The sequence below is a fragment of the Gordonia sp. 852002-50816_SCH5313054-c genome, assembly GCF_001665925.1.
Lineage (GTDB): Bacteria > Actinomycetota > Actinomycetes > Mycobacteriales > Mycobacteriaceae > Gordonia > Gordonia jacobaea.
On record NZ_LZTE01000081.1, the window covers coordinates 1 to 57,671 of the forward strand.

Consider the following 57,671-nt stretch of genomic DNA (forward strand, 5'->3'; position numbering starts at 1 on the left):
GTTACCCCGCTGTTCAACCTTCCCAAGAAGGTCTCCGACCAGGCGGTCTGACCCGCCCTTCTTGTCCTCGAGCGGGGGCCCCCGGCCACGGGGGAGCCACCGCTTTTCGTTGGACGGCCGGTCCGGGACTCAGTCGTGCCAGGGGGCGATGGGATTGCCCTGCCAGCGGGTGTGCGCGGGCACGACGTCGCCACGCATGACCAACGACGCGGGGCCGACGGTCGCCGATTCGCCGAGGCCGGACGCGGGTAGCGCGACACAATGCGGTCCGAGCGTCGCGCCGTCGGCGAGGACCACGCGGTCGATGGCCATGACCCGATCGTGGAACAGGTGCGTCTGGACGACGCAGCCGCGCTCGACGGTCGCGCCCGCACCGAGCGACACGAGGTCGGCCTCAGGGAGCCAATAGGTTTCGCACCACACGCCCTTGCCGATCTGGGCGCCGAGAAGCCGGAGCCACACATTGAGGACCGGAGTTCCGGTCGCGGCGTTGGCAAACCACGGTGCCGCAACGGTTTCGACGAAGGCGTCGGAAAGCTCGTTGCGCCACACGAACGAACTCCACAGCGGATGCTCCGACACTTCGATCCGGCCGACGACGGCCCACTTCGCCGCTGCGGCAATGCAACACGCGATGGCACCGCACAGGATCAACAGCAGGCCGCTGACCAGACCGGCGATCACGTAGTTCGCCTGTTGGGCGATGTACTGCAGGCTCAGCAGCATGAAGATGCCGAGTCCGAACGAGATCATCACCGGGATCAGTCGCAGCGTCTCGATCACTGCGCGTGCCACTTTGAGGCGCGCGGGCGGATCGAACGTCCTCGACGTGTCGGTCGTCGCAGCGGTGCGTCGAAGTCGAATCGGTGGACTACCAAGCCAACTCGACCCCGACTTGGCTCGGTCGGGTGCGGCCGACAGCACGGCGACGAGACCGTTCTTCGGTACCTTGCGGCCTGGCGCTGCCATTCCGGAGTTGCCGAGGAACGAGCGTTTGCCGATCTTGACGTCGTCGATGTGCATCCAGCCGCCGCCGAGTTCGTACGACGCGACCATGGTGTCGTCGGCGAGGAACGCGCCGTCGGCGATGGTCGTGAATTTCGGCAGCACCAGGGCAGTCGAAATCTCGGTCCCCTTGCCGACTTTCGCGCCGAGAATGCGGAACCACCATGGTGTCAGCAGGCCGGCATAGAGAGGGAACAGATACGTGCGGGCGGAGTCGAGCAGTCGCTCGGTCATCCACACCTGCCACCCGACGCGCGAACGCACCGGGTGATAGCCCTTCTCGAGACCCAGTGACATCGCGCGCACGAGGATCGCGGTGATCGCGGCGAACACAGCGAGGCTGACGATGGTCGCGGCGGGTAGCAGGATCAGCGAACGGATTGCGACGTCGCGGAGCCGGTCGGCGTGCAGCGCCCATGTCCCGATGACGAGCAGCCCGACACCCAGGGAGATCAGCGGGATCGCAGCGAGAACCATCGAGGACAGTCCGTAGAGCGGAACCCAGATGCTTGCGCGACGGGGACGGTGATCGGGCCACGAATGCGTCGCCTTACCGATCTTCACCGCGGGCGATCCGGCCCAGTGCTGCCCGGCCTTGACCCGACCGAACACCGCAGATCCGGGGCTGACCTCAGCATCCTTGCCGACGACGGCGCCGGGGGCGAGCGTCGACCGCGCACCGATCGTCGCACCGCGCTTGATCACGATCTCGCCGATGTGGACGAGGTCGCCGTCGATCCACCAGCCCGCGACGTCGACCTCTGGTTCGACGGACGCGCCGTCGCCGATGGTCAGTTTTCCGGTCACAGGTGGAATCGTGTGCAGGTCGACGCCGCGCCCGACGGACGAGCCGAGCGCGCGTGCCAGATAGATCATCCACGGCGCACCCGACAGGTTGGCGGCGCCACTGGCGACGAGCAGACGCTCGGCGACCCAGAGTCGGATGTGCACGTTGCCGCCGCGAGGATAGGTGCCCGACTCGACGCCGCCGAGCAAGATGCGCGATCCGATCGCGGCAATGACCATCCGGCCGGGCGGCGTGATGAAGATGAGGAACGCGACGAGCACGACCCACCAGTTGACCTCGACGAGCCAGGGCACAGACACGTCGAGCCTGCGGGCGGCCCACGCACCGATGTTGTTGACGACGCCGAGCCACGTCGCCCATTGCAGTCCGGTCAGCGTCGACAGCGGCACCGACAGGAGTAGTTGCGCGACGCCGGTGGCGGCAGGGGTCGGTTTCACCTCACGCGGGTCGACGACCTCCGCGGCTGTCGTCTCGCCGAGGAACTCCGCGAGTGAGCCCAACCGCGGGTGGTCGTAGAGGTCGGCGACGGTGATCTCGGGGTAGCGCTCGCGCACTGCCGTCACCAACTGCGCCGCGGCGAGCGAGCCGCCGCCCTCGGCAAAGAAGTCGGTCCCGGCACTCGTGACGGTCGCGCCGAGAACATCTGTCCACCTCGCAGCCAGCCACGCTTCGGTGCTGCTGAGGTCGCTTGCGTCCTCGTCGTCGGAGTTGTCGGTACCCGGTAGCGGCCACGGGAGTGCGTCGCGGTCGACCTTGCCGGACGTCCTGGTCGGCAGTTCGTCGACGAGCGCGAGTCTCGGCACCATCGGTGCCGGAAGTTGTTCTGCGAGAAGGTTATGCGCGTTGGCGACGTCGAACTCGGGGTCGGCGGAGACGAGGTAGCCGACGAGCAAACTGTTGCCCGCGGCTGTCTTTCGGACCGCGGTCGCCGCGCCGCTCACCCCGGGCAGGTGCTGGAGTGCGTTGTCGATCTCGCCCAGTTCGATTCGTCTGCCGCCGACCTTGACCTGATCGTCGGCGCGACCTCCGAATACCAGACCCTCACGGTCGAGGCGTACCAGATCGCCGCTTCGATAGGCGCGTTCCCAGCCGAGAGTCGGCATGGGAGCGTACTTTTCAGCATCCTTGGCCGGGTCGAGATAGTGCGCGAGCCCGACTCCGCCGATGATCAGCTCACCGGTTTCTCCTTCGGCAACGGGTAGTCCATCGGCTCCGACGACGGCGAGATCCCAACCGGGTAGAGGCAATCCGATGCGGACCGGGCCGGGGCCACCCAGAAGTGCCGCACATGCGACGACTGTCGCCTCGGTGGGGCCGTAGGTGTTCCACACTTCGCGGCCATCGACGGCGAGCCGGTCGGCGAGTTCGGGCGGACACGCCTCGCCACCGAAGATCAATAGTCGGACGGCTTCGAGTGCCTCCGGCGGCCAGAGTGATGCGAGGGTCGGCACCGTCGACACGACGGTGATGTCGCGGGCGACGAGCCACGGTCCGAGGTCCATGCCGCTGCGCACCAGGGACCGAGGTGCGGGAACCAGGCATGCGCCGTGACGCCACGCGAGCCACATCTCCTCGCACGAGGCGTCGAAGGCGACAGACAGGCCTGCGAGTACCCGGTCGCCGGGGCCGAGCGGTTCGTCGCGGCAGAACATCGTCGCCTCGGCGTCGACGAATGCGGCGGCGTTGCGATGCGTGACCGCGACGCCCTTGGGGGTTCCGGTCGATCCCGACGTGAAGATGATCCACGCGTCGTCCCCAGGGGTCGGGCGGTTGGCGTCGGGTGAGGCGGCCGTGGCTGGTGATTCCGGGGCTGCTGGGTCAGGAGTGAGGGAATCGGCGGCGGGGTCGGGGGATGCGTCGGCCGTGACGTGTATCCCCGCTGCGTCTGTGACGTGAATTCCATCGGCGTCGGCGATCGCGTCGACCTTCGCTTCACCGAAGACCAGCGTCGCGCGTTCTTCCGGGTCGTCTGCGTCGACCGGAACGTAGGCGCCTCCCGCGTAGAGCACCGACAAGATAGCGGTGTAGAGGTCGCGTGAACCGGACGGCATCCGGATGCCGACTCGCGAACCACGACGCACCCCGAGTTGCTCCAACCGCGCCGCGCCGCGTCGTACCACCGCGGTGAGCTGCGCGTATGTGAGGATTTGGTCGCCGTCGTCGATGGCGGGAGCGTCGGGGTACCGCGCGGCGGAGGCGTCGAGGATGTCGCACAATGTGCGTGGCGGTGCCGCCTGAGCCGACAGTAGAAACTCGGAGGGAATGGAATTGGGCAACCCGAGAGGACGCGAATCCGTGTCAGTCACGCCGGGTACCGCCGATTCTCGAGAGTGAATGTTGACCCTGATGCGGATGCGTACGCATCACATGGTGTCGCTGACATGGCTGCTGTGGAGTGTCCTAGCTCTCTGATTCGCGCGGCTGGTGAGATCGCGCTCGGAAATCCCGGCGCCAGACTGTCGGTCTCCCGAAACGGGTGTAGCTTCACATTCATCGGTTCCGAACACACTGTAGGTAGTTGCACTGTAGATATCTCACCGTGGGAAACCTCGCGGGAGCACTCTGTGCAGGAATACTAGCCAAGGGAATTCGGCCCGTGGTTGCCGTCGACGCCGCCACACGATTCTGATCGCGCATCACTTTCTCGCGGTTGGGTTGGGGTGAGGAGAAACAGCATGCCAATTGTGCATCACCGAAAGGCGAGTGCGCTCTCGTACCCACTGTGGTTTGCGACTCGTGCACTCTTGAAACCAACGCTCGCGGTGTGGCCGTTGAACAGGCCTGGGTTGGCCGGACTCTTCTTGATCGATCGTCTGTTCGCCGGAGCGCCAGAACCGAGACACGTTGTTCGTGAGCAGATGGAGCTCGCAGGCCGACCCACAGAGGTGGTCATGCCGAGCGGACCGTCGCGGCGCGACGCCGATACCGCGATCCTCTACCTCCACGGCGGTGCATTCGTCGTCGGAGGTCTGGGAACACACCGCTCGATTGTCGCCCGACTCGCGAAGGCGTGCGCGCTGCCGGTCTTCTCGCTCGAGTACCGCCAGCTACCGAAGGCGGGCGTCGGGACATCGGTCGACGACGCCATGGCCGCCTACCGCGAACTGCTCAGCGAGCGCGGATATCGACGGCTGATCGTCGCGGGCGACTCCGCGGGCGGCTTCTTGGCGATGAAGGTCGCCGAGGGCACCTACACGGCCGGTCTGCCGACACCGGTGGCCCTCATCGGGTTCTCCCCGCTACTCGACCTCGACCTGGGCACCAACCCCGACCGCTGTAGCCGTTCCGACGCCTATCTGCCGATGAGCAAGATGGCGCGCCTCGTCCCGCTGCTCGACAGGGGGCCGATCCCGCTGCGCGGTGCTCGCCGCGCCGCCGACATCGACGCCGAGGCGTTCCCACCGACGGTGATGATCACGGCAGAGAACGAGATGCTCGAAGCCGACGTGATCGAACTGATCGAACGCCTCGACGAGGCGGGAGTCGACGCCGTCGCGCACAGCTACTCCTGGCAGGTGCACGCGTTCCCGGTCATGAACGCCCGCCACACCGAGACGCTGCACGCCGTCGAGACCACCGCCGCCTTCACCACGCAGGCGGTCCGCGACGCCAAGGCCGCCGACGAGCGCGACGCCAAGGCGGTCGGCTGAGCGGACGCCGCTGGTCGAGCCCTGCCGCTGGTCGAGACCACCTCATCGCAGGTCGAGCGGCGCCCGCTGGTCGAGCTTGTCGAGACCACCGCATCGCTGTCGAGCCCTCACCCGCTGTCGAGCCCTCACCGCTGGTCGAGCCCCCGCCGCTGGTCGAGCCTGTCGAGACCACCCCGCCGCTGGTCGAGCCGTCACCCGCTGGTCGAGCTTGTCGAGACCACCTCCCCGCGGCGTCGAACGCCCAACCTCCCGGTCGTCGACGTAAGCGCGGCGTCGAACTGCCATAGTGGAGAGGCGCGGCAGACATCCCGCGCGGCGTCGAGAAACAGGTGGTGGACAACGGTGAGTGCGACTGCGTCACATTCGACTGGGGCAAGTAAGACCAAGACGGTCGGAGAGCTCTTCGGCTTCGACAGGTTGATCGACGACCAGGAGCGGGCGATCGTCGACACCGTTCGCGACTTCGGTGCCAAACGTCTGCGCCCCCATGTCGGCGAGTGGTTCGAGGACGGCACGCTTCCCGTCCGGGACCTCGCCCGCGAGTTCGGCAAGCTCGGCCTGTTCGGCATGCACCTCGAGGGATACGGCTGCGCCGGAACGTCGGCAACCGAGTACGGACTGGCTTGCCTGGAGGTTGAGGCCGTCGACTCAGGTCTGCGCAGCTTCATGTCGGTGCAGGGATCGCTCGCGATGTTCGCGATCCGCGCCTTCGGCAGCGAAGAACAACGCGAAGAATGGCTGCCCAAGATGGCTGCGGGCGAGGCGATTGGTTGCTTCGGCCTGACCGAACCCGACTTCGGCTCGAACCCCGCGGGCATGCGGACCGTCGCGAAACGCGATGGCGACGACTGGGTCATCAACGGTTCCAAGATGTGGATCACCAACGGCAGCGTCGCCGACGTTGCGATCGTGTGGGCGCGCACCGATCTCGAAGAGGGATCGCGCGGAATCCGTGGATTCGTCGTCCCCACGGATACCCGCGGCTTCCGGTCGATGGTCGTCAAGCACAAGCTGTCGCTGCGGGCATCGATCACCGCCGAGTTGTCCTTCGAGGACATGCGGTTGCCGGCGTCGGCGATGCTACCGGGCGTGACCGGACTCAAGGGTCCGCTGAGTTGTTTGAACGAGGCGAGGTTCGGCATCGTCTTCGGTGTCGTCGGCGCCGCGCGCGACTGTCTGGAGAGCGCACTCTCCTACACCGCTGACCGCGAGGTCTTCGACAAGCCGTTGTCGGGATACCAGATCAGTCAGACCAAGATCGCCGACATGGCGCTCGAGGTGGGCAAGGCATTCCTGCTCGCCATCCAGCTGGGGCGCATCAAGGACGAGACCAAGATCGCACCCGAGCAGATCAGCCTCGGCAAACTCAACAACGTCCGTGAAGCGATTGCCGTTGCCCGCGAGTGTCGAACGCTGTTGGGCGCCAACGGGATCACACTCGAATACCCGGTGATGCGGCATGCCAACAACCTCGAATCCGTGCTCACCTACGAAGGCACAAGCGAGATGCACCAACTGATGATCGGCAAGGCGCTCACCGGACAGGATGCCTTCCGGTGACCAATCCCCAATTCCAGCGCGCCGCACAGGGTTTCTCCCGCGGCATGGTGATCTTCGGTTCCGTCGTGCTGATGGTGTGCGTCGGGCTGCTCGTCGTCAACTGGTGGAACAACCAGCAGTGGCTGTGGGTAGTACTCGGCATCGGGATCATCGTCGTGAACATCGCGATGGTCGGGCTGACGTTCCGCAAAGCCAAACTCGCCCCGCCCATTCCGGACCGCCACGACGACGAGGACTAGCCGCCGGCTGATCCACCCCGCTGGTTGAGCAGGCCGCGAGCGCAGCGAGCAGCCGTGTCGAACCACTACGCGCTCTGCCCGCTCACCCCGCTGGCAGGCCGCCCCAGCCCGCTCGCTGGCCAGCCACCCCGCTGGCAGGCCGTCCCATCCGCTGGTTGAGCAGGCCGCGAGCGTAGCGAGCAGCCGTGTCGAAACCACTACGCGCTCAACGTCTCCGGGCAGCACTCCGCCTGCTGCTCGGAGCTCCCGTCGGCGAACTGTGTGCGGTAGAGCTGCGCGTATCGTCCATTGGCCGCCAACAGTGTTCGGTGATCACCACGTTCGACGACGCGCCCTGCTTCGATCACCACGATCTGGTCGGCGGCACGGATCGTCGATAACCGGTGCGCGATAACGATCGACGTGCGCCCCTCCAGCGCTTCGGCCAACGCTTCCTGAACCGCGGCTTCTGATGTCGAGTCCAGGTGCGCGGTCGCTTCGTCGAGGATCACCACGGCGGGGTGTGCCAACAGAAGTCGCGCGATGGTCATGCGTTGACGTTCGCCGCCCGACAGTCGATACCCGCGTTCGCCGACGATCGTGTCCAGGCCGTCGGGCAGGCTCGCGACCAACTCGTCGAGCCGCGCGCGCCGCAGCGCGTCCCAGATTGCATCGTCGGATGCATCTGGTTGAGCCAGAACGAGATTCGCGCGGACGGTGTCGTGGAATAGGTGTCCGTCCTGGGTCACCAATCCGACATTCCGGTGCACCGATTCGCTGCGCAGGTCGCGCACGTCGACGCCGTTGAGGCGGACGGCGCCTTCGTCGACGTCGTACAGGCGGGTGGCAAGACTCGCGATCGTCGACTTGCCCGCGCCGGAACTCCCCACCAGCGCGACCATTGAGCCCGCCGGGACGTCGATGTCGACGTCGTGCAGCACCTGAGTCCCACCCCGACTGTCCAGTTGCGCAACCTCTTCCAGCGAGGCCAGGGAGACCTTGTCGGCCGATGGATAGCCGAAGGAGACGTGGTCGAATCGGACGCTCACACCGTCGTCGGCGTCGGGAACGTCGGTGGCGTCGGGCTTGTCGTCGATCAGGGGTGCGAGGTCGAGTACCTCGAAGACCCGCTCGAAACTGACCAGCGCACTCATGATTTCGACTCGCGCGTTCGCGAGTGCGGTGAGTGGCGCGTACATGCGGGTCAGCAAGAGTGCCAGTGCCACAACGGCTCCCGCGGAGAGGTGTTGATGTACCGCGAGCCAGCCGCCGAGTCCGTAGACGAGCGCGAGTGCCAACGCCGACACCAACGTCAGTGCGGTGATGAAGACGCCCTGCAGCATGGCGCGTCGCACACCGATGTCGCGGACCCTGTCTGCGCGCTTGGCGAATTCACGACTTTCCAACGTCGGACTGCCGAACAGCTTGACCAAGGTCGCGCCAGGTGCCGAGAAGCGTTCCGTCATCTGTGTCGACATCCGCGCGTTGTGCTCGGCTGCCTCATGGGAGAGAGCGGCCATCCGTCGAGCCATGCGTCGTGCGGGAATCACGAAGACAGGCAACAGAACCAACGCCAACAGAGTGATCTGCCAGCTGATCGCGAACATCACGCCGAGCGTCAACGCCAACGTCACGATGTTCGACACCACACCCGAGAGCGTGTCGCTGAACGCGCGTTGCGCGCCGATGACGTCGTTGTTGAGCCGGCTCACCAGCGCGCCGGTCCGGGTACGCGTGAAGAACGCGACGGGCATCTTCTGGACGTGGTCGAAGACGGAGCGTCGCAGATCCAGGATCAGCCCCTCACCGATGTGCGCCGACAACCAGCGCGTGCCGATTCCCGCTGCGGCCTCGGCGACGGCGATCAGCGCGATCAACACAGCGAGTCCGACGATCGTCCCGCCCGATCCGCCGTCGCTGATCAGATTGACCACGCGCCCGGCCAGGATCGGGGTCACGACCGTCAGCACCGCGGTGCACACCGACAGCGCGAGGAACACCCCGATACGGGCGCGGTGTGGGCGCGCGAAGGTCATGATGCGACGCAGCGTGCTTCGTCGGTCACCGCGCAGCCGCTTGCGCGACGGTGAGCTCGACGACTTGTACATCATGTCCCAGGCGACGGACTGCATACTCATGAGTTCAAGGGTAGAAGCTCAAGTAAGGTTTAAGTACAGCCGCGCGTTGCGCTCGTAGCGGACGGGCCAAGTCGGCCCATCGCAGAGCGCTGCGTGTCATACCCACAGTCGAGAATGTGAGTCATGGCCAAGATTTATCCGATCAACGACTGGGACTCGATGCTTGCGTGGGTCGCCGAATCGCTCGACGACCAACCGCCCGGCCTCGAGTTCAGCCTCGGCCCCAACGATGTCCGATTGGCAGATGATTGGGACGAGTTGGAAGCCGAGGTCGAAGAGGACGACCTCGACATCGACGACGAGGCCGACTTCGCCGCGCCGGACGCCATCTGTGTGCAGGTCTACGTCCTGAGCGATGGCATATTCCTGGTGCGGAGGTCGCGCACCGCTCTGCGGACACTGCGCTTCGTCGACCACGACGCATCAACGATGCCCATCGACATCTGGCAGGACGACGATCCGTTCGACGACTGCACCGACGGGTACCTCTACACGCGCGATCGGCTACTCGCTGCGGAGGCGTGCATCAGTTGGTTTCGTGACAACTCCGACGCGCCTGATCGGACCGACCTCGGCTGTCACTACAGCTACGCCGTCGAACTTCCCCGCGGGCGGTCCGCCGACGCGATCACCCCGTGAGCCGCGCGGGTCGAGTTGCGTGGGACGCACGGGTACAAAAATGCACCCCTGGATCCCACGCAACTGTCGGACCCTCGACGCTTCGCTAGGCTGCGGCGATGAGCGAGGTAGTCCTGACCGGCGTGCTCGTCTGCGCCGACGACGAGCAGGCGGAAATCGTCGAGCGGCACCTGCCGCGCCACGTCGAACTCACGCGTGACGAGGACGGATGTGTGTCGTTCGACGTCGAGCGCCTCGGTGCCGGTCTGGTCTGGCAGGTGCGGGAGCGCTTCCGCGACCGCACGGCGTTCGATGCTCATCAGCGGCGCGTCGCCGCGAGCGAGTGGGGTGCCGTGACTGCAGGGATTGAGCGGCGATACGAGGTCGACGACCACCGATAGTGCTGGTCCACGTAGCAGATTCGCCTCGATCGAGCGTTATGGTCCGCGTCCGGCGCGGCCCGGTCCAAGTTGCGTGGGACGCACGGGTACAAAAATGCACCCCTGGATCCCACGCAACCGTCGGCCCTGCTGCCTGAGTACGTTGGATCACATAGACGGTCGTCGGCAGTGAGGTGAAGGCATGGCACAGCAACTCAAGCTCGGATACAAGGCCTCGGCGGAGCAGTTCGCGCCGCGTGAACTGGTGGAGATCGCCGTCGCGGCCGAGGAGCACGGCATGGACTCGGTGGCCGTCAGCGACCACTTCCAACCGTGGCGGCACAACGGTGGCCACGCGCCGTTCTCGTTGTCGTGGATGGCCGCGGTCGGGGAGCGCACCAACCGCGTACAGATCGGCACGTCTGTCCTGACCCCGACCTTCCGCTACAACCCCGCGGTCATCGCGCAGGCGTTCGCGACGATGGGCTGCCTGTATCCCGACCGCATCATGCTCGGCGTCGGCACGGGCGAGGCGCTCAACGAGTACGCCACCGGATTCCAGGGCGAGTGGCCGGACTTCAAGGAGCGCTTCGCTCGTCTGCGCGAGGCCATCAAGCTCATGCGCGAGCTGTGGACCGGCGAGGAGGTGACCTTCGAGGGGGAGTACTACCACACCAAGGGCGCCTACATGTACGACCTGCCGGAGCACCAGATCCCGGTCTACGTGGCCGCGGGCGGACCGGTCGTCGCACGGTATGCGGGCCGCTCGGGCGACGGCTTCATCTGCACGTCCGGCAAGGGGCCCGAGCTCTACACCGAGAAGCTCATCCCGGCTGTCCGGGAGGGTGCGGAGAAGGTCGACCGGAACTTCGCCGAGATCGACCGCATGATCGAGATCAAGATCTCGTACGACCCCGATCCTGAACTCGCACTGGAGAATTGCCGCTTCTGGGCGCCGCTGTCGCTGACCGCCGACCAGAAGAACAGCGTCAACAGCTCGACCGAGATGGAACGCCTTGCCGACGAACTGCCCATCGAGCAGGTCGCCAAGCGGTGGATCGTCGCATCCGACCCCGACGAGGCCGTCGAGAAGGTCAAGTTCTACACCGACGCCGGCCTGAACCACCTGGTCTTCCACGCGCCCGGCCACGATCAGCAGCGCTTCCTCGACAACTTCGAGAAGGACCTCGCCCCGCGGCTGCGCAAGCTGTCCGTCGCCGACTAGAAAACCACGCGCAGAAACCTACGCGCCCTGGGCCGTTGACCTGTACCGGTACACGTCAACGGCCCAGGGCATGTACTTTTCTGCGCGCCCTGGGCCGCGCCTCACACCCCGACCAGCGCGCCGTGCGTCCGGCGCGCCTGCTCCCGCACCAGTTCGACGACGCGGTCGGCGGCGCGGTGCTCGCGGATCGTGTGGCGGCGTCGAATCGAAATCGCCCGGCGCGGAGTCGGTTCGGCGATCGGCACCACGCGGACCGAGTCCGGAACGTCGACGAGCGCCAGCGCGGGCACCACGGTGAGCCCGACCCCGGCGGCGACGAAGTTGATCGCGGTCAGGTAGTCGTGCGTCTCCACGCCGAAGCACGGGCTGAAACCCGCTGCGGTGCAGGCGCGCAGCAGCGCTGCGCGGCAGGGGCCGCGCGCGATGTCGTTGTCGATCCAGACCTCGTCGGCCAGCTCGCGCAGCAACACGTGATCCCTTGTCGCAAAAGGGGAGTCGGGTGTGACCACCACGTGGTAGGCATCCGAGACGAGTGGCATGACGTCGAAATCGTTCGACGACGAGCTGCCGATCGCGGGCGTGGGGTCGTCGATGCCGATCTCCACATCCGGTGGCGCGACGAGGGGATCGGTGATCTCGAGGAGTCGAAGGTCGAGCCGCAGCGCGGGGAATTCGCGGCGGATCTGTGCGACGACCGTCGGCATCCACGCCGCCCCCGCGGACCCGAAGTAGGTGACACGCAGCGTGCCCGCCCGGCCATGCCGCAGATCGGCGACGAGCCCCTCGAGCCGCGCGAAGTGGTCGAAGATGCCCTCGGACTCCGCCGCCAACGTTCGACCCGCTTCGGTCGCGACGATCCCGCGACCGTCGCGCTCGACAAGCGTGAGTCCGGTCTCGCGCTGCAGCGTCGCCAGATGCTGGCTCACCGCGGACGGGGTGTAACCGAGAGCCGACGCCGCGCCACCGACGGAGCCCTCCGCGACGACAGCTCGGAACACTCTCAGACGATGTGGATCGATCATGCCCGTGAATATACAGCGGTACTCAAGAGTCGTGAAGAAATATGAACTTGTGCTGAATTATTCCCGGGCAGATCATGAAAGGCATGACGCGTCGAACCCCCGACCTTGCCGCCATCGCAGCCACGGTCACCGTGATCCTGTGGGCGTCGGCCTTCATCGCCATCCGGTCGGCGGGCGAGTCGTTCTCGCCCGGTGCGCTGGCATTCGGCCGACTGGCGACCGCCCTGGTCGCGCTCGTGCCGATCGTGGTGGTGATGCGACGCCGCAACGGGCTCGGGCGCGGCCTGCCGCCACTCCCGCGCGGCCGGGGACTGGTGCTGGTCCTCGTGTACGGCGTCGCCTGGTTCGCGCTCTACACCGTGACTCTCAACTGGGCCGAGCAGCATCTCGACGCCGGCACTGCGGCTCTCCTCGTGAACTTCGCGCCGATCCTTGTCGCGGTGTTCGCCGGACTGTTCCTCGGTGAGGGGTTCTCACGCCGACTGCTCATCGGCATCGGGGTGGCATTCGCAGGCGTCGTGCTGATCACGGCCGGCGGCTCGGGGCCGCATGCCGACTGGCTCGGTATCGCGCTCGGAGTGGCGGCCGCGGTGCTCTATGCCACGGGCGTGCTCGTGCAGAAGGTGGCGCTCAGCCACATCGACGCCCTCTCGGCGACGTTCTGGGGAGTCATGGCCGGTGTGCTCGCGACGGTGCCGTTTGCTCCCGCCGCCGTGCGGGAGGTTGCCGCGGCACCTGCCTCCGACATCGCCGCGATGATCTTCCTCGGCGTTGGTCCAACCGCCATAGCCTTCACAACCTGGGCGTATGCGTTGTCGCGTACGAGTGCAGGTGCACTGGCGGCGACGTCACTCGTCGTGCCCGCTCTGGTGATCGTGCTGTCGTGGCTGGTGCTCAGCGAGGTGCCGACGCCGCTGCGGATCGCCGGAGGTGTCCTCTGCCTCGCGGGCGTGGCGATGACGCGCGGGTTGATCCGTCTTCCGCGGCGCAGGGCGCGCGCCTCAGCCGTGAGCGTCGCGAGCGGCCCCGTCATCCAGAGCAGGCCCGTCCAGAGCATGCCCGTCGAGAGTGAGCTGGAGAAGTGCGAGGTCAAGCCATGAGCCGAACTTCGTCCCGACCTGTGGCAACAATCCGACGCGCGTGAAGCCGAGCCGCTCGTGAATGCGGATCGACCCCTCGTTGGCGGCGTCGATCGCAGCGACCATCACATGGAATCCCTCGCTGCGTGCGCGGTCGATCAGCGCACGCATCAGCGCCTGCCCGGTGCCCTTTCCGCGCTGATCTGAACGCACATACACCGAATGTTCGACGGTGTGCCGGTACCCGTCGTGCGGACGCCACGGTCCGTACGTCGCGTATCCGACGACCGACCCATCCGGCGAGTCCTCGACCGCGACCAGCACCGGAAAACCCGCGTCCTGACGCTGCGTCAACCACGCGAGCCGGTTCGCGTCGTCGACAATCTGTTCGTTCCAGATGGCGGTGGTGTTCTCGACGGCGTCGTTGTAGATGGGCGTGATGCCGGGGACGTCGCCTGCGCGCGCGTCGCGAATCTCCATGGGCGCCGAGCCTAGGGCATGAGGTCACGTGCCACCGCGTGCACTGCACCGTGCAGCGAAAGTGACCGGTACCCTGCGCCGACGTCTGCCCGATTCGCTAACTTCTCAAGCATGGAATCGGATCGTCTTGTGGATGTGGGCGTCGCGCTGGTGTCGCGTTTCGGTGCGAAGGCACTCAGCCTGACGTCTGTGGCCCGTCACGCGGGGGTGGCTCGGGCGACGGCCTACCGCATGTTCGGCGGACGTGACGCTCTCGTCGCTGCCATGCTCGACCGCGAGATCGCGCTCCTGCGAGTGAAACTACGCGAATGGTCCGACACCGCACCCGACGCCGCGGGCAAGGTGCGGGCACAGGTGCTCGGCGTGCTGCCCCACATCCGCGAGCACGAGGCGCTGCAGTATGTCCTCCGTCAGGAGCCCGAGGAGATCGTGCGCGCGCTGGTCGCGACCAACGACGACGACGGACCCGACCTGATCGAGAAGATCGTCGACGCCACGCTGCCCGACGTCGCACCGCAGGTGCAGGCCGAACTGTTCCCCGATGCGCGTGGCGCCGCCGAGTTCATGGTCCGGACCATCTACTCGCTGATGCTGATTCCCGACAGCAGCCTGACCGACGAGCAGATCGCCGACCTGATCGTTCGGGCAATCGTGACCTGACCGGGGCCACCTCACCCGCGACGCGCAGTCAAGGCACCAACTACGCTGACCACTATGTCGCCCGACGCTGTGAGCGCAACGAAGATCTATATCGTGTCCGCGGAAGCGGAGACCGGAAAATCGGCGGTGGCGCTCGGTGTGCTGTCGCTGCTGACGGCAACCGGAGGCAGGGTCGGCGTGTTCCGGCCCATCTCGCGAGCCGCACATAATGAGCGTGACTACCTCCTCGAACTCCTGCTCGAACACACCTCGGCGGACATCAGCTACGACGACGCCATCGGCGTCACGTACGACCAGGTACACGCAGACCCGAGCGGCTCCATCGCCGACATCGTCGCGCGCTTCCACGCCGTCGAATCACAGTGCGACGCCGTCGTCATCGTCGGTTCGGACTACACCGACGTCGGTAACCCGTCGGAACTCACGTACAACGCGCGCATCGCGGCCAACCTCTCGGCTCCGATCATCTTGGCGCTCAAGGCACTCGACCGAACACCCACCGAGATACGCGACCTCGCCGAGCACCTGCGCACCGAGATCGCAGCGATGCATGCGACCACTGCGGCCATAGTCGCGAACCGCTGCGATCCCGAGCACATCGACGAGATCGGTGCCGCGCTGGCCAAACTCGACGTCCCGTGCTGGTGCCTGCCAGAACTGCCCGTGCTGTTCGCGCCGACGATGGCCGAGCTCAAGAAGTCGTTGGGCGCCGAGATGTACAGCGGCGACCCCGAACTCCTCGACCGCGAAGCGCTCCGGGTCATGGTCGGCGGCATGACCGCGGAGCACATCCTCGAGCGACTCACCGAGGGCATGGTGGTGATCACCCCGGCCGACCGCTCCGACGTGCTGCTCTCGCTGGTGAATGCCAATGCCGCACAAGGCTTTCCGCGACTCACCGGAATCATCCTCAACGGCGGTCTCAAACCGCATCCGATGATCGACGCCCTCGTCAGCGGATTGAAGTCCAAGCTTCCGGTTATCACCTGTGAACAGGGCACCTACGACACCGCACGCATCGCCGCCGACACCCGCGGACGTATCGCGATTGGGTCGGCACGCAAGATCGACGCGGCGCTCGGACTCATGGAGCAGTACGTGGAGCCCGAGGAACTGATCAAGGTGCTCGACGTCAAGCCGTCGGAAGTTGTCACCCCGCAGATGTTCGAGTACGGGTTGATCACCCGTGCGCGGTCGGATCTCAAGCGCATCGTGCTTCCCGAGGGCAGCGACGACCGAATCCTACGTGCCGCAGGACAATTGCTGCGTCGCGGAGTCGTGGAGCTGATCATCCTCGGCGACCCGGAATCGGTGACCGCCCGTGCGAACGAGCTCGGGGTCGACCTCGACGGCGTCGAACTCATCGATCCGGCGAACTCCGGGCTGACAGACGAATTCGCGCGCATCTACGCAGAACTCCGCAAGCACAAGGGAATGGATTTCGAACACGCCCAGGAGCGGATGCGCGACGTCTCGTACTTCGGCACGATGCTGGTGCACACGGGACGCGCCGACGGAATGGTCTCCGGCGCAGCGCATACCACCGCGCACACGATCCGACCGGCGTTCGAGATCATCAAGACGGTCCCCGGGGTCTCGACGGTGTCGAGCGTGTTCTTCATGTGCCTACCCGACAAGGTGCTCACCTACGGCGACTGTGCCATCGTCCCCGATCCGACCGCCACAGAGCTCGCCGACATCGCGATCTCCTCGGCCGCAACGGCATCAGCGTTCGGTATCTCCCCGCGGGTCGCGATGCTCTCGTACTCGACGGGCCGCTCGGGAACCGGTGCCGACGTCGACAAGGTGCGCGTCGCAACCGATCTCGTCCAGGAACGGGCTCCAGAGCTCTCCGTCGAGGGGCCCATCCAGTACGACGCCGCGGTGGAACCGAGCGTCGCTGCGACAAAGATGCCCGACTCCGAGGTTGCCGGCCGCGCGACGGTACTGATCTTCCCCGACCTCAACACCGGTAACAACACCTACAAGGCCGTGCAGCGTAGTGCGGGTGCTGTCGCGATCGGCCCTGTGCTGCAGGGACTTCGACGCCCCATCAACGACCTCTCCCGCGGCGCGCTGGTCTCCGACATCGTCAACACCGTCGCCATCACTGCCATCCAGGCCCAGAACATCGACGCACAGGAGTCAGGCCGATGAGTACATCCACCGAGGGTGCCGTGCTGGTCCTCAACGCCGGGTCGTCGTCGTTGAAATATCAACTACTGCATCCGGATACGGCAGAGGTGATCGCCGAGGGGATAGCCGAGCGAATCGGTGAGGACGAGTCGTCGATCACCCACGAGCAGAACGGCGAGAAGTCGACGCGCACCGAGCCGCTCCACGACATCTCGGCTGCACTCGACGCGGCGTCAGAGATGTTCGCGCAGTCGGGAACCGACCTGGCGACAGCGGGATTGAGCGCCGTCGGACATCGCGTCGTACACGGAGGGCGCAGCTTCTTTCATCCGACGCTCGTCACCGACGAGGTGGTATCGGAGATCTCGCGGATCTCAACCCTCGCACCCCTGCACAACAAGGCGAACCTCGCTGGTATCGAGGTGGCACGAAAGAAGCTTCCCGACGTCCCGTCGGTCGCCGTCTTCGACACCGCGTTCTTCCACGATCTGCCCGACGAGGCCGCGACCTATGCGATCGACCGTGGTGTCGCACATCTGCATGCGGTGCGGCGCTACGGTTTTCACGGCACGAGTCATCAGTACGTCTCGGGCAAGGCAGCGGAGTTCCTCGGCCGCGACTACGCGGATCTGAACCAGATCGTGCTGCATCTGGGTAACGGTGCGTCGGCGTCGGCGATTTCACATGGCGAACCGATCGACACCAGCATGGGCATGACGCCCCTCGAGGGTCTGGTGATGGGCACCAGAAGCGGCGACATCGACCCCGGCGTACTGCTGCACCTGAGCCGCGTCGCCAAGCTCTCCAACGATCAGCTCGACACGCTGCTCAACAAGAACTCCGGACTCAAGGGTTTGTGCGGCGACAACGACTTTCGCACCATCACCTCGCGGATGGACAACGGCGACGAGAACGCCAAGCGTGCGTACAAGGTCTACATCCACCGCCTGCGCCGCTACATCGGGGCGTACATGATCGAGCTGGGCAAGGTCGACGCGATCACCTTTACCGCGGGTGTCGGCGAGAACGCCGACAACGTGCGACGCGACGCGCTGGCCGGTCTGGAGACCTACGGGATCGTCATCGACGACGATCGAAACTCCGTGCGCGGCAAGCAGTCTCGACGCATCTCGGCCGACTCGAGCGCCATCGACGTGCTCGTGGTGCCGACAAACGAAGAACTGGCCATCGCACGCCAGGCCGCAGCCGTGGCCCGCGGGGAGCAGCCCGAATAGAGCTGCTCACTCAGAACAGGGACAACTCAAAACAGGGACAGCTCAGAACAGCGACAGCTCAGAACAGCGACCAGGGCCGCACGTAGTTCGCGAGGTCGACGAGTAGGAACCGGTGGTCGCGGTTGGTGCGCGTCTGCCGTGCGAGGTAGCGCAGCGACTTCTCGGTTCCGGTGCGCAGACCCTCTTCGGTGAACGGAAACCCCAAGAGCAGTGGGGGTTCTCCCGCCTCGTCGGGATGGCCGTGCACCCAGCCGAGTGCGGTGCCGAGGACGATCAGTTTCAGGCGCTGCTTGCGGGGCTCGCTGTCGGGCATGGCCTCCATCCGCTTGGCGGCCTCGACGAGCTGATCCTTGCGCAATTGCGACGGGTCTCGTCCGTGGACGAGGGCGATGACCGCCGTCGCGCGAGCGGTGTTGAAATGGCGGCTCGTCGCGGGTACCTCGTCGAGCGGCTCGATCGCGGCGTCGTAATCACCGCGCGCGACGGCAAGGCGTGCCATGCCGAACGCTGCCGTGACGATGCTGTGGTCGGTGAGCCACAAGTCGTGATAGTTCTGCGCCGCAACGTGATACATGTCGGTGATGCGGTCCATGGAGCCCTCGGACGGTTCGTTCTCGTCCGAGAGCCAGCGCCCGATGAGCTCGGCCGTACCCGCGACCGCGAGCTTCGGGGCGACCTCGCCCGGCATCGCCTGCAGCACTGCATCGAACCAGCCGTACGCCAGTTCCGGCTCGTCGTTCATCAGCGAGCAGATTCCCATGTACCACTGCACGCGCCACGAATCGCCGTGTTGCACAGACACATCGCGGAGCAGTTCGAGCGCTGTGTCGACGTCGTCGAGTTCGAGGTGCGCCCGCGCCTCGGCGAGGTCGATCTCCAGTGACGGATGCGCCGCAGACGTCGGTTGTCCGAGCAGCGAACGGAATCCCTCCGCCCGCGCCGCGTGAATGGAATCGAGCGTCTGCCTCGGATCGCTCAGTGCCGCCGAATTGAGCAGTCCTGCAGCGGGATCGGTGGGATCGACGAGGGGGACTGGCAGTGCGCGTGCCATGTCGACGGGATCGTAGAAGGCTGCGAGGTCGGGATCGAAGAAGCCATCGACGGGGGCGAGCATCAACTCGGTGCCGAATGTCGAGCGCTGCGGCGTGAACACCGTTGACAGCGACGGCCGTGGCACACCCGTGTGCACGGCGACGGTCTCACGCAGCACGTTGAGCAACTGCGTCGTCATCTCCTCCGCAGAGGAGAAGCGGTCGTCGGGATCGGGCGCCGTCGCACGTTGCAGGAGCTTGTAGAACGACGGGTTGTCGCGGAACACGGGGGTGTCGTCGGGATCGGGGAGACCGTCGACGTACCGGCCGTCCTTCATCGGCATGTCGACGGTCAGCGCCGCCAGGGTGCGTCCGATGCTGTAGATGTCCGTGACGACCTGCGGTCCGGTCTGCACGATCTCAGGGGCCTGGAAACCCGGTGTGCCGTAGAGATGTCCGTAGCCGTTGACCGGCGAGACGGCGCCGAGGTCGATGAGCTTCACCTCGTCGCTGCCGACCATGATGTTGTCGGGTTTGACGTCGTTGTAGACCAATCCGACCGAATGCAGATACCCGACGGCGGGAAGCACCTCGAGCATGTACGCGATGGCCTGCTCGACAGTCAGCAGATGGTCGGAGCCGTCCGCGTCGCCCTCGTCGCCCTCGCCGGTGATCTGCTTGAGCGTCCGGCCGCCGATGTACTCCATCACGATGTAGCCGAACCGCTCGCCGAAGTCGGTGACGTGCTCGACGAAGTTGTAGATCTTGACGATGCCGGGGTGGTTCACCGAAGCGAGGAACTGTCGCTCGGCAAGTGCGACCTGCTGCGCCTCGGAGTCAGACGAGTTGAGCAAACCCTTGAGGACGACGGGTCGGTCGGCGACGTTGCGGTCGATCGCGAGGTAGATCCAGCCGAGTCCACCGTGGGCGATGGCCCCGGCGATCTCGTACTGGCCCGCGACGAGCGTGCCCTTCGCGAGTCCCGGAACGAACGAGTAGCGCGCGCCGCAGTGGGGACACTCTCCGGTCAGTTCGCCTGCACCGGCTCCGGACGATCGGCCGACGGGACGTCCGCAGCGCCAGCAATTGCGCTTGCCCTCGGCGATGACCGGAGAATCGAGCACAGCATCCTGCGGCTCGGTATCGGTGACCTTGGGCAGTTCGACCAGCCCCGACCCGAGTCGACGGTCGTGCACGCGTGGCCGTCGCCGCGGCACGAGTCTGCGCGTCTGCCCGACCGAGACCAGCGCTTCGTTGGGATCAAGGGCGCGCGCGGAGGTCACCGGGCCCGTCGACTCGTCGCGCATTCCCATGCTCGGCGTCGCCTGCGTCGCTGCGAAATCGGCCCGCTGGGTCCCGACGTCGAGTGCTGCCAGGTCGGCACGCTGGGTCCCGACGTCGAGGTCGGGTAGGTCGGCGCGCTGGGTTCCGACGTCGAGATCGGCAGCCCGGTCAGCGCTGCCGTTGGTGGCGTCGGTCGTGGCGTCACGCTCGACCTCCGCGGCCGGCGTTGCGCTGTGCTTGTCACTTCGTGGCATGTCGCGTCGCCTCAATCGCGGTACGTGGGTTGGGGCGGTCCGTACCCGGGTCCGAGGATGGACAGCCACTTGTCGTACATCGCCTGCCATCTGCCGGACGCGCGCATCTCGGCGATCGTGCCGTTGACGAATCGCACCATGTCGTCGTGTCCGACGGGTATGCCGACTCCGTAGTTCTCCTGACCGAGGCTCGGGCCGACGACCTGCGCCCACGGATCCTGAGTCGCCAGGCCGGCGAGAACCGCGTCGTCGGTGGTCACGGCGTCGACCTGCGACTGCTGCAGCATGACGAGGCAATCGGCCCAGGTAGTGGTGGTCACCATCTTCGCACGGGGTTCTATCTGCTGCATGCGGCCGATCGACGTGGTCCCGCGCGCGGCACACACCCTCTTGTCCGCAAGCTGCTCCGGCCCGGTGATCCCCGACCCGCGTAGCGACAGAATGCGTTGCGATGCAATGTAATACGGGGTCGAGAAGCTGATATCACGCAGGCGGTCGCACGTGATGCTCATGGTCTTGATGACGAGGTCGACCTCTTGATTGCGCAGGGCGTCCATGCGTTCGCCCGAACTCAACACCCGGAACTCGATGCGGTTGGGGTCGTTGAAGATCGCGCGGGAGATCTCATGTGCGAGGTCGACGTCGAATCCCTGGATGTCGCCGGTGATCGGATCGCGGAAACTGAACAGATTGGAGCCGATGTCGGTGCCGACGATCAGCCTGCCGCGTCGGAAAATGGCGTCCATGGTGCTTCCCGGCGGCATCTGAGCGGGCTCGGGTTGTTGCGCAGCCGGTCGCAGGCTCTGCGTGGCGTCACACGACGACGAGTTGGGCGGCGCCTCCTTGGCGACATCGAACTGTGCCCCGAGTGGTTCGGGTACCTGCGCCGTGGCACTCGGCCCTGGCGACTCGGGTGCGGGAAAACTGACGCACCCGGCGAGCACCACGGTGGCGAGCGCGATCGTGACGAACGCGATCGCGGTCCTCACCGAGGTTCTGTGTTGAGCGGGGGCGTTCAGTTGAGTCGGGATATTCAGAGTCGGGATATTCATCGGTACTCCCGGATACGCGGGATCATCCCGAGGATCAGCGCGACGGTCGCGAAGATCGACAGCGCGAGGATGCCGTTACCGGTGAAGCCGAGTACTCGCTGTGCGGTGTTGATGTCGTCGCGGAACGACGACCGCGTGGTCGTGATCGCGTTCACCAGGGCAGAGTCGACGGCGTTGTAGCTGGTCTCCGAGCTCTGCGGCGACGAACCGACCGTCATGATCCTTGCCTGGGTGAAGTCTCCGGAGGTCATCGAGTCACGCACCTGCGCGTCGGTCTTCTTCCATTGGTCGAGCGCGGCGCGCAGTGACGTGATCTGGTCGCCGCTCAGCGATCCCGACGACCCGTCGGAATCGTCGAGGCTGTCCAACACCATCCCGATCCGGGTGGTCGCCTGCTCGAACGTGTCCTGTAGCCCGGCCTGATCGCCGCGTCGAAGCAGCGACAGCGTCTCCGCCGAGCGTGCCTGCTGGGTGAGGATGCGGGCCTCGGTCAGTTCACGCAACGGCGTCGCGCCGTCGTCCTTGGCCGAACTGGTTGCCGCCACCGACAGCAATCCCGACGTGAGCAACCAGATCAGTCCGCCGATGATCGCGACCATTGCCGCCACGATCCCGACGTTGAAGCGGCGTCGGGTCCGTCGAGCGAGGTAGCGCGACGTTCCGATCAGGAGGAGCGCCAGGATCAGCAGCGCGGCGTAGACCCCCCACGGCGGAGTCGTCAGTGCGCTCTGGGGATCGGCTATGGCGAGCGCGCGCCGCTCGTACACTCGCTGGGCCGCGGGCAGAATCCGGTCCTGCATCAGCGCCGACGCCTGACCGAGGTACGCCGATCCGACAGGATTGCCCAGCCGGTTGTTGGTACGCGCGGTCTCGACCAGCCCGCTGTAGACGGGGATGGTCGTCGTGAGTACCTCGAGGTCGGAGTTGAGTGCCCTGGTCTGCGCGGTCGCATCCGCGCCCGGACCGCTATCGCTGCCCGCGGTCACCAGCAGAGACGACGACGCCGTTGCCAGGGCATCGGAGTATCGCTGACGTAGTTGTGGGTTCTCCGGCCCGCCGGAGATGAACGCAGAGTTGGCCGCGGCGTCGGCGATCGAGAGCGAGCTGTAGAGAACCTGCGCTGCTTCCGAGAGCGGCTCGGAGCGGTCGATCATCGTCTGCAACTGATGAGTTCGGTTGTTCAGCGTCGTCGACGCGTACCAGCCGGTTCCGAGCGCGGTGACCGCGACGACGAAGCACAGGAGGATCAGCTTCCCCGGCGTCGTCTTGGAATAGTGCCGCAACGACGAGAACGGTGATTGCGCCGCCGCACGTGCCGACGCGACCAATTCACGACGATCACTGAGTACCTCACGAAGCGGAGGCGACGTCGTTGCCGGGCGTACGGTCCGCCCTGCGCGGGTCAGCACAGCCCGCACGGGGGATGCATCGCCGGTCACCGTCTCACTCCCCTCTGCATCTGTCTGTAGCGGGTGTTACCTGCTCTCTCTGGGTATGTCGCACGCCACGTCGAGTCCGTTTCCACCCTAGTCCGAGACGCCGGGGCTGCGGGGGTATGACGGGTGCGAGTCTGAGGTGACGGCGAGGGAGTGTCACCGCGATCGGAGTTCACCTAAGTTGGAGGTACGGGGCTTTCGGAGAGTATTTCCAGATCATTTCCATGGCGTGGGGACGAGCAGGAGGCGCGGTGCGCGGCGACGGTGACGGTTGGGTTCTCGACGACGGTGCGAGGTACTGGGGGCTGCACGGCGCGGCAGGGCTGCTGCTGCGGGCACCGCTTCCCGACGGTGAGGTCGGGATACTTCTCCAACACCGCGCGGCGTGGTCGCATCAGGGTGGCACCTGGGGTCTGCCCGGCGGTGCACGCGACTCGCACGAGACCGCAGTAGACACCGCGATCCGCGAAGCAGGCGAGGAAGCGGGCATCGCACCCGGCGACGTGTCGGTCGTGGCAGCGTTGGTCACGCACCGAACCATCGGTGGATGGACCTACACGACGGTCATCGCCGACGCGCAGCGTCCGGTCATCACCACCGCCAACGGCGAATCGGCCGAACTGCGTTGGGTTCCCGAGGCGCATGTGGCGACGCTGCCGCTGCATCCCGCCTTCGGCAGCGCGTGGCCACAACTTCGTGAGCGCCTCGCGTCGCTGGACTCGACGACCTGAGTCAGACGACCTGAGCCAAGGGCCCCGAGTAAAGCTCAGGCGTGCAGGTCGCTGCCCTCGAGCAGTCGGTTGGCCCCAGCGATCAGCGCGTTGATGTTCGCGTCGGCGGTGGTATCGCCGTCGCCGGTCGCCCAGCACTGCCGACGATCGTGTTCGCACAGCAGGAACGAGACGTTTCGCTCGTCGAGCCGACGCTGGTGCAGTCGGACGATCTGCACCGAGACTCCCAGGTCGTGAAGAATCGAGGTCATCGCGCCAACCGGCCCGGCCGCCGTCGCGGTCATCGACATGATGCGGTCGTCGTAGGCGATGGTTGCCCGGCATTCGACCATGTCGCCGGGTGCTGGGGCGACGCTCCACGACCCGAGGCGGATCGCACCGTTGGTTGTGTACTCGTCGACGAACTGCTGCCAAGTCATTCCAGCTGCCTCCTGACGGATTCCGTTGGGGAGTGCGTGGCCGGTCCGCTGCCAGAGTGGATCTGCGCCATTGCTGTCACAGCATGGCTGGGGAAAGTGAAGGTTGTGCATCGTTGAAGGTCTTTTCGGTCAAAGAGTCGATGACCGACGAGCGCACGACGACCCCGCAGCGGGGGGTCGGTCGAATCTAGACCCCGCTGCGGCGGGGTACGAGGAGGCTCGGTGCGCACAACATGGTGACGTTCACCTTATCGCTGCCCACCCCACATGACGCAAGCGGGTTTTGCCTGGGCTCAGCGCCCAGGTGCGTCAGGCGAGCCCGGCGCGCAATCGCGACGCCGCTTCGGACGGATCGGACACCGCCGTGATCGCACGCACGACGACGATCCGCCGCGCACCCGCCTCGGTGACCTCCGGGAGTCGTTCGGCGTCGACGCCGCCGATCGCAAACCACGGCTTGCGGCGGCGCGGGTTCGCGGCGGATTCGCTCGCCGCGACCGCACGCACGAGGTCGAGACCGGGCGCCGGACGCCCCGGCTTGGTCGGCGTCGGCCAGCACGGACCCACACAGAAATAGTCGACGTCGGAGTCTGCTTCGGCGGCTGCGGCCTGATCGACATCGTGGGTCGACTTGCCGATGAGCACATCCTTGCCGACGATCCGACGCGCCGCGGCAGGTGGAAGATCGTCCTGGCCGACGTGCAGGACGTCTGCGCCCGCCAGTGTCGCGATGTCGGCGCGGTCGTTGACGGACAGCAATGCATTGCGTGACTGGGTGATGTCGCGCAGCACCGCAAGGATCTCCAACTCCTCGCGGGCCTCGAGCGCTCCGAAGCGCTTCTCGCCCGCAGATCCCTTGTCGCGCAACTGAACAATGTCAACGCCGCCTGCGAGTGCGGCGTCGACGAACTCGGCAAGGTCGCCGTGCTCGCGCCGGGCGTCGGTGCACAAATAGAGGGTCGCGGACTCCAGTCGCTTGGTGCGTGCGTGGTGGGCGGTCACGATCGCCAGCGTAGCCATGCGCCCTGCGGCGCGGTTGGGTCGCCGCCCGATAAACGGGTCGCAGTAAGGTGGACTCGAAAGACACGGGAGTCCGCGGATCGGCGGGCTGAGAGTGCGGGACGCCTCCCGCTGACCGTCGTACCTGATCCGGGTCATGCCGGCGAAGGAAGGATCTCGAGAAGTTGACGGCTGTAATCGACACCCCCGACCTCGCTGTCGTCGGCGGCGGAGTCATCGGACTGACCAGTGCACTTGCCGCGGCAGACGCGGGCATGCGCGTGGTGGTTCACGACGCCGGACCACAGGAGCGCGCCTCGCACGTCGCAGGCGGCATGCTCGGTTCGCTCGGCGAGGGATTGCCGGGTGAAGAAGCGCTGCTCGCCGCGACGTCGGCGTCGGTTGCGCAGTGGCCGACGCTGCTGGCGCGCCTCGGCGACGGGTCCCAAAAGGGCTCCGGTGCAGGAGACACCGGCGAGACGATCGCGACGGCTGCCGACTCGCTGTTCGTCGCGACGACCGCCACCGATCTCGAACACCTCACGCGCCTGGCCGACAAGGTGTGGGCGCCTGCGCTCGGTGCCGGGCGTGAGATCCGAGCGATCGGCCCCGCGGACATCCGCGAGTTGGAGGGCGCGCTGACCTCGAGACTGCGCGGCGGGTTTCTCGCGATGGGCGAGGGTGCAGTCGACAACCGCTTGCTGCTCGCCCGGCTGCGCGGTGCGTTGCGGGATGCCGGCGCGCACCTGCGGAACGACACGATCACCGATCTCGATGCTGTGGCGGGTCGACAGGTACTTCTCGCCGCGGGGGCCGGCGTGCCGCAGCTCTGGTCCGGTGCGCGCATTCATCGTGCGAAGGGCGAGATCCTGCGGCTGACTCGCACACGCTGGTCGGTACCGCCGCCGAGTCACGTCGTGCGTGCCAGGGTCGACGGCCGCATGGTGTATCTGGTTCCGCGGGCGGACGGAATCGTCGTCGGCGCAACACAATACGAATCCGACGAGCCGGGCGCAGAGGTTTCGGGCGTTCGCGACCTGCTCGACGACGCGCTCACGGTGATGCCCGGACTCGCGAGCTACACACTCGCCGAGGTCGGTGTGGGGTACCGGCCGTGCTCGGCAGACGGACTACCGCTGATCCGTCGTATCGACGAGCGGGTGGTCGTTGCGGCGGGCCATGGCCGCAACGGGATCGTCCTCGCGCCGTACACCGCACAGCGAGTTCTGGAAATACTGCAGCACAACGATGTTCAGCAAGAAGTCGGTCGCGAAGACGACGTGTACGGATACGAGGAGGCACGGTGAGCTTCACTGTGAACGGAGAGCGTCACGAGTGGGACGCACAGCCGACCGTCGACGCGCTTGTCCGACGTCTCGGATTGCCCGACCGCGGCGTCGCGGTCGCCGTCGACGGGGCCGTCGTGCCGCGTGGACGATGGGACACGGTTGTTCCGTCCGACGCCGTCGTCGAGGTCGTCACGGCTGTGCAGGGTGGTTGAGATGGGCTCAGCGGAAACCGAAACGCCGACACAGGATCGGGGCGGACTGCGAATTGCCGACCGCCACTTCGGTTCCCGACTCATCATGGGCACCGGCGGCGCGGCGAACCTCGCGGTGCTCGAGCGCGCGCTGGTCGCCTCGGGTACCGAACTGACCACCGTGGCGATGCGTCGGATCGATGCGGGATCGACGACCGGGGTGCTGGATCTGTTGCGGCGCTTGAAGATCGACGTGTTACCCAATACCGCGGGGAGCCATACCGCCGCGGAGGCGGTGTTGACGGCGCAACTCGCGCGTGAGGCCGTCGAGACGTCGTGGGTGAAACTCGAAGTGGTCGCCGACGACCGCACGCTGCTGCCCGACCCCATCGAACTCGTCGACGCCGCACGACGACTCGTCGACGACGGCTTCACGGTGCTCGTCTACACCAACGACGACCCGGTTCTCGCGGCACGACTCGCCGACCTCGGCGTCGCAGCGGTGATGCCGCTCGGGTCGCCGATAGGAACCGGTCTCGGGATCTCCAATCCGCACAACATCGAGATGATCGTCGAATCGGCGCAGGTGCCGATCATTCTCGACGCGGGCATCGGGACCGCGAGCGACGCCGCGCGAGCAATGGAACTCGGTTGCGACGGGGTGCTGCTCGCGTCGGCCGTGACCCGCGCCGACGACCCGGAACGCATGGCGAATGCGATGCGCCACGCGGTGATCGCAGGCCGCCTCGCCGCCGGGGCCGGCCGCATCCCGACGCGCTTCTGGGCGCAGGCGTCGTCGCCAGGGCGGGTGGTCCTTCCCGCTGATTGAGCCGCCGCGAGCGGAGCGAGCAGCCCTTTCCCGCTGATTGAGCCGGCCGCGAGCGAAGCGAGCAGCCGAGTCGAAATCACCAGCGCGCAGAACTCGATTGCTATGGTCGAATCAATGCTTGCCGCGGCCGATCTGACCAAGACCTTCGGGGGCGTGACCGCCGTCGACCACCTGAGTTTCACCGTCGCGCCGGGGCGCGTGACCGGATTCCTCGGGCCCAACGGGGCGGGGAAATCCACGACTATGCGCATGATCCTCGGCCTCGACCGGCCGACGTCGGGAACAGCGACCGTCGGGGGCCGCCTCTATCGCGAACTCGACCATCCACTGCGTCAGGTGGGCGCCCTGCTCGACGCCAAGTGGGTGCACCCCAACCGGAGCGCGCGCAATCATCTGCGGTGGATGGCCGCGACCAACGACATCCCGGTCGGCAGAGTCGACGAAGTGCTCGAGATGGTCGGCCTGACGTCCGTCGCAGACCAACGGGCAGGCGGATTCTCGCTCGGTATGTCGCAGCGACTCGGGCTCGCGGGCGCACTGCTCGGCGATCCGCACACTCTCGTCTTCGACGAACCGGTCAACGGACTCGACCCGGAAGGCATCGTCTGGGTCCGCAACTTCATGCGGGCGCTGGCAGCAGAGGGCAGGACGGTGTTCGTGTCGAGCCATCTGCTCACCGAGATGTCGTTGACGGCCGACCACGTGGTCGTCATCGGGCGGGGCAGGCTGATCGCCGACTGCTCGATCTCGGAGTTCACCGCGCGGGCGCGCCCGGTGGCCCGGGTACGTACGCCGCAACCGGCGGAACTCCACCGGGCGCTCGAGGCCGCTGGGCTGGCGGTGACCCCGGTCGCCGGACAGGACGGCCGCGTGTATCTCACCGTCCCAGACGCCACCACCGACCAGGTCGGCGATGTCGCGGCGGCCGCGGGAATCGGGTTACACGAGTTGGTGTCCGACACCCCGTCGCTCGAAGAGGTCTTCATGGCAGCCACAGCCGAGTCGATCGACTACCGGGGAGGGCAGCACTGATGGGCGTGGTCCGGTCCGAACGGATCAAGCTGACCAGTACCCGTGCGCCGTGGTGGTGCATTGCGGCGGTCGTCGTACTCGGTCTCGGTATCGCGGGACTGATCGCGCTCGTGACTCGCGGTGCAGGGGCGATCGCCGACCAACCCGATGGTGCCGGGACCGACGGATCGGTCGACCAGAGCAGCGCGGCGTCGGTCTATCTGATCGGGGTGAATTTCTTCGGAGTCGTCATCTTGATGATCATGGCGGTACTCGGCGTGACCACCGAGTTCCGCTTCGGCACCATCCGTACGTCGTTCCTGGCGACCCCTCGTCGCCAGAATGTGTTGTGCGCGAAGGCATTGGTGTACATCGCGTTGACGTTTGTCGTCGTCGTGCCGTTGTCGTTGTGCAGTGTTCTGCTCGTGAAGGCGGTGAACGGTTCGGCTGGTCTCGACCTCGGCAGCGAACACGTGATCAGGCAGATCTGGGGTACCGCGGTCTGGGCGGCACTGTGCGTCGTCGTCGGGATCGGTGTCGGTGCCATTGTGCGACAGACCGCTGGTGCGGTCTCGGTGGTTCTGGTGTGGATGCTGGTCCTCGAGAACGTTGCCGCGGCGCTTCCGGTCGTCGGACGTCGAATCGGGCCATTTCTCCCGTTCCGCAACGGCTCTCGGTTCCTCGACGGCGACTTTCCCGGCGATGGCTACCACTGGAATTCGTGGGTCTCGCTGGTCTACTTCGGGATCTTCGCCGCGATCGTCTTCGCTGTCGGTGTGCTCCTGGTGAATCGACGCGACGCCGGGTAGCCGGACCCCGGAGCCAGACGTGTTGAGTAGTCCGTTCAGAGGACGGCCCTTTCTCGTGGGAGTCGGAGAGCTGCGGGTCGAGGATTAGACTCGAAACCCATGCAGGGCACGTGGCCACTGATCGAGCGGGAGCAGGAATTCCGCACGATCCAGTCTGCGCTGAATCCGGGCGGTTCGGTGTGCGGGGTGGTGCTGACAGGCGATTCGGGCGTCGGTAAGACGACGTTGGCGCGGCTGGTCACATCGGGTACCGAGACGGGGGTTCGCTGGGTCGCGGGTACCGAGTCGGCTCGATCGATACCGCTCGGAGTATTCGCGCATCTCGTCGGTCCCGCGGTGTCGAGCGACCCGGTGACCTATCTGTCAGCGGCGCGTGAAAGCCTTCTGGCACAGGGCGATACGATCATCGGCGTCGACGACGCGCATCTCCTCGACGAGTTGTCGGCGACGTTGCTCCATCAGCTCGCAATTGATCGAGCGGTGCAGATCGTCGCAACCGTGCGCAGCGGTGAGGCCGTGCCCGACGCCGTCACCTCGCTCTGGAAAGACAACCACCTCATCCGAATCACGTTGTCGCCGTTCACCAAAGAGCAAAGCGTCGACCTCATCGAGTCCGTCCTCGGCGGCCAACTCGAAGAGCATTCAGCAGACCGGATGTGGGAAGCCTCCGGCGGCAACGCCCTGTTTCTGCGACATCTCGTCGAGGGCGCACGGGCAGCGCGCACCCTGCGGCAGGTCAACGGTGTGTGGCAGCTCCGCGGACGCGCTGCGATCACCTCCGAGCTCGCCTCGCTTCTCGCCGGCCGCGTCGAACAACTGCAGCCCGATGTCCTTGCCGCTCTGAAGTACCTGAGCCTGTGCGAACCTCTCGACATCGATGTGCTGTCGGATCTCACCAGCGAGGAGGCCGTCGAACAAGCCGAGATCGACGGCCTCGTCCGCATTGCCCGAGATGGCCGCAGCCTCAACGTCTCCTTTCACCATCCCCTGTTCGGAGAGGTCATCCGGCACGGTCTCGGGCTCGCGTCGTCGCGTCGACTCCGCGGTGCGCTCGTCAGGGCACTCGACTCGCGTCCGAAAGACACTCCCGCGGCGCGAATTCGACTCGCCGACCTGGCACTTGAAAGCGACGTCGGCGCCATCGACCCGTCGCTGCTCGGTTCGGCGGCCCGCGACGCACTCAACCTTGCGCAGGTTCCGATGGGTGAGCGGTTCGCGCGCGCGGCAATTGCCGACGGGGGTGGCCCGGATGAGGCGGAGCTGCTGGCCCGCGCGTTGATGTGGCAGGCCCGGCCGGATCAGGCGGAGCAGCTACTCGCGCAGTACCGGCTCGCCGATCTCGACGAGGTCAGAGCCACCCGCATCGGCGTCCTGCGCGTCGGAAACATGTTCTGGGCCATGGGCGATTCGAAACGCGCCGACGAGTTGCTCGATGAAGTGCGTGCGTGCGTCACCGAACCCTTGCTCACGCCGATCGTCGACGCGATCGGGTCGGCGTGTGCACTCTTCGAGAACGATCTCGCACGCGCGGTCGAGCTTTCCGACGATGTGCTCGCGGCGTCGTCTCCGCTGCCCTGGGCAGTCGAGTGGGCGGCGTTCGGCGGCATGCTCGCCCGCGCGCTACAGGGACATGGCGACGACGTCGCGCCCCTTGCCGCCCAGGCACGTGACGCCGAGGCGAAAACCGATGGGATGCTGCGCTTTCCGGCAGGCATCGGCGAGGTACTGTCACTCACGCTCACCGGCCATCTCGACGAGGCGCAGGTCGCGGCACAGCGGTACGCCACCTTCGCCGACACCGCGCAGTACCTCGGTTGGGCGATGGCGGGAGAACTCGTTGCCGCTGTCGACCTCGCGCGCGGTAGGTGCACCGCCGTCACACGACGCATCGAACAGACCCTCGCGACGCTCGACACCGACGAATACTCGGCAACCTGGAACTTCCCGGCCTACCTGTTCCTCATCGAGTCGCTGTCGGCAATGGGATTGGCGGACGACGCCGACGTCGCGCTCGCCCGAGCACGCGAGCACTACGGCAGGCAGGTCGCAGTGTTCGGGCCGATGCTCGGTGTTGCTGCCGCCTGGCAGGCCGCGTCCACGGGGATGATCACCACCGCGATCGCCCTCGCGAATGACGCGGCGCAGCAGGCGCGTGAGGCAGGGCAGTTCGCCGTCGAAGCCGAATCACTGCACACCGCTGCACGTTTCGGCGATACAACGGTGGCGGACAGGCTCGCCGAACTCAGCGGCGTCGTCGACGGGCCGCTCGTTGGCCTCTATGCACGCCACGCGCGGGCCAGCGCCGACGGTGACGGCGTCGAACTGGATCTGTGTGCCGCCGATTTCGAGAAGCTGGGCTACCTGCTCTCGGCGGCCGACTCGGCCGCGCAGGCAAGTGTGCTGCACGACAACGCTTCACACCGTTCGGCGACGGTCGCGTCGGCGGCGATGGCCGACCGCATCTCGGCGTCGTGCGGCGGTCTGCGGACACCCGCTTTGGTGCGTGCGGCACAACCGTTGCCGCTCACCACGCGCGAACGCGAGATCGCCAACCTGGTGGCCGCAGGACTCTCGAACAAGCAGATCGCCGAGCGCCTCGTGGTCTCCGTGCGCACAGTCGAGGGGCACATTTACCGTGCCTGCGTGAAGCTCGACGTGACCGACCGCGCCGACATCGCGGCGATCCTCACGCAACAACGGGCCGTCAGTCCTTAACCTGTTGGACGTGGGCAACACACGGCCCGGCGCCGAGAGCGACCGCACGCGGTGGGGAAGCGGCCTGCGACAACTGACGACCGCCGAATGGCAGGTCATCCGTGGTCGCGACCCCGACCTCGACGCCGTCGAGATAACGGAGTTCTCCGGTCCACTTCTCGCCGGTGGACTCGTCATCGCGATCGTCGGAGTCCTGCCGCTCGTCGGGACACGTTTGTCAGAGAACGCCGACAGCTTGTTCGGACCGCTGATCGGCTCCTTCGCGCTCGCAGCCGTGTGCACTACGACGGTTGCGTGGCTGTTGAGCGCGCTGATCTCCGGACTCGTCGTGCTGGTCGTCTACGACGTCAGTCCGAAGGTGGCGAGCGCAGCGACCGAGGGTGCGCTGCGCGGCTCATTCGGCCGGATCGAGGGTGCGGCCAGCTCGGTGACGCTGGTCGCGTTGATTTCGGGATTGATCTCGTTGGCGATCGGATTGCCGAATATGGCGTCGAGCGACGACGAATCCTCGGTGATAGAGGAGCTGCTCTCCGCGCAGGTCGCGTGTCTGCTCCTGGTGCTGATGTTGGGCTTCGCCGCCGAGTCGATCAGGACATCTGCGGAGATCCTGGGCTCCCAGGTCAAAGTCATCGGGTGGCTCGGGTCATTGGTGATCGTGCTGATCTCGTTCTATCTCGCATCGAGCGCCGGTCCGTTCGCGCCGGTCAAGCTCACGCGCAACATCCTCGAGGCGTGGCTGCCCGCCGACATCGACGGCGTGCCACGAGCACAGGTGATCTCTGACGTCATGCCCAACAACAGCTACCTGTGGTCGATGCTGATCATCGCGCCGTTCGTGATCATCATGTGGTTCGCCACCGCGTGGCGACTCGGCGCCATCCGCAACCTCCGCGCCGCCGTCCGAGCCGCTGCGGGTCAAGGAGAAGGTCAAGGAGACGACGGACTAGAGGTCGAGAGCACCGATCAGCACGAGTAGCGGCGGGAGGGCTGCCGGTCGTCGAGGTCGGCGTCGGTGAAGTCGATGTCCGACCTCGACGACGAGTCGACAACACCGTGGTCCTCGGCGCGGCTGTGCTCCTCACCAACGCTGCGACTCTCATTACCGCTGCGACTCTCATTACCGCTGCGACTCGCATTACTGCTGCGGCCCTCGTCGTCGTCATCGTCGTCGAAGTCGGCGGGCGCGAATCCGAAGGAGTCGATCTCGTCGGAAGCGGTCATATCGGAGCGCAGCTCCCCGCTCTCGAATTGCCCGCTCTCGAATTCGCTGTCGTCGTAGTCGTCGAACTCATCGTCTTCACGTCCGCGACGCCACCCGCCCTTCATCGGGGGTGCCTCACCGAAGTGGTCGGGATCTCCGGAGCCGTACCAGGCGACCAGTACGGCGCCGACCACGGCTCCGAGGAAGCCGACCAGAGCGAGCCATCCGAGGCCCGGCTTGGCTTGATCGCCGAGGAACATGACGCCGATGAGGCTCGGACCTGCCGTTTCGCCGACAACGAGCACCGCGGTGACGCCGTTGACAGCGCCGAGCTGCAGCGCGACGGTCTGCACGAAGAATCCGACGGCACCCGCGATCGCGATGGTCCATGCCGCGGGATCGAGGAGCAGTCGGACGGGGTCGAACGGGTGGATGCCGTCGAGGATGCGCACCGCGATGGCGATGACACCGAACAGCAGGCCTGCGGCAGCACCGCCCGCGATCGCTCCGTGTCGGCCGAGTCGGTACACCGACAGCAACGCCAGCCCGCTCAAGACGATGGTGGCGAAGAACAGCAGCCAGTGGAATGAGTGGTCGCCGGAATCACCTGTCTGATGCGACGACGACATGCCGAGAAGGCACAGCGAGAACACCACGAGCCAGATGGCGATCCAGTCGCGTGTATGCAGCGCGATGTTGAGCATGATGGTGCCGAGCAGTGCGGTGATCACCAGGTTGGCCGAGACGATCGTCTGCGACAAGAACAGCGGCAGGTAGCGCGCCGCGACAGCGCCGCCGGCGAATCCGACGGTCACCAGCACCGTTCCCAGGATGAACGCCGGGTCGACGAAGGTCGATGCCGTCGAGCGGAGCGTGGGGCCCCCGGCGGCATTGGTGGTCTCGATGCCCTCATCACGGTCGATCTGCGCGGCACGACGAGCCCCGAGGGCGCGCAGCACCGTCGACATCCCGTAAGCCACCGCGGCGAGGCTCGCCGCGATGACGCCTATGAGGAACATGCGACCCGCCTCTCTGCTATTCGTCGTCTATTCGTGTTATCCACCCGGTCCACCGGAGTCGGCCCCGGTGGACGGGAGCCGAGGAATCGTCCGGCCCGAGTGGTCGTGTAGTGAAGACTCCCCCTACAACCACAACTCATCGGTCAACGGTCGGCAAGCGAGTTATTATTCCACTCTCAGTATTCACCGAGGTACTGACAATCCCGTCGCCGCCCGTCTCAGGCCGTCCCCGCCCGCCTCGGGCGGACGCGGACCACTGACTAGACTCGCGATGTGGCGACATCCCCGAAGAAGCACGTACTGATCACCTTCGGCCGCTCTTTCCTCACGCTGAACCTGGCGAGGCTGATGTCGGCGGCAGGTCATCGGGTGACCGTCGTCGACAGCATCCCGATCGGTGTCAGCCGCTTCTCCAACTCGGTCGACGCATTTCACAAGGTGCCTCCACCGAAGTTCGAACCGCGCGACTACTGCCGCGAACTCGCGCGCATCGTCGTCGACGAAAAAGTCGACATGGTCATTCCCATCCACGAGGAAACCGACATCCTGTCGATGATGGTCGGACTGTTCCCCGCGGAGTGCGAGGTGTTTTTGTCCGATTTCGACACCGAGAACAAGCTGCACAACAAGTACGACTTCCAGCGCGAATTGGTCTCACTGGGCATTCCCACGCTGAAATTCGCCGTCGTCGAAGGACCCGACGACGCCGCAGCGCTCGACTTCGACGTCCCGTTCGCGCTCAAGCAGTGTTATTCGCGCGGGTCGCAGAAAGTACACAAGATCACTCCCGGCGAGAACCTCGACTGGGTCGAATACGATCCGACGAATCCGTGGCTTGCCCAGGAGTGGTTGGAAGGCAAGCGGTACTGCACCTACTCGGTCTGCCGCGACGGCAAGGTCAACGCACACGCGACCTACCCCGTCAGCTACGCGATCGGCGGCAGCTCATGCCTGTCGTTCAGTTCGATCGAACATCAACCGATCCTCGACTGGATCACCGAATTTGTTGCGGCGCAGAGGTTTACCGGCCAGGCCGGTTTCGACTTCATCGAGGGCGCCGACGGCAGCCTCTACTGCATCGAGTGCAACCCCCGATCGACGAGCGGGATCATGATGTTCCGCCCCCACAACGACGTACCCGCGGCGTTCTTCGGCCACAACGACGACCTCATCGTTCCCGACTCCGACGTCGACCGCATGATCGGACTCGGCATGCTGCTCTACGGCTGGACGAAGGCATCACGCCAGGGACGGTCGATGCGCCAGTTCTGGAAGGACTTCCGCTCGTACGAGGACGTGATCTTCGAGCGCGGCGACATAAAGCCCGGGGTCATGCTGCCGGTCGCCTACGCGTCGATTCTGCGCGACTGCCGTCGCTACCACGTCGGCCTGGCCGAGGGCTTCATGCACGACCACGAATGGGACGGCCACCCGATCTGAGCCACTGAGCTACTGTGTCGGGCCGCGAAAGCCCTCACACGGCGTCGACGTCGACCTTGTCGCCGCCGACGTAGACTTCAGCGATCGCCGGTTCGCGCATGCCCATCAGGAGCGCGAAAAGTGTTTGGTCGCGCGCTCTTTGCGGGTCGTCGTCGCGAACTCCGTTGCGCAGCATCCGTTCCATCGGCGGCCATCGCTGCGGGTCGATCACCAGGAAGTCGGCTTCCTTGCCGACGTCGAAGTTGCCGAAGCGTGATTCGGCGTCGAGAGCTCGTGCGCCCGCGAGGGTTCCGCTGAACAGCATCTGGGCCGGATGCATGGCGACGCTCGCCTCGCCCGGTTCGGAGATGTGCACCTTGTAGGCGTCACCGGCAACCTTCGAGATCAGCCACTCGTCGCCACCCCCGCAGTCGCTGCCCAGCGCGATGGTCACACCCGCGTCGACAGTGCGGTTCCACGGCATGGTGCCCGAGCCGAGGAACAACTGGGACGTCGGGCAGTGTGCGATCGACGTGCCGGTCTCCGCCATCCGGGCCAGTTCGGCGTCGGTGCAGTGGACGCAGTGGGCAAGAATGGTGCGTCTGCCGAGCAGGCTTTCGCCGCCGACGGCCGAACCCGGCAGAAACTTGCCGTCGTAGGTGTCGAGATAGCACTCCACGTCGAAGAGTTGCTTGACCAGGTCGACCTCGCCGGTGCCGGGCCGGTTGTTCTCGTTGAGGTGTGTGTGGACGTAGACGCCGCGGTCGCGCACCTGCGCGTAGAGCTCACCGAGCGCCGCGAGGGTCTGCGTTGTCACCGACAGTGTGAAGCGGGGCACGATCGCGGTGAGCAATCGAGCGGTGTCGGGGTTTCCGGTGTCGGCCGCGTGCCACCGATCGATCTCGGCGGTCGTCAGAGCGATCGCGTCGGCCTCCGAGGTCATCAGCGGGGCAGCCGAATCCGGACCCTGGGTCTGGATGCCGCGACCGCTGACGATGCGCAGCCCCGCGCGCTGTGTCGCCTCGAATAGTTCGTCCTGTGCCACGGGGAAGGCCGAACCGAACACCATCGCGGCTGTGGTGCCCGCGGCGATTCTGGCGCGGGTGAAGTCGCGCGCGATCGTGCGGGCGAACACCGGGTCGGCCAGTCGCGACTCCGCGGGAAAGATGCAGTTGTTCAGCCATTCCAGCAGCTGGCCGCCGCCGTACGCGTTGAGCTCGTAGGTCTGCGGAAAGTGCACATGGGCGTCGACGAAGCCCGGCAGCAGGAAGGCATCGCCATGGTCGACGACGACATCGCCGGGCCGCGCGGGCAGTTCGTCGAAGGGGCCGCAGAAGTCGATCAGCCCATCGGCCGTGATGGCCAGCGCACCGTCTCCGATGTCGACGAGCGCTGAGTCGGCGTCCGAGACCGTCGGCGAGCCTGCGATGTGCATGATGCGTCCCCGATGGATACGACGCTGTGCTGAGGTGCCAGGATTCGCTGCGGTGCCGGGGCTTGTCACGTCGGGGGCATTCACGCGCACAACCCAACCACAGGTTCGACGGTTCGGCCTGTCGGGACCGGCATCACTTCACGTCGAATGCGGGACTCGTCCCGACGAACGACGACAGCGCGCCGTTGGTGTGCTTGACGTCGCCGAAGTACCGGATGCGGTGACGCCCCGAGACTCCCGGGCCGGTCGTCCAACTGATGGTCACGCTCGACGCCGTCGAACTGCCCGACGGCCGCTTCCAGGCGAGCTCGGTGCCCCAGGTGTTGTCGTCGGCGGCCGCGACCCAGCGACCCGACTCATACCGTTCGACGACGAAGTAGCCATCCTTGGCTGCGCTGCTTCCCGGCCGCACCCTGTGCACCTTGTTCGAGGGGTGCGCGCCGCAGAACTCGACCGACACGGTGTCACCGGACCGATACGAGGTCTTCGGTCCACGCACGACGTCGCCGAAGCGTCGACCGCTGATGGGGGTGTCGGCGGGTACCGGGGTCAGCAGATCGGGTTGGGGGCCGCGCTGATCCGGTGGCTTGGGGCCGCGTGACGATGATTTCCCGGCTGCCATTTCGCGTGCGAGCTTGTCGAACTCCTGCATGTACGCGCACAGTGTGTATCGCCCGAAGAGAGTTTCGCCGCCCTCGTACTGCTGCGACAGGTACTCCTCGGGAGTGGTGACGTACTGGCTGTAGCCGTTCGAGTATCCTTGTAGCAGAACGTTTTCCAGTGGCAATGAGAATGCGGCTGCCACGATCCGACGCACGCGCAGTCCCGCGGTGATGGTGAACTCGGCCGGTGCTGCCGCGAGTACAAGATCGCCGATGCGGATCAGTTGGATCGGCAGAACCTGCTGAATCCACGGGTGCGGCGGCATGTAGCCGAGGGGGAACAGCGGTAGCTTCGGCGCCTGGACCTGCTGAACCCATTCCGGCGGAGTGACTTTCGACGTCGCTCCGAGTGCTGCCGCGAAGGGGAGTACGGTGCCCTCCTTGAGGAACGAGAGCTGGCTGCGTGTGTTGTCCTCGGTGCTCGTCGCCGCGGCGGCCGCACCCATGATCGCGGGACTCGTGCGCGCGGGACGGCCATCTGGCGTGTATGCGCCGTCGATCGCGATGTCGGAGAGGTTCAGGAACCGGTACGCATAAGACAGTCCGCCGGACAGCGAACGCGCAGAGGCGAATGCCCGCTGGCCGGCTTTGAACTGCCGCTGACCGATGATCGTGCAGTTGGCGCGGTGATCTTCGGTGGGTCCGGACGGATGTAGTTTGCGCACAGCGAGATTCGGTGTCATGTCGCCGGCGTTGGTCTGCGGGAACGATGCGACGACGTCGGGGTTGTTCTGCTCGGCGAGGTACGACGCGTAGCCCTTGTTGTCGATCGAGATCAATGTGTTGGCGTCGGTCAGCGACGTTCCGTGTGTGGCGAACCAGGTGATCTCGCCGATCACGTTGCCGCCCTGTCGAAGTCGCAGCGAGGTGACCTGTGGATCGATGTGCTCGGGGAAGTGTCGACGATCGGGGGTTGGATTGTTGACGAACGCCTGCAGTGACCGGTTGGCGCTGGCGTCGTGCAACTCGGAATGCCCGAGTTCGAGGGTTCCCGGCGCCAGTGAGTGGTGGGCCGCCACGATTGCGTCGACGAGGCCGGCCACCTCTGCGCGATACGAGTTCTCCCGATGTCCGAGTGCTGCAAGGACATACGCGTAGTCCCAGGCCGTTCCGCCGCACGAGTTGTGATTGTGGGTGGCGTTGAGATTGACGTTCTCTTCGGTGTAGAGGTTGCCGAATCGCTGGCGCAATTCGTTCATCACGCCGACGTGGTGGGACTCGAACAGGCAGGCAAGATCGGCGTTGACGAATACGATTCGCTTACCCGACGCGACGTCGGCGATGATGTAGGCGCGCGCCCACACGCGTTGCAACAGACCGGTGGCCACCTGGCTCAGGTCGGAGTATCCCATCATTCCCTGGCCCGCGATGGCGCCGGTGAGATCACCCTTGCCCGCCCCCACCAGGTAGCCCGACGACGGTGCGGCCGTTGCAGTTCCGGCTCCGAGTGCGCCTGTCATGGCGATCCCGACCACGCCCGCTCCGACGGCTCCCGCGGAGGCACCGAGGAACCCCCGTCGGGTCACTCCGTTCGGAGCTGCGTCGTCGTGTGACGTGTGATGCGGTGTTCCGCGGGATGCGTTGGTGCTCATCTCAACCCCCTGGTGAAATGTGGACATTCGAATGCATGGATGAATGGGATGCGTTGTGGGTCAGTGAAATATGTTTCGGGTGAACGGGTATGACGGCAGGTCTCTTCGGCTCAACGCACGCTGCGCACCAGTAGAACCGACACGCCGCCGAGGATTCCGAAAATCGCTGAGGCGACGAACAATCCGGTGAAACCGCCGGTTGCTTCGACGATCGCGGCGCCGACCAGAGGTCCGAGTGCCTGCGGGACGGCCATCGCGATGTTCATGATTCCCAGGTCCTGGCCGTTGTGCTCGGCGTCGGGGAGGACCTGGGTCGCCAGTGCCTGGTCGACACCGAGGAAGGCGCCGAAGCCGGCGCCGAGCAGCGCTGCCGCGACCATCGTCATGGGGAGGTTGGCGACCACAGCGATGCAGACCGCCGCCGCGCCCTGCGAGACACCTGCGGCGAGGACGAATGGCTTTCGTCTCCCGACGACGTCGCTCAGCTTGCCCGACACCAGTGCACTGATGACGACGAACACCATGTAGACCGCTGTCACCAGCAAGATGTCATTGTCGGCGTCGGTGGAGTGGATGCCGAACTTCAGGAAGAAGAAGAGCAGCGAAGTACCAAGGGCGTTACCAAGATTCACCAACACGCGGCCGAGTAGTGTCCATCCGAAATCGGGATGCTCACGCGGCGAGATCCACAACTCGGATACGACGGCCCGGACACTGATCCGACCCTTGTCGTGTCGCGGGTTGGGCGGATCGTTCAGGTACAGCACGAACGGTGCGACACAGGCGATCAGCAAGACCGCGAAGAGTGCGTACGACGGGAGAAATCCGAGGCCGAACGCCGACACCAGTGCGATACCGATGATCACGCCGATCGCTTGCGGGGCCGACACCCAACTCGATACGACGCCGCGTTGGAAAACCGGAACCTGATCGCTGATCAAAGCGGTCAGCGCCGCCGACACGGCACTGAAGCCTGTCAGCGTGGCACACCACCCGATGGTGATCGCAATGATGTTGTCGGAGAAACCAAGTGCGATGAGTCCCGCCGCGAACAACGCCGTACCGCCGACGATCCATGGTCGACGCCGTCCGTATCGGCTCGTCGTGCGATCCGACAGCGAACCGGTGAGGGGAAATGCCACGAGCGCGAACACCGCAGAGATTCCCGATACCACGCCGAACGTGAGAACGCTTTGCTTCCAATTGCTTTCGTCGACATTGGTGCCGATATCCAGCCAGTCGTTGATCTGGTTGGGAAGGGTGAGCTGGAACGGTGCGAGTTGCGCGAGCCAGATGCCGAGCCACGAGAGTCCGAAGAGGCCGATCCACTTCGACGAAACGCGTTGCCACGGCGTCGTCGAACTGTGGTGGGCGTCGTGGTCGAGGGTCACCGTGCGTCGGTTTCCGGCGACGTCGGTGTTGTTGCCGGTGCCGGGGTCGGTGATGATGTCGGGTCCGCCGTCGGAGCGGCGAGTGTGACGATTGCGGTCGCGAGTACGTCGATGTTTCGACGCGCAGCCTCGGTGTCCCGGTCGGTCAACCACGACAGCGTGAGACCGTCTATCGCAGAGGTCACCAGGTGTGCGACCTGCGTCAGCGGTAGCTCCCACGTGATCGACATGCGTTCGGCCAGATAACTCAGCGCGTCGGCGACAGCGCTGCGGTAGGTCTGCCACTGCTTGTTCACGGCCGCGCGGTCGTGGCGGATCGCGTGTGTTGCCACCTCAAGGAGTGCGAGCTCACGCGCTGGGTCTTCCTCGAGCATGCGCAGGTAGCCGAGCATGGCCTCGCTGAGCACCTCGTGGAGGCTCGCGTCGTCGGCGACCATGTCGGCAGACAACACCGCGGTGAGGCGTTCCTGCTCGGTGATGTGTGTGATGACCTCGGTGATCAGCGCATCGCGGGACGAGAAGATGTAGAAGAGCGCGCCCTGAGGCATCCCTGCCTCGCCGACGATCGCCCTGGTCGTCGCAGCGGCCAGCCCATCTCGTGCGATGACGCGGACTGCGGCATCGACCAGCGCTTGCCGCCGGTCCTCGAAAGTCATTCGACGCAACGAATCCCCCTGGTCATCTGTCGTGGCGAGTTGACCATACGATCAACTGTCGACAAATGTGCGGGATTCGCTCGAAATCCGCAACAGGAGCGCGGCGATTTAACCGCGCCGCAATCGGCGCCGCCGTCAGGCGGGTTCGAGTTCGCCGATGGCGATCAGGGTGCCGTCGTGCAGCATGCGCACGATCTCGTCGGCGACGTCCTCGGGGTAGGTGTAGCCGTCGATGGGTTGCGGATTTGCAGGCGGTGGAGTTGGGGATTCATCTACCGCGGCTGCTGGCGTCAGCTCGGCTCGCCACCGCTCGAGCTTGTCGTCGATGATCGCGTCGAGATCGTGAATGTTGTTGGTGCGCAGCGCAGTAGGCTTCCCGGGGAATGCCGGGTCCGGGTTGGAGCGCCAACCGTATCTCCCGCGGTCGGTGCCGTCGGGGATCTTCTCTGTGGTGAACTGCCCGGGACCGTCGCCGACCGCGCGGTTGTGGGGTCCGCAGGCCGGTGCGAGCTCGTCGATGTCGGTGCGTCCGCCCTTCGCCCAATCCTGTTCGGCGTGGTGGATTTCGCAGTGGCTGAAGGGGCGGGGGCAGTCGGGCATTGAGCATCCACCGTAGTTCGCGAACAGCATGAACCGCTGAGACTCGTTCGCGAGGCGGTTGGCCGTGCCGAAGTAGAGGGGCGCACCGGTGTGCTCGGAGAACACCGCCAGGTGCATGACCGATTGTGCGGCCAAACGGATCAGGTCGGGCATCGGGATGTCGGCGCCGGTGGTGGTCTGTCCGAATCCCGCGTACTCGCGGAGCTGAGTGTCGGAGATGCGTACGACGAGGTGTGGCGGAAGTCCGCGATGGCTGGCGCCGAGCAGCCCGCCGTCGAGGACCGCCCTGAGAATCGCGGAGAGCGCGTCGTGGTTGCGTTGCGACTGGGTGCGAGTGTCGCGGGCCGCTGCCTCCTTGAGCGCGTCCACATCGGCGAACTCGTTGCTGCCGGTGGGCGAGGCCTCGTCGTCGGGATTGTTCATTCCGGGTGCTGCCCACGCTGCGAGTGCTGTATCGAGCATCGCGCGGGTCGTGGGATCGAGGGTGCCGAGGATTCGTGACATCGACTGTGTGTCTTGATTGTCGACGGTGAGTCGGCGCTGACGCTTGCGGTCGTTGTCGTCGGTGATCGTGCCGTCCGGGTCGAGGTAGGCGAGCAGACGATTACCGGCGGCGAGAATCTGGCGTGGCGCTAGCTTCTGTGCGAACTCGGCGACTTCGGCTTCGGCGCGGGTCAGTTGCTCCGCATCGATGCCCTCCGGAATCTTGTTCAGCACGGTGAGTGCTGCGGTGAGGTGATCGGCACCGAGCGTGCCGCTGCGCAGTGCGTCGGCGAGCAGCGGGTAGAGCGGGGGCATCGTGTCGCCGGTGATCGTGAAGGTCTCGTTGAGTGCCAGGATCTGCCGCCTGCGCTTGGTTGCGTCGTGCAGGCGCAACGCGCCCATCATGAAGTCCGACAACGAGTGTGTGCCGACAGCGCGATACGCCGCACGATTGGACACATCCATGATTCGACTGTTGCCGATCGAGATCATCCTGCGCGCCGCACGCTCGTGTTCGATCGCCATGGCCGCCACCTCGGCTTCCGTTGCACCGCTGGTGTCGACGTCGTCGATCTGATCGAGCAATGCGTGCAATTGCTCATACAGCGCAACGGGATTCGGCGCAGCAGCCTCGCCGGCCAGGTGTCCCTCGTGGATGTCTGAACTCTCGGTCCCCATGCCCGCCCCCGCCTCCGGTGTCGAACTGACGTTCTATTTCCAACGTACCCGTCAAATCGGACATGTCAAGGAGAATCTTTCCGCCTGTTGGGTACTGCCCGGGCCGGCCCCGTAGACTTCATTCTTGACTCGACGCCTTCCCGACCGCGAGGGTGGAGCACATGGTCACAGTCGACGACACCGCAGCTGCCCGCGCCAGGCTGGCGTACGAAACACTCGAACCGTTCCACGTCCTCGCCTACTTCAACCCGAGACTCGCTGAGGCACAGAGTGATCTGAGCCTCGACCCGCACGCCTTCTACGTAGGAGCGCGAGGGGCTCCACTCGGCGATTGCGCCGCCCCGGTCGTCGTCTCGTCGTTCTACAACTTCGCGCCCGAACTCATCACCAACGCGTGGGAGTCCGCGCGCAAGGTCGGTCTCGACAAGGTTGCCGCGCGTCGAGAGCAGATGCTCGACGCCCAGTTCCGCGAAATACTGGGCGAGCGGGTCGTCGAACCTGAACTGGCTTCTCTCGCAGAGCGTTACCAAGAGATCGCATCGAGTCTCCCGATGGGAGGTAGGCCATTGGCCTCGGCGTGGGCGGCGCTGACACCGCCGGATTCTCCGCACCTCGCGCTCTGGCACGCGCTGTCCGTACTGCGAGAGTGGCGGGGAGACAACCACATTGCGGTCCTCGTCCAGAACGGTCTCGACGGAATCGACGCGGCAACCTTCCACGAAGCAACGCTGCCGGACCCGACAATTCGACGTCGAGCATTGGGTCGACGACTCGCTCAGTTGACCCGCGGATGGTCGGACGAGGCGTGGGAGGCTTCGGTTGCCAGGCTCGTCGAGCGCGGGCTTGCCACCAGAATCGACGACGATGAGCACGAGTTGACTGCTGCCGGTCTCGATCTCTACCGCGCGATCGAAGCCGAGACGGATGCCATCACCGGATCGGCATGGGCGAGTGAGGATGTCGACGAGCTACTCGAGCGTTCCCGGCCGTTCGTGAAGGCCGTGATCGACGCGGGCGTGCTTCCCGGAACAAAGAAGAAGTAGCACCCCGCAGGCGCTCGAACCTGTCTCGTGAGCGTCCTATCGGTCGTGGGGTTCGAGGGCGTCGAACAGTATTCGCATGCACTCGCTGATCGACAGCTCGGTGTGGGTGAGCCAATGCTCATGTGCCGCAATCGAAGCGGCAACCGCCGCATGGCCGGCAGCACGCGCGTAGGCGCTCTCGTCGCTCTTGTCGGTGCGCGTGGCGACGAACCGTGTGACAGTGACGCGCCACCGTCGGAAGACCTGGTTGGCCTGCGCCTGCACCGCGGGCTCGTACAGAATCAACCGGGCGCGGTGTCTGGCCCAGTCGTCTTCTGCGCGTCCGTGGTCGAGTGTGGCGATGTACGCCGCGGTGACGGCGGCCCACGGTGATATGTCGGGCGAAGCGTCGTCGAGTAGTTGCTCGAACAGGGCGTGTTCATTCTCCGACTCCACCCAGATCACGTCGGCTTTGGTGGGGAAGTAGCGAAAGAAGGTTCGACGGCTGACGCCGACGGTCGCGGCGATCTCCTCCACGCTCGTCTGGTCGAAGCCGTTCTCGATGAACAGACGTTGTGCCTGGGCCGCGAGTTCGTGCGGGCTGGTCATGGCGGGGCGACCGCCGCGATCGACGGGTGAATCGACGGGGTCGAGCGCGTGCCGTTCGTCGGAACCCATGACCACCATCATGGCGCATGGGCGTCGTTCGGCCTTGTCGGCGGCGCTCGCTTGCCGATTTCGGCGAAATCGAACCGGTTTTGTCACCCTGTGTCATATCCTCCCCAATGAGAGGCAGATCACATCGTCGAACGGTGTGGATGAAGGAGGAAGAAATGAGAACACGAGCCGCTGTCCTGCGTGAGGCGCCGGGTGAATGGTCGGTCGAGGAGCTCGAACTCGACGAACCGAAAGAAGGCGAACTGCTCGTCGAAATGGTCGCAACGGGCTTGTGCCACAGCGACGATCACATTTCGCACGGCGATATCACCGCTGGGCACCTACCCGTCGTCGGCGGGCACGAGGGTTCGGGAATCGTTCGCAAGGTGGGTCCGAGCGTCACGGGATTCGAGGTGGGGGACCACGTTCTCACGTCGTTCATCCCCTCGTGCGGCCGATGCCGCTGGTGCGCGGCCGGCATGCAGAACCTCTGTGACAACGGTGCGCTGATCATGATCGGGCACCAGATGGACGGCACCTACCGGATGCACTCCGACGACGGCCACGACGTCGCGACGATGGGCCTTCTCGGAACGTTCTCCGAGTGGCAGGTCTACGACCAGATGTCGCTGGTCAAGATCGACAAGGACGTGCCGCTTGAGGTCGCGTGCCTGGTTGCCTGTGGCGTGCAGACCGGATTCGGTTCTGCGGCAACGGCAGGAAACGTGCAGCGCGGCGACACGGTGGTGATCGCTGGTGTAGGCGGCGTCGGGATGAACGCCGTACAGGGTGCGCGCGAGAGCGGTGCGTCGCACATCATCGCGGTCGATCCGGTGGCCGACAAGCAGAAGTGGGCAACGGATTTCGGCGCCACCGACGCCTTCGGCTCGATCGACGAGGCGATGCCGCGTGTGGCCGAGTTGACCAACGGCCAGGGTGCGGATGTGGTCGTCCTGACCGCCAGCATCGTGACCAACGAGTTGATCGGTCAGGGCCTTGCCGCCACACGCAAGGCCGGAACCGTCGTCGTGACCGGCATCAGTTCGGAGAGCGAGGAAGGTTCGGTCCCCGGACTGAACGCGAACAATCTCGCGATGATGCAGAAGCGGATTCAGGGTGCGCTCTACGGCATGAAGTCACCGCGTGAGGCAATGCCCAACCTGCTCAACATGTATCGCGCGGGAAACCTCAAACTCGACGAGTTGATCACGCGCACGTACACGCTCGACCAGATCAACAGCGCATACGACGACATGCGCGAGGGCCGCAACATCCGTGGCGTGATCCGATTCTCCTGACATGATCCCGTCGGCGCCGCATCGGGCGGCGCCGACGGACAGGCTCACGCGAATCGTCTGTGCGGCAGAGTCTCTGGCTTAGATGTCACTGAATCTTGCATGTCACTGAATCTTGGCCAGTGCGGGTCGACCTTCTTGATCGCCCACGGCACGGAGTAGATCGACGGGCTGCTGAAGGCTGCCGCGTTGTTGTTGTCCAGGTACACAGTGCTGCCGCGCTGTACTGCGGGTAGCGACGTGAAGCCCGGAACCTTCTCGAAGACCTCGGGTCCTCCCGTCAGTGGCCAGAGAATCAGCAGGTCCGAGCGGAGCACGTCGATTCGCTCAGGGGAAACGAGAGTGCGATCGCCGTTGGGGGACAACGACTTCACCGCTGGGTCGAGGACCAGACCCATCTGATCCATCAGCTTCGACGCCGCATCACTGTCGGAGGTGGTCACGCCGAGCTGATTCTCCTGAGTGAACTGTGCGAACGAGAATGTCTTGCCCTGGGCCTTCGGATACGTCGACTTGACTTGCGCCAGTTGATCATTGACCTCTGCGACAGCATCGGCGGCTTGCGTGCGCTTGTCAAAGATCTCGCCTGCCGTGGTGGTCACGTCCTCCCAGCTGTCCACCTGGGTGCCCTGCTCGAGCACGGGGATCGTGGGCGCGATCTGCTGCAGGCGTTCCCACGACGCCTTGTCGGGAAGGAAGCCGGCCAGGATCACGTCCGGCTTGTACTTCGCGAGGGTCGCGATATCGGGGGTCGCGGTGTAGGGCACGACGGTCGACGAATGCTCGGGCGTCCACTCGAACCGGTTGTTCTCGCCCGAGTAGCCCTCCAGGACGAACTCTGCGGTGATCGGAACGTCGAGCTTGATCAGAGAGTCTGCCCAGGTCCAGTTCAACGTGACAGGACGCTTGGGCGTGCTGGGGATCTCGGTGGTGCCGTACTGGTGTGTGATCGTCACCGGCCCGGCCGACGACGACGATGACGAATCGGAATCGGAATCGGCGCTCGAACAGGCTCCAACTACCAGTGACACTGCCGCGAGCACCACCGCGAGATGGCCGAACTTGAATCTCATTAGGCAAACCTAACTGATGTCCGGTTTGTGCGATAGGCCTGACGCGAGCGGTTGTGCCCAAACGCCCCCGCCGACCGGCGGCGCGGAGTAGACGTTGGGCATGGACGATCTCGAGCAAGTGAAGGCGCTCAAGTACCGCTACCTGCGGGCACTCGACACCAAGGACTGGGATGTGTTCGCCGCGACGCTCACCGAGGACGTCACCGGCGATTACGGAGAGAAGCTGTCCTTCGGTGACAGAGATGAACTCGTCGGGTACATGCGCAGCTCCGTCGGACCGGGTGTCATCACCGAGCATCGCGTCGACCATCCCGAGATCATCGTCGACGGCGATTCCGCTACCGGTCGGTGGTATCTACAGGATCGCGTCATCGTGCCGGAGTTCTCCTTCATGATGATCGGAGCGGCGTTCTACGCGGATACTTACCGCCGAACCGACGACGGCTGGCGCATCTGCGCGACGGGCTACGACCGGACGTACGAGGCGACCGTCGATCTGAAGGACGTACCGAGCTTCTCCGTCACGGTTGGCCGGGCGATCACTCTCGCCACTTCCTCGTGAGTCCGGGGGGGCCGGTTATGTCGTACCTGTTCGCAGATCGAGCCGATGCCGGGCAACTATTGGCCGAGCGCATCAGGGCCACCGGAGGTCTCTTGCCGGGTTCGTCTGCAGAACAACCACTTCCGCTGATCGTCGGCCTCGCACGAGGTGGTGTGCCTGTCGCTCGTGAGGTCGCCGAGGCTTTCGACGCTCCGCTCGACGTGCTGGTTGTGCGCAAGCTCGGCGCTCCCGGTCAGCCGGAGTACGCGATGGGTGCTATTGCGGCGGGGCAGGTGTTCGTGGCCGACGACGTGCCGCGGCGACTAGGGGTGTCGGATCGGCAATTGCATGAGATCGTGATGCGCGAAGACGCGCTGCGTATCGAGCGAGAAACGAAATATCGCCAAGAGCGGCAACCGTATTCGTTTGACGGAAGATTCGTCGTCCTGGTCGATGACGGTATCGCGACGGGTGCCACGATGGCAGTGGCGGCGCGCGCCGTTCGTGCGGCGGGCGCCGCTGGGATCATGATCGCCGTGCCGACCGCTCCGCGCGATGCCCTGCGTAGATTCGCAGACGATCCCGACATCGACCGGGTGGTGGCCGTCGACGTTCCAGAACCCTTTAGTGCCGTTGGGTTTTCGTACCGCGATTTCGGTCAGGTCCCCGATGATGACGTGGTGAGTTGTCTACGTGATCGATGATGCGGGGCTGCAGCTAGGGGTGCTCCAGGGTCAGGCGGCTGGCCGGGTCCGCACCTGCGCGATGAAGACGGCGAGGCCGATTGCCTCGAGAAGCACCGCTCCCCACAGCGCCGGGCCGATCGTCTGCGCAACGCCTGCACCGCACAGTGCGCCAACGAGGAAAGCGAGCACCACGATAGCGGTGGCGACAGCGGCGCGGACCTGCGCCGACGACCTTCCGCGTACGAGGTCTGCTGCCGCGGCGACGAACCGCATCAGGTTGCCCGTTGTCGCGATACTCACGAACGAGATTCCGCCCGCGGTGCGGAACAGTTCGAGCCGTACCCCGCCCACGAACGACAAGGGGATCACGAACAGTGCGGCAGGAGCGCTCGACGGCAGACATGCCAGCACGGTGAAGACGACGAGTTGGAAGACGAGCACCGAGCCGAGAGCGCGCGCCGGGAGCGTCGGGACCAGTGTGCGAAGCACCTGGGCGGCAACGAGACCCGCAAGGTAGGCCAGCAACGGCCAGGCGAACTTTGCCCATTCGTCACCCTTGACCAACCCGACCGCCAAGAACACGACGTTGCCGGTCTGTGCGAATCCGAACACCTGGTGTCGCAGATAGAGGAACGCGTCGACGTACCCGCCGACGACGGTCATCAGCACGGCACTGATGAGTCCGACTTCGCCCCGAGTCGGCGGAAGGAACGCCCGTGTTGCTGCCATCGCCGAAACCTTCCAAATGTCTTGCGTACTCGTGGCGGGTCACCGAAACCTCGCACAGGGACGTGTGTGGTGACCGTGTGTGGTGACACAGTAGCCGCGCTGGCCCTTATCGGTGTTGGCGGTGAACGTCATTGTGTGAATCGGCACCGCCAGACAGTGGCGGGAGAAGTCGCGTATGACGCTCGGCGAGCGGACTCGCGACTTATCCTGTAGGTGGCTCGACAGAGAGTGGACACCATGACCGTCACACCGACCCGACCAGCGCCTGTGGAACTCACCCACCACAATCATCTCGCCGGGATCTTTGCGCCACAGCGAACCGAGGTCGACGTCGCCGACCTGCCGGTGACAGGCGAACTGCCCGAGTCGCTGACCGGCAGCTACCTGCGCAATGGACCCAACCCGCGGTTCGATCCGATCGGGTCCTACGTCTACCCCCTCGACGGCGATGCCATGGTGCACCGCGTCAGCATCGAGAACGGGCGGGCGTCGTACATGAATCGCTTCGTCCGGACACCCATGGTGGTAGCGGAAGAGGCTGCCGGACATACGATCTGGTCGGGTATCACCGACGGGTACACGCCACCGGCGGACGAAGTGGGAGACAAGCTTGCCGGGACCGTCCGTGAGCTCCCGGACATCAACATCGTCTCGCATGCCGGCAAGCTGATGGCGATGGCCGAGGCCGATCAGCCGTATCTGCTCAACGCCAAAGACCTTGCGACACTGGGACGCACCGACTGCTCCGGCGCAATGCGGGTCGGTAGCACCGCACATCCGAAGCTGGACCCGTCGAACGGCGAGCTCGTGTTGTTCAACTACACGCTCGAGGCTCCATACCTCACGTGGTCGGTCATCAACGCCGATGGCACCACGAAGGTGGAGCCGACGCCCGTCGACGGTCTCACCGACGCGGTGATGATTCATGACATGGCCCTCACGAGCACTTACATCGTATTGTTCCTGTGCCCCTTGATCTTTGACCTGGAAGCGGCGATGACCGGTGGCTCGTTGCTGTCGTGGCGTCCGGATGATGGCACTCGCATCGCGCTGATTCCCCGCGACGGTGGTGCGGTGCGGTGGATCACGACCGACCCGTTCTGGGTGTGGCACTTCGCCAACGCCTTCGACAACCCCGACGGCTCGGTGACCGTCGACTACGTCGAGTGGAGCTATCCCGGCGGTTTCGCGACGGAGCCGAACCCGTCGTCGTCGACCTTGAACAGGGTCGTGGTGTCCCCGGACGGACGACTCTCGCGCACAGCGCTCAGTCGAAAAGACACCAATATGGAGTTCCCACGTGTCGATGACCGACTGCTGACCCACGATCATCGCCGCGTCGCCACCGTGGCCAAGGGACCAGGTGACGTCGGCGATCAGGACAGCCTGTGGTTCCACGACCTGTCCGCGGATACCGAAACCTGCTGGACCCCCGGCGTTGCCATCGGCGAGCCGATCTTCATCCCCGGCGCCGAGGGCGATTTCTGGGGCGCGATCGGCACCGACCCAGCGGACATGAGCTCGCGGTTCTATCTGCTTTCGGCCGACGATCCGGCGTCCGGTCCGATCGCAACCATCGACCTGCCGCAGCGCGTACCGGCGGGCCTGCATGGGGCGTGGCTGGCTGGGTGAGCATCGTGCCGGTCGGCGGGCAAAGTGCGATCTGCCGCATATCCGCGACCACTGCGACCTTGGACCCCGATTAGCTGTCCCCGGTATCGGAGGCGGCGATGAAATAGCAGAATCAGCGGCATGAGTGGTCCGTCGACCGACAGCCCCCGCAGCGGAGCATCGTCGGACATCGTCACGCACGCCTGGGCGGCGACGACCAGCGATGTCACGAGCGCGCTCGAGACCGGCCCGGGTGGCCTGACCTCGGCGGAAGCCGCGACCCGACTCATGAAAGACGGTCCGAACGCTCTGCACACCGTGCATGTCCGGCCGCTGCACATCCTGGTCAACCAGTTCCGCAGCGCCCTGATGGTGCTACTGATCGCGACGGCCGTCCTCGCCTTTGCGCTCGGCGACCGCAACGACGCTGTGGTGATCGGCATCATCCTCGCGGCGAGCGTTCTCGGTGGATTCGTCAACGAATACCGGGCCGCGAAGGCCACCGAAGCGCTGCACGACCGGGTGCACCACAGCACAACCGTGATCCGTGACGGCACCGCGCAGACAATAGACGTCACCGGACTCGTGGTCGGTGACGTCGTCCGTCTGGTGCTCGGGCAACTCGTGCCCGCCGACATCCGGCTGACCGAGGTCACCGATCTGGATTGCAACGAGGGCGTGCTCACCGGCGAATCCACGGCCGCCGCCAAACAGATCGACCCACTGCCCGCCGATACGCCATTGGCCGACCGCACCAATTGCGCATACATGGGGACGGTGGTGCAGTCGGGCACCGCTACCGGGATCGTCGTCGCGACCGGAGCACACGCGGAATTCGGTGCCGTCGCAGCAGGTCTCGGTGACGATCCTCCGCAGACCGCGTTCCAGAAGGGCCTGTCCCGGTTCTCGGTGCTGCTGCTGCAGGTGGCGATCGTCCTGACGGTGTTCATCATCGCTGCGAACCTCATCCTGGGCCGGCCACTCGTCGAGTCGTTGCTCTTCGCCCTCGCGATCGCGGTCGGAATCACCCCGCAACTGCTGCCCGCCGTCGTCACCACCGCCCTTGCCGCCGGCTCCCGACGACTTGCCGCGGCAAAGGTGCTGGTCAAACGTCTGGTGGCGATCGAGGACCTCGGCGACATCGACATCCTGCTGACCGACAAGACAGGCACCCTCACCGAGGGACAGATATCGCTGATCGGCGCACAGGCACCCGACGGCCGACCCGACGACGACGTGCTGCTCACCGGACTGCTGGCCACCGACGCCGCCGACACGCAGTCGTCGAGCGGCAACGAACTCGATACGGCGCTATGGCGCGGCGCCGGGCCGGTCGAGGACCGGGTGGCTGCCTACCACCGGATCGCCACACGGCCATTCGATCACGTCAGGCAGATGGCGTCGGCGATCTCCGCAGGACCCGACGGCCGGCACACCCTGGCCGTCAAGGGCGCGCCGGAGCGAATCCTCGAGCGCTGCACTGGAACCGGGCCGGAGGCCGAGGAGACGCTCGACCGGCTGTTCGCGCAGGGCTCGCGAGTGGTGGCGCTGGCCACTCGGGAGATGCCCGCCACTCAGACCACGATCGGCGACGACGACGAGCGCGAGTTGACCCTTGTCGGTTTCCTCGTGTTCCTGGACCAGCCGAAACAATCGGCGGCACAATCACTCCGCGATCTCGACAACCTGCACATCACGGTCAAGGTGGCCACCGGTGACAACGTGGTGGTGGCCGACAAAGTCGTCGCCGACCTCGGTATGACGTCGGGTGGCAGCATCACCGGGACCGAACTCGACCGCCTCGACGACGAGGAGTTCACCCGGGCGGCCCGGGAGCGCACAGTATTCGCTCGGGTCACACCGGAACAGAAGGCACGGATCGTCAGCGCGCTGCAGACGCACGGACAGTCCGTCGCCTTCCTCGGCGACGGGGTCAACGACGCCCTCGCCCTGCACCGCGCCGACGTCGGCATCTCGGTCGACAGCGCCACCGACGTCGCGAAGGATTCCGCGGATGTGGTTCTGCTGGAGAAGGACCTCGGGGTGCTCGCGCGGGGTGTTGCCGAGGGACGACGCACCTTCGCCAACACGATCAAGTACGTGCAAATGAGCGCGTCGAGCAACTTCGGCAACATGTTCAGCGCGGCGGGTGCCTCCGCGGTGCTGCCGTTCCTGCCGATGCTGCCCAGCCAGATCCTGCTGAACAATCTGCTCTACGACTCGAGCCAGCTCGCGATCCCGAGCGACCGGGTCGACGCCGAAGCCCTGCGGTCGCCGTCGCACTGGGATATCGCCGCGATCCGGCGGTTCATGGTGTTCTTCGGTCCGATCAGTTCGCTGTTCGACTTTCTGACCTTTGCCGCGCTGATCAAGATCTTCCATGCTCAGGCCACCGAGTTCCACACCGCATGGTTCGTGGAATCGTTGGCGACTCAGATACTGATCGTGTTCGCGATCCGCACTCGTCGTATCCCTTTCTTCCGCAGCCGACCGTCGGCGCTGTTGATCGCGGCGGTCGGAATAGTGCTGGTGATCGGGGTGGTGCTGCCGTTCACTCCGTTGGCCGGGCCACTTGGCTTCGTCGCGCTGCCAGTGTCGTTCTACGTGTTTCTGCTCGTGATGGTGATCGGTTATCTGGTCGTCGTGGAACTCGCGAAACACGTGTATTACTCGACCGCGACGTTCCGGCCACAGCTACCGCCGCGCTGGCGTGGGCTTCAGCACCGCCTGGAACGCCGTTCCTCACGCTTCACCGCTGTGGCGTGACCGAGAGTGGGTGTGACCGGGAGTGGCACCTCGAAAGCACCTGCGAAAGAATGCCATTCGGCGCGGCCCCCGGTTCCCGCAACATAGAATCCGAGAGCAAAAACAGGACCTCGGAGTGGATGTGCACAACTCACAATCTTCGATAATCAGATCACTCCGGGTGTACGACCCGGGCCACACCTGGCTGATCTATGCCACGTCGACGACGATCGCGACGGCGTTGGGGATTCTGGTTGCCCACTTCGTCATCGTGGCCACCCACGGACCCGACATTCTGCTGGTGACAGGCGGAATCATCGGCATGGTCGCGTTCGGAGCGACCGGTGACGTCACGGCGAAAGCCCGCTGGCTGACGTCGGTGACCGTCGTTGTCCCGGGACTGGCCGCAGCGGCGCTGGGTGTCGTGCTGACGCATCATTCTCCTGCCGAGATCGTCGTGTCGATACCAATGGCCGGATTCTGTATCTGGGTACGACGATTCGGTTGGCGCGGCCTGGCGGTGGGCGGTGTGACTTTCTTTGCCTACCTGATGGCGATCTTGGCCATGCGAGAGCCCGGGGCGAACCTGCGGCAGATTCTTCTGGTCGTCGGAGGCGCACTCCTCTGCGGTGTGCTGCTGCGGACGGTGATGCTGATCGAGTTCCCGGCACGCCGACTCAGGTTGCACCTGCGGCAGTTTCGGGCGTCGTGCGCCGAAGCGCTCGAGCGGTCCCAACGACCCGGAACCGACGCCGAGATCCTGGTGCCGGTGAATCACCTGCCCGACCTCACCCTTGCCATGGCCGGGTGGCTACAACAGTTCGACGTCGCGTCGCTCGGAGTGGACCCGAACACACTGCGCCGCAGAATGTTCGACGCGCAGAGTGCAACCGAGCTGGCATGCGAACAGTTGCAGTCTCTGACGAAATCGGGTGTCGATCCACATTCGGATCCCACGCTCTCCGGGGTCCTTGATGCGCTGATGACCGTCGTTCGCGGCAAGCCGTCGAGCCACGACGTCGCGGCCGCGGAACTCGCGGCACGCTCGGCGATCACCACGGTCGACCCGTCGACTCCACATGGCCTGGCAACGCTTTTCGTCTCCCGTGCGCTGCTCGCCCAACTCGACCTCGACGACGCCGCGCGCGGCGATGCCGACGTCGATAACCCCAGCCCGCCCGAACCCGTCGTGTCTGATGCCGATGTGTCTGGTGCCGATGTCTCCACTACCGATGGGGCCGCCACCGACGACCACGTCACCAATAACACTGCGGCCGTGGTGCGTTGGTGGGACAACCTGCGGCCAACCTCGCGGATGGCGATTCAGGTGATGGTGGCGACCGCCATCGCAGCGGGTGTGGGACAGGCGATCGCGGCGGGGCGCTGGTACTGGGCGGTGATGACGACGTTCATTGTCTTCATGACCGCCGCCACCCGTGCCGACGTGCTGACCAAATCGTCGTGGCGCGTTGTCGGGACTCTGGTGGGAGTGGCGTTCGGTGCGGTGGTGGCAATCCTGCTCGTCGGGCACCCGCTCCCGCTGTCCATCCTCTTCTTGGTCTGTGTCTTCTTCGGCTACTACTACCAGGGCGCCAACAATGGCATGCCCACCATCTTTTTCACGATCCAGTTCGCGGTTATCTACGCCCTCCTGGGCTTCCACAACTGGACGCTCGCCTTTGTTCGACTCGACGAAACCATCGCGGGTGCGATCGTCGGCGTGGTGTGCGCTTACATCGTCACGTCGCAGCGATCCGACGGTGCTGTGGCCGCCAGCGTCGACAAATACTTTGCGGCACTTGATCATCTGATCGTGTCGTGCGGTGAGGCGCAGACGGCCGCGCATCAGTCGAAGCCCGTCGTCGACGCGGCGATAGCACTCGACAACGCGCATCAGGGGGTTCGGTCGACCCTGTCGAACATGGCGGCGGCGATGCTCGTCGGTCTCGGTGCACGTCGCCGCGCTCGTTCACTACAACTCGGCCGCCTCACTCGAAGTGCACACGTGCTGGCGCAGACTTCGAGTGCACTGTCTGCCGACCCATCGCTGGTGTACACCGGGCACGACGCCGAGGTGGTGAGAGCTGCCGTCACTCGACTGCGAGCCGACGCCGAGGACCTCCATCAGATCTTTCTGGAACAGCCCGTGGCACACGCCGAACGAGGTGAATCGTTGGCGCAGTTGCTCACTGGCGTCGACGCCCGACCGGATACCGCCCGCGGCGCAGGTGTCGCTGCGTCCGTGCGCCTGGACCATCTCCTCCGCACGCTTCCGGATACCGTCGCCGCTCCCGTCGCGTCTACCGCCCCGAGCCGACAATGACACCCACACACCGATGACTTCTGCGGCCCCACACGGTCTATCCATGCGTCAGACACAACCGACGAAGGGACGCAGTCCATGAGCATCGCCCATCTACTCGCCGTCGTTCCCGTCAGCGACATCGATCGCGCAGGCGACTGGTACACGCGGCTTTTCGGGACGACTTTCACCAACAACCCCATGCCCTCGCTAGTCGAATGGCAGGTGGTCGACGGCGGTTGGGTGCAGGTCCACCTCGACGCCGTTCGAGCGGGCAGCGCGCTGCTCAACTTTGCGGTCGACGACCTCGAAGCACATCGGGTCGAACTGGCCGACCGCGGCCTGGCCACCGGCGACGTTGTCGAGGCAAACAAGGGTGTGCGACTGTCGGAGATCTCCGACCCTGACGGCAACACCATCCGGCTCATCGGCGGCTTCCGCGTCGACTACTGACGCACGTGCGTGCCGAGCCGGGTGGCGAGGTCGCAGAGCAGGATTGCGAGCGGACAACGCTTGTCAGGCATACAACACGGGTGCGCTATTGCATGTAGTCGCACGGACGGCGCGTTAGCGCGTGTGCAAAGGTGCCGCTACCCGTAAAGGCATCACATCGATACGCGGTGTGACCAGCGATTATATCGGTGAACCGGTACAGAGCCGATGACGGGAATCGAACCCGCGTATTCAGCTTGGGAAGTATTTTCGGCGTTCGAACGTGATTTCACATCGCCGCAGGCAGACGCCCTGGTGGATTGCGAATCACCGCAGCTCAGACTGCATTTCTCGGCCGGTTCCGGAACGGTTCTCAACGCTTCCGATACGGCGTCGGAGGGTTCAGAAACGCTGTCGGACGCGGCCCCTGCGCGGCCCCGAATGGACTGATGTGGTGTTGCGCAGGAGCGACTACGACGGTGCCAGATGAGATGCTGGTCGGCATGTCCGTGAAGGTGCCGGTATACCAAGACATGCTTTGGCCGACGTTGCAGGCCGTGATTGCGCTGGGAGGATCGGCGTCCATCGAAGAATTGGACGCGGCGGTCATCGAGCGTGAGGCTTACCCGCGTGAGATGCAGGATGTACTACACGGCGATGGACCCACCACCGAGGTCAAGTACCGGCTTGCGTGGGCGCGGACGTACCTCAAGGGGATGGGCCTGCTCACGAACAGCAAACGTGCCGTGTGGAGCGTGACGGAACTCGGGAGGGCCACACCAGAGAGGAGTATCGAGCCCCTGCGCGCGGAGTACATCCAAAAGGTGCGGGACAACCGCACAAAGAAGCAGCAAACGGTCACGACGCCAGCGCAGGGTCGCGAAGCTACGCCCGCAGATGACCACGACAACGATGGTGGCGAGTGGCAGGAACAGCTGCTGGACGTGCTACTCGAAATGACTCCGGCAGGCTTCGAGAACTTGGCGAAGCGACTGCTTCGGGAGGAAGGCTTCTCAAGCGTCGTCGTGACGGGCAAGAGCGGCGACGGTGGTATCGACGGGATGGGCGTGCTCCAACTGTCGCTGCTCAGCTTCCCCGTCTACTTCCAGTGCAAGCGGTACAAGGGAAGCGTCGGCTCGTCGGCGGTCCGCGACTTCCGAGGCGCCATGGCAGGGCGC

Annotated in this window: 46 protein-coding genes (1 of these 46 running past the window's edge); 28 read left to right on the forward strand and 18 right to left on the reverse strand. The window is 65.5% G+C overall.

The genetic code is table 11. The features are described from left to right. Positions 1-129 precede the first annotated feature (129 nt). Positions 130-4,119 carry a Pls/PosA family non-ribosomal peptide synthetase gene (locus A5788_RS21560; RefSeq protein WP_197494460.1) on the reverse strand — a complete coding sequence of 1,330 codons (3,990 nt, stop codon included), beginning with the start codon at positions 4,117-4,119 and terminating at the stop codon, positions 130-132. 369 nt (positions 4,120-4,488) lie between these two features. On the opposite strand from A5788_RS21560, the gene A5788_RS21565 reads away from it, so the two are divergent. From A5788_RS21565 to A5788_RS21575, 3 genes are all read left to right on the forward strand, one after another. Next, the gene (locus A5788_RS21565; protein ID WP_049700379.1) at positions 4,489-5,463 is read left to right on the forward strand and encodes an alpha/beta hydrolase; all 975 of its coding nucleotides are present in this window, start codon (positions 4,489-4,491) and stop codon (positions 5,461-5,463) included. Positions 5,464-5,805: 342 nt separating this feature from the next. Beyond that, the gene (locus tag A5788_RS21570; RefSeq protein WP_064866174.1) at positions 5,806-7,023 is read left to right on the forward strand and encodes an acyl-CoA dehydrogenase family protein; all 1,218 of its coding nucleotides are present in this window, start codon (positions 5,806-5,808) and stop codon (positions 7,021-7,023) included. After that, positions 7,020-7,262, forward strand: a complete 243-nt coding sequence (locus A5788_RS21575) for a hypothetical protein (protein ID WP_049700381.1) — start codon at positions 7,020-7,022, stop codon at positions 7,260-7,262. The genes A5788_RS21570 and A5788_RS21575 overlap by 4 nt, the downstream gene beginning before the upstream one ends. A 197-nt stretch (positions 7,263-7,459) precedes the next feature. Here the strand turns inward: A5788_RS21575 and A5788_RS21580 are convergent, their stop codons facing one another. Then, positions 7,460-9,379, reverse strand: coding sequence for an ABC transporter ATP-binding protein (locus tag A5788_RS21580; protein ID WP_064868528.1), 1,920 nt, complete (start codon positions 9,377-9,379; stop codon positions 7,460-7,462). A gap of 123 nt (positions 9,380-9,502) precedes the next feature. Between A5788_RS21580 and A5788_RS21585 the strand changes: the two genes are divergently transcribed. The 3 genes from A5788_RS21585 to fgd all read left to right on the forward strand — a co-directional run bounded on the left by A5788_RS21585 (position 9,503) and on the right by fgd (position 11,602). Then, positions 9,503-10,018, forward strand: coding sequence for a hypothetical protein (locus A5788_RS21585; RefSeq protein WP_064866170.1), 516 nt, complete (start codon positions 9,503-9,505; stop codon positions 10,016-10,018). Between the two features lie 98 nt (positions 10,019-10,116). Next, positions 10,117-10,398 (forward strand): putative quinol monooxygenase, encoded by a 282-nt coding sequence (locus A5788_RS21590; protein WP_064866168.1) that lies wholly within the window; start codon positions 10,117-10,119, stop codon positions 10,396-10,398. Between the two features lie 181 nt (positions 10,399-10,579). Further along, positions 10,580-11,602, forward strand: a complete 1,023-nt coding sequence (gene fgd / locus A5788_RS21595; RefSeq protein ID WP_064866166.1) for a glucose-6-phosphate dehydrogenase (coenzyme-F420) — start codon at positions 10,580-10,582, stop codon at positions 11,600-11,602. A gap of 101 nt (positions 11,603-11,703) precedes the next feature. Here the strand turns inward: fgd and A5788_RS21600 are convergent, their stop codons facing one another. Continuing rightward, entirely contained in the window at positions 11,704-12,624 is a 921-nt protein-coding gene (locus A5788_RS21600) for a LysR family transcriptional regulator (protein WP_064866164.1), read from the reverse strand. Between the two features lie 83 nt (positions 12,625-12,707). Between A5788_RS21600 and A5788_RS21605 the strand changes: the two genes are divergently transcribed. Beyond that, a complete protein-coding gene (locus tag A5788_RS21605; protein ID WP_197494461.1) occupies positions 12,708-13,724 on the forward strand; it encodes a DMT family transporter in 1,017 nt (338 codons plus the stop codon). Here A5788_RS21605 and A5788_RS21610 read toward each other — a convergent pair. Continuing rightward, a complete protein-coding gene (locus A5788_RS21610; RefSeq protein ID WP_064866160.1) occupies positions 13,626-14,183 on the reverse strand; it encodes a GNAT family N-acetyltransferase in 558 nt (185 codons plus the stop codon). The two genes, A5788_RS21605 and A5788_RS21610, sit on opposite strands and share 99 nt — an antisense overlap. 111 nt (positions 14,184-14,294) lie before the next feature. Between A5788_RS21610 and A5788_RS21615 the strand changes: the two genes are divergently transcribed. From A5788_RS21615 to A5788_RS21625, 3 genes are read left to right on the forward strand one after another with little or no spacing between them, the layout of a single operon-like run. Next, positions 14,295-14,843: a TetR/AcrR family transcriptional regulator gene (locus tag A5788_RS21615; RefSeq protein ID WP_049700388.1), complete on the forward strand. Its 549-nt coding sequence runs from the start codon at positions 14,295-14,297 to the stop codon at positions 14,841-14,843. Between the two features lie 54 nt (positions 14,844-14,897). Next, positions 14,898-17,000 (forward strand): phosphate acetyltransferase, encoded by a 2,103-nt coding sequence (gene pta / locus A5788_RS21620; protein WP_064866158.1) that lies wholly within the window; start codon positions 14,898-14,900, stop codon positions 16,998-17,000. Then, positions 16,997-18,214 (forward strand): acetate kinase, encoded by a 1,218-nt coding sequence (locus A5788_RS21625; protein ID WP_064866156.1) that lies wholly within the window; start codon positions 16,997-16,999, stop codon positions 18,212-18,214. Before pta ends, A5788_RS21625 begins: the two co-directional genes overlap by 4 nt. A 58-nt stretch (positions 18,215-18,272) precedes the next feature. Here A5788_RS21625 and A5788_RS21630 read toward each other — a convergent pair whose 3' ends face one another. Genes A5788_RS21630 through A5788_RS21640 form a run of 3 tightly spaced genes read right to left on the reverse strand, consistent with a single transcriptional unit; the run spans position 18,273 to position 23,274 of the window. Beyond that, positions 18,273-20,783: a serine/threonine-protein kinase gene (locus A5788_RS21630; RefSeq protein WP_064866154.1), complete on the reverse strand. Its 2,511-nt coding sequence runs from the start codon at positions 20,781-20,783 to the stop codon at positions 18,273-18,275. A gap of 11 nt (positions 20,784-20,794) precedes the next feature. Continuing rightward, the gene (locus A5788_RS21635; RefSeq protein ID WP_064866152.1) at positions 20,795-21,835 is read right to left on the reverse strand and encodes a glutamate ABC transporter substrate-binding protein; all 1,041 of its coding nucleotides are present in this window, start codon (positions 21,833-21,835) and stop codon (positions 20,795-20,797) included. Continuing rightward, a complete protein-coding gene (locus A5788_RS21640; RefSeq protein ID WP_064866150.1) occupies positions 21,832-23,274 on the reverse strand; it encodes a hypothetical protein in 1,443 nt (480 codons plus the stop codon). Before A5788_RS21640 ends, A5788_RS21635 begins: the two co-directional genes overlap by 4 nt. Positions 23,275-23,522: 248 nt before the next feature. On the opposite strand from A5788_RS21640, the gene A5788_RS21645 reads away from it, so the two are divergent. Beyond that, a complete protein-coding gene (locus A5788_RS21645) occupies positions 23,523-24,002 on the forward strand; it encodes an NUDIX hydrolase (RefSeq protein WP_049700394.1) in 480 nt (159 codons plus the stop codon). A 35-nt stretch (positions 24,003-24,037) separates the two neighbouring features. Here A5788_RS21645 and A5788_RS21650 read toward each other — a convergent pair whose 3' ends face one another. Next, positions 24,038-24,421: a hypothetical protein gene (locus A5788_RS21650; protein ID WP_064866148.1), complete on the reverse strand. Its 384-nt coding sequence runs from the start codon at positions 24,419-24,421 to the stop codon at positions 24,038-24,040. Between the two features lie 309 nt (positions 24,422-24,730). After that, positions 24,731-25,441 (reverse strand): thiamine phosphate synthase, encoded by a 711-nt coding sequence (gene thiE, locus A5788_RS21655; protein WP_064866146.1) that lies wholly within the window; start codon positions 25,439-25,441, stop codon positions 24,731-24,733. Between the two features lie 164 nt (positions 25,442-25,605). Between thiE and A5788_RS21660 the strand changes: the two genes are divergently transcribed. The 7 genes from A5788_RS21660 (at position 25,606) to A5788_RS21690 (ending at position 33,240) form a co-directional block, all read left to right on the forward strand. After that, positions 25,606-26,727 carry an FAD-dependent oxidoreductase gene (locus A5788_RS21660; RefSeq protein WP_064866244.1) on the forward strand — a complete coding sequence of 374 codons (1,122 nt, stop codon included), beginning with the start codon at positions 25,606-25,608 and terminating at the stop codon, positions 26,725-26,727. Further along, entirely contained in the window at positions 26,724-26,921 is a 198-nt protein-coding gene (gene thiS, locus A5788_RS21665; protein WP_005209103.1) for a sulfur carrier protein ThiS, read from the forward strand. The genes A5788_RS21660 and thiS overlap by 4 nt, the downstream gene beginning before the upstream one ends. A gap of 1 nt (position 26,922) precedes the next feature. Continuing rightward, positions 26,923-27,729 (forward strand): thiazole synthase, encoded by an 807-nt coding sequence (locus A5788_RS21670; protein WP_064866144.1) that lies wholly within the window; start codon positions 26,923-26,925, stop codon positions 27,727-27,729. A 114-nt stretch (positions 27,730-27,843) separates the two neighbouring features. Beyond that, positions 27,844-28,761: an ABC transporter ATP-binding protein gene (locus A5788_RS21675; protein ID WP_064866243.1), complete on the forward strand. Its 918-nt coding sequence runs from the start codon at positions 27,844-27,846 to the stop codon at positions 28,759-28,761. Further along, positions 28,761-29,549, forward strand: a complete 789-nt coding sequence (locus tag A5788_RS21680) for an ABC transporter permease subunit (RefSeq protein ID WP_082937844.1) — start codon at positions 28,761-28,763, stop codon at positions 29,547-29,549. Before A5788_RS21675 ends, A5788_RS21680 begins: the two co-directional genes overlap by 1 nt. A 99-nt stretch (positions 29,550-29,648) precedes the next feature. Next, entirely contained in the window at positions 29,649-32,264 is a 2,616-nt protein-coding gene (locus tag A5788_RS21685) for a helix-turn-helix transcriptional regulator (protein WP_064866142.1), read from the forward strand. Between the two features lie 10 nt (positions 32,265-32,274). After that, a complete protein-coding gene (locus tag A5788_RS21690; RefSeq protein WP_064866140.1) occupies positions 32,275-33,240 on the forward strand; it encodes a hypothetical protein in 966 nt (321 codons plus the stop codon). Here the strand turns inward: A5788_RS21690 and A5788_RS21695 are convergent. Next, positions 33,228-34,484 carry a DMT family transporter gene (locus A5788_RS21695; protein ID WP_064866138.1) on the reverse strand — a complete coding sequence of 419 codons (1,257 nt, stop codon included), beginning with the start codon at positions 34,482-34,484 and terminating at the stop codon, positions 33,228-33,230. The two genes, A5788_RS21690 and A5788_RS21695, sit on opposite strands and share 13 nt — an antisense overlap. A 273-nt stretch (positions 34,485-34,757) precedes the next feature. Here A5788_RS21695 and A5788_RS21700 point away from each other — a divergent pair, with 273 nt between their 5' ends. Continuing rightward, positions 34,758-35,924, forward strand: a complete 1,167-nt coding sequence (locus tag A5788_RS21700) for a hypothetical protein (protein ID WP_064866136.1) — start codon at positions 34,758-34,760, stop codon at positions 35,922-35,924. A 34-nt stretch (positions 35,925-35,958) separates the two neighbouring features. On the opposite strand, the gene A5788_RS21705 is transcribed toward A5788_RS21700, so the two are convergent. The 5 genes from A5788_RS21705 to A5788_RS21725 form a co-directional block, all read right to left on the reverse strand. Next, positions 35,959-37,356 (reverse strand): amidohydrolase family protein, encoded by a 1,398-nt coding sequence (locus A5788_RS21705; protein WP_269449563.1) that lies wholly within the window; start codon positions 37,354-37,356, stop codon positions 35,959-35,961. Between the two features lie 115 nt (positions 37,357-37,471). Beyond that, on the reverse strand, positions 37,472-39,592 hold the full coding sequence (locus A5788_RS21710; protein WP_231894090.1) for a neutral/alkaline ceramidase: 2,121 nt from the start codon (positions 39,590-39,592) through the stop codon (positions 37,472-37,474). Between the two features lie 110 nt (positions 39,593-39,702). Further along, positions 39,703-40,983, reverse strand: coding sequence for an MFS transporter (locus A5788_RS21715; RefSeq protein ID WP_064866134.1), 1,281 nt, complete (start codon positions 40,981-40,983; stop codon positions 39,703-39,705). Next, complete coding sequence (locus A5788_RS21720) at positions 40,980-41,639, reverse strand: TetR/AcrR family transcriptional regulator (protein ID WP_064866132.1); 660 nt, start codon at positions 41,637-41,639, stop codon at positions 40,980-40,982. Before A5788_RS21720 ends, A5788_RS21715 begins: the two co-directional genes overlap by 4 nt. 135 nt (positions 41,640-41,774) lie before the next feature. Beyond that, complete coding sequence (locus A5788_RS21725) at positions 41,775-43,400, reverse strand: DUF222 domain-containing protein (protein WP_064866130.1); 1,626 nt, start codon at positions 43,398-43,400, stop codon at positions 41,775-41,777. 161 nt (positions 43,401-43,561) lie between these two features. Between A5788_RS21725 and A5788_RS21730 the strand changes: the two genes are divergently transcribed. Then, the gene (locus tag A5788_RS21730) at positions 43,562-44,443 is read left to right on the forward strand and encodes an SCO6745 family protein (protein ID WP_064866128.1); all 882 of its coding nucleotides are present in this window, start codon (positions 43,562-43,564) and stop codon (positions 44,441-44,443) included. 36 nt (positions 44,444-44,479) lie between these two features. On the opposite strand, the gene A5788_RS21735 is transcribed toward A5788_RS21730, so the two are convergent. Further along, positions 44,480-45,100 (reverse strand): acyl-CoA-like ligand-binding transcription factor, encoded by a 621-nt coding sequence (locus A5788_RS21735; protein ID WP_064866239.1) that lies wholly within the window; start codon positions 45,098-45,100, stop codon positions 44,480-44,482. A gap of 155 nt (positions 45,101-45,255) precedes the next feature. Here A5788_RS21735 and A5788_RS21740 point away from each other — a divergent pair, with 155 nt between their 5' ends. Further along, positions 45,256-46,377, forward strand: a complete 1,122-nt coding sequence (locus A5788_RS21740; RefSeq protein WP_064866126.1) for an NDMA-dependent alcohol dehydrogenase — start codon at positions 45,256-45,258, stop codon at positions 46,375-46,377. Between the two features lie 44 nt (positions 46,378-46,421). Here A5788_RS21740 and A5788_RS21745 read toward each other — a convergent pair whose 3' ends face one another. Continuing rightward, the gene (locus tag A5788_RS21745; RefSeq protein ID WP_231894091.1) at positions 46,422-47,447 is read right to left on the reverse strand and encodes an ABC transporter substrate-binding protein; all 1,026 of its coding nucleotides are present in this window, start codon (positions 47,445-47,447) and stop codon (positions 46,422-46,424) included. A 100-nt stretch (positions 47,448-47,547) separates the two neighbouring features. Between A5788_RS21745 and A5788_RS21750 the strand changes: the two genes are divergently transcribed. Together A5788_RS21750 and A5788_RS21755 are read left to right on the forward strand one after the other, a co-directional pair. Continuing rightward, positions 47,548-48,009 (forward strand): nuclear transport factor 2 family protein, encoded by a 462-nt coding sequence (locus A5788_RS21750; protein WP_064866124.1) that lies wholly within the window; start codon positions 47,548-47,550, stop codon positions 48,007-48,009. 17 nt (positions 48,010-48,026) lie between these two features. Beyond that, positions 48,027-48,692: a phosphoribosyltransferase gene (locus tag A5788_RS21755; protein ID WP_064866122.1), complete on the forward strand. Its 666-nt coding sequence runs from the start codon at positions 48,027-48,029 to the stop codon at positions 48,690-48,692. A gap of 30 nt (positions 48,693-48,722) precedes the next feature. Here A5788_RS21755 and A5788_RS21760 read toward each other — a convergent pair whose 3' ends face one another. Then, positions 48,723-49,403, reverse strand: a complete 681-nt coding sequence (locus A5788_RS21760) for a YoaK family protein (RefSeq protein ID WP_049700409.1) — start codon at positions 49,401-49,403, stop codon at positions 48,723-48,725. Between the two features lie 237 nt (positions 49,404-49,640). Here A5788_RS21760 and A5788_RS21765 point away from each other — a divergent pair, with 237 nt between their 5' ends. The 5 genes from A5788_RS21765 to A5788_RS21785 form a co-directional block, all read left to right on the forward strand. Further along, the gene (locus tag A5788_RS21765) at positions 49,641-51,035 is read left to right on the forward strand and encodes a carotenoid oxygenase family protein (RefSeq protein WP_064866237.1); all 1,395 of its coding nucleotides are present in this window, start codon (positions 49,641-49,643) and stop codon (positions 51,033-51,035) included. Positions 51,036-51,155: 120 nt separating this feature from the next. Beyond that, positions 51,156-53,780 carry a magnesium-translocating P-type ATPase gene (gene mgtA, locus A5788_RS21770; RefSeq protein WP_064866121.1) on the forward strand — a complete coding sequence of 875 codons (2,625 nt, stop codon included), beginning with the start codon at positions 51,156-51,158 and terminating at the stop codon, positions 53,778-53,780. 160 nt (positions 53,781-53,940) lie between these two features. Further along, the gene (locus tag A5788_RS21775) at positions 53,941-56,082 is read left to right on the forward strand and encodes an FUSC family protein (RefSeq protein ID WP_064866119.1); all 2,142 of its coding nucleotides are present in this window, start codon (positions 53,941-53,943) and stop codon (positions 56,080-56,082) included. 78 nt (positions 56,083-56,160) lie between these two features. Then, a complete protein-coding gene (locus tag A5788_RS21780; RefSeq protein ID WP_064866116.1) occupies positions 56,161-56,514 on the forward strand; it encodes a VOC family protein in 354 nt (117 codons plus the stop codon). 470 nt (positions 56,515-56,984) lie between these two features. Next, positions 56,985-57,671, forward strand: the 5' portion of a protein-coding gene (locus A5788_RS21785; RefSeq protein ID WP_064866114.1) for a restriction endonuclease. 213 nt of this gene lie beyond the right edge of the window; 687 of the gene's 900 nt are visible here — the first part of the coding sequence; the start codon lies at positions 56,985-56,987; its stop codon lies off the right edge, out of view.

Bases quoted from the DNA above. Each gene is read 5' to 3' on its own strand.
- A5788_RS21565 (WP_049700379.1), top strand. From the start codon at position 4,489: ATGCCAATTGTGCATCACCGAAAGGCGAGTGCGCTCTCGTACCCACTG.
- A5788_RS21580 (WP_064868528.1), bottom strand. From the start codon at position 9,379: ATGAGTATGCAGTCCGTCGCCTGGGACATGATGTACAAGTCGTCGAGC.
- A5788_RS21585 (WP_064866170.1), top strand. From the start codon at position 9,503: ATGGCCAAGATTTATCCGATCAACGACTGGGACTCGATGCTTGCGTGG.
- A5788_RS21590 (WP_064866168.1), top strand. From the start codon at position 10,117: ATGAGCGAGGTAGTCCTGACCGGCGTGCTCGTCTGCGCCGACGACGAG.
- fgd (WP_064866166.1), top strand. From the start codon at position 10,580: ATGGCACAGCAACTCAAGCTCGGATACAAGGCCTCGGCGGAGCAGTTC.
- A5788_RS21600 (WP_064866164.1), bottom strand. From the start codon at position 12,624: ATGATCGATCCACATCGTCTGAGAGTGTTCCGAGCTGTCGTCGCGGAG.
- A5788_RS21605 (WP_197494461.1), top strand. From the start codon at position 12,708: ATGACGCGTCGAACCCCCGACCTTGCCGCCATCGCAGCCACGGTCACC.
- A5788_RS21610 (WP_064866160.1), bottom strand. From the start codon at position 14,183: ATGGAGATTCGCGACGCGCGCGCAGGCGACGTCCCCGGCATCACGCCC.
- A5788_RS21615 (WP_049700388.1), top strand. From the start codon at position 14,295: ATGGAATCGGATCGTCTTGTGGATGTGGGCGTCGCGCTGGTGTCGCGT.
- pta (WP_064866158.1), top strand. From the start codon at position 14,898: ATGTCGCCCGACGCTGTGAGCGCAACGAAGATCTATATCGTGTCCGCG.
- A5788_RS21625 (WP_064866156.1), top strand. From the start codon at position 16,997: ATGAGTACATCCACCGAGGGTGCCGTGCTGGTCCTCAACGCCGGGTCG.
- A5788_RS21630 (WP_064866154.1), bottom strand. From the start codon at position 20,783: ATGCCACGAAGTGACAAGCACAGCGCAACGCCGGCCGCGGAGGTCGAG.
- A5788_RS21635 (WP_064866152.1), bottom strand. From the start codon at position 21,835: ATGAATATCCCGACTCTGAATATCCCGACTCAACTGAACGCCCCCGCT.
- A5788_RS21650 (WP_064866148.1), bottom strand. From the start codon at position 24,421: ATGACTTGGCAGCAGTTCGTCGACGAGTACACAACCAACGGTGCGATC.
- thiE (WP_064866146.1), bottom strand. From the start codon at position 25,441: ATGGCTACGCTGGCGATCGTGACCGCCCACCACGCACGCACCAAGCGA.
- A5788_RS21670 (WP_064866144.1), top strand. From the start codon at position 26,923: ATGGGCTCAGCGGAAACCGAAACGCCGACACAGGATCGGGGCGGACTG.
- A5788_RS21675 (WP_064866243.1), top strand. From the start codon at position 27,844: ATGCTTGCCGCGGCCGATCTGACCAAGACCTTCGGGGGCGTGACCGCC.
- A5788_RS21680 (WP_082937844.1), top strand. From the start codon at position 28,761: ATGGGCGTGGTCCGGTCCGAACGGATCAAGCTGACCAGTACCCGTGCG.
- A5788_RS21685 (WP_064866142.1), top strand. From the start codon at position 29,649: ATGCAGGGCACGTGGCCACTGATCGAGCGGGAGCAGGAATTCCGCACG.
- A5788_RS21695 (WP_064866138.1), bottom strand. From the start codon at position 34,484: ATGTTCCTCATAGGCGTCATCGCGGCGAGCCTCGCCGCGGTGGCTTAC.
- A5788_RS21710 (WP_231894090.1), bottom strand. From the start codon at position 39,592: ATGAGCACCAACGCATCCCGCGGAACACCGCATCACACGTCACACGAC.
- A5788_RS21720 (WP_064866132.1), bottom strand. From the start codon at position 41,639: ATGACTTTCGAGGACCGGCGGCAAGCGCTGGTCGATGCCGCAGTCCGC.
- A5788_RS21725 (WP_064866130.1), bottom strand. From the start codon at position 43,400: ATGGGGACCGAGAGTTCAGACATCCACGAGGGACACCTGGCCGGCGAG.
- A5788_RS21730 (WP_064866128.1), top strand. From the start codon at position 43,562: ATGGTCACAGTCGACGACACCGCAGCTGCCCGCGCCAGGCTGGCGTAC.
- A5788_RS21735 (WP_064866239.1), bottom strand. From the start codon at position 45,100: ATGGGTTCCGACGAACGGCACGCGCTCGACCCCGTCGATTCACCCGTC.
- A5788_RS21740 (WP_064866126.1), top strand. From the start codon at position 45,256: ATGAGAACACGAGCCGCTGTCCTGCGTGAGGCGCCGGGTGAATGGTCG.
- A5788_RS21745 (WP_231894091.1), bottom strand. From the start codon at position 47,447: ATGAGATTCAAGTTCGGCCATCTCGCGGTGGTGCTCGCGGCAGTGTCA.
- A5788_RS21750 (WP_064866124.1), top strand. From the start codon at position 47,548: ATGGACGATCTCGAGCAAGTGAAGGCGCTCAAGTACCGCTACCTGCGG.
- A5788_RS21755 (WP_064866122.1), top strand. From the start codon at position 48,027: ATGTCGTACCTGTTCGCAGATCGAGCCGATGCCGGGCAACTATTGGCC.
- A5788_RS21760 (WP_049700409.1), bottom strand. From the start codon at position 49,403: ATGGCAGCAACACGGGCGTTCCTTCCGCCGACTCGGGGCGAAGTCGGA.
- A5788_RS21765 (WP_064866237.1), top strand. From the start codon at position 49,641: ATGACCGTCACACCGACCCGACCAGCGCCTGTGGAACTCACCCACCAC.
- mgtA (WP_064866121.1), top strand. From the start codon at position 51,156: ATGAGTGGTCCGTCGACCGACAGCCCCCGCAGCGGAGCATCGTCGGAC.
- A5788_RS21780 (WP_064866116.1), top strand. From the start codon at position 56,161: ATGAGCATCGCCCATCTACTCGCCGTCGTTCCCGTCAGCGACATCGAT.